This window comes from Vibrio algicola (genome assembly GCF_009601765.2).
GTDB lineage: Bacteria > Pseudomonadota > Gammaproteobacteria > Enterobacterales > Vibrionaceae > Vibrio > Vibrio algicola.
Genome location: NZ_CP045699.1, coordinates 57,672 through 115,342, shown reverse-complemented (window position 1 = coordinate 115,342; position 57,671 = coordinate 57,672). Strand labels below are relative to the sequence as shown.

Genomic DNA, 57,671 nt, shown 5'->3' with positions numbered 1-57,671 from the left:
GGTTTACTAGGTGACCACGTGCTAGGTCACGACCGTAACAGTTGGCACAACAACCGAAGTCAGCTTCACAGGTTACGACTGAACGTACACGCATGCTGTCAACAGAGTTCTCTTCCAGAATTTGACACCACTTCTCATCAATCAAAGTGTTGCGCGGAACAAGAACTTCACTGCTACCAGGCTTGATTACGTCTTCTGCTACCACACGACCAAGCGCAAGCTCTGTCAGTGCAACTTTAACGTCACCACCTTCGATGTGAGGCATCATGTCGATACCCGCGAAAGTGCCACAATCTGGTTCGGTAACCACAACGTCTTGTGCAACATCTACTAAACGACGAGTCAGGTAACCCGAGTTCGCTGTTTTCAGTGCGGTATCGGCCAAACCTTTACGAGCACCGTGAGTTGAGATGAAGTACTGAAGTACGTTTAGACCTTCTTTAAAGTTTGCAGTGATCGGCGTTTCGATGATTGAACCATCTGGACGCGCCATCAGACCACGCATACCGGCTAACTGACGAATCTGCGCTGCAGAACCACGAGCACCGGAGTCAGCCATCATGTAGATGCTGTTAAACGATTCTTGTTGTTCTTCTACGCCATCACGGTTAACTACGGTTTCAAAAGAAAGGTTATCCATCATTGCTTTTGCAACGCGGTCGTTGGTAGACGCCCAGATATCGATAACTTTGTTGTAGCGCTCACCCGCAGTAACAAGACCTGACTGGAATTGTTCTTGGATTTCACGTACTTCTTCTTCAGCAGCTGAAATTTCAGTGTATTTAGCAGCCGGTACAACCATATCGTTGATACCAACAGAAACACCAGAAAGTGCAGCGTATGCAAAACCTGTGTACATGATTTGGTCAGCAAAGATTACGGTATCTTTTAGACCAAGCTTACGGTAACACTCATTCAATAGGACAGAAATTTGCTTCTTACCTAATTTTTGGTTCACGATTTCAAAAGGAAGGCCTTTTGGTACGATCTGCCAAAGCATTGCACGACCAACAGTGGTTTCACGCATTGCTGTATTTGTTGTGCTGTTACCATCTTCATCAACCACGGTTTCAGTGATACGTACTTTAACGCGAGCATGTAGCTCAGCAGTCTTAGTACGGTATGCCTTTTCAGCCTCTGCAGGGCCAGCAAGGTACATACCTTCACCTTTAACATTGATCTTGTCACGAGTCATGTAGTAAAGACCCAATACAACGTCCTGAGAAGGTACGATGATTGGATCACCAGATGCTGGTGAAAGGATGTTGTTGGTTGACATCATTAACGTACGTGCTTCAAGCTGCGCTTCCAATGTTAACGGTACGTGTACCGCCATTTGGTCACCATCGAAGTCGGCGTTATATGCCGCACACACTAGTGGGTGAAGCTGAATCGCTTTACCTTCGATAAGTACAGGTTCGAATGCTTGAATACCAAGACGGTGAAGTGTTGGTGCACGGTTAAGTAGAACTGGGTGTTCGCGGATAACTTCGTCTAGGATATCCCAAACGATCGGCTCTTCGCGCTCAACCATTTTCTTAGCCGCTTTAATCGTTGTAGCCATGCCACGCGATTCTAACTTGCTGTAGATAAATGGTTTAAATAGTTCTAGTGCCATCTTCTTAGGAAGACCACACTGGTGTAAACGAAGGTATGGACCTACTGTGATTACAGAACGGCCAGAGTAATCTACACGTTTACCAAGTAAGTTCTGACGGAAACGACCTTGCTTACCTTTGATCATATCAGCCAAAGATTTAAGAGGACGCTTGTTAGAACCTGTGATCGCACGACCGCGACGACCGTTATCTAGAAGCGCATCAACAGACTCTTGCAACATACGCTTTTCGTTACGTACGATGATGTCTGGAGCGGATAAGTCTAGAAGACGTTTCAAACGGTTATTACGGTTGATCACGCGACGGTATAAGTCGTTCAGATCTGAAGTCGCAAAACGACCGCCATCTAGTGGTACTAGAGGACGTAGATCTGGCGGCAATACTGGAAGTACAGTTAAGATCATCCACTCAGGGTTATTACCTGATTGGATAAATGCTTCAACCAGCTTCAGACGCTTAGTCAGTTTTTTACGCTTAGTTTCAGAGTTAGTGGTTTCTAGCTCTTCACGCATCATTTCAACTTCTGCGTTCATATCCATGGTGTGTAGCAGATCTTTGATCGCTTCAGCGCCCATTTTAGCTGTAAACTCGTCGCCCCACTCTTCTAAGCGGTCTAGATATTCTTCTTCCGTTAGCATTTGACCTTTTTCAAGATCAGTCATGCCAGGTTCAGTCACTACATACATTTCGAAGTAAAGAACACGTTCGATGTCACGTAGCGGAATATCCATTAATAGGCCGATACGAGATGGTAGTGATTTAAGGAACCAGATGTGCGCTACTGGAGAAGCTAATTCGATGTGGCCCATGCGGTCACGACGAACTTTAGTTTGTGTAACTTCTACGCCACACTTCTCACAGATAACACCACGGTGCTTCAATCGTTTGTATTTGCCACAAAGACATTCGTAGTCTTTTACTGGGCCAAAAATACGAGCACAGAATAAACCGTCGCGCTCTGGTTTGAACGTACGATAGTTAATAGTTTCTGGCTTTTTAACTTCACCGAAAGACCATGAACGAATCATGTCTGGAGAAGCTAGACCGATTTTGATTGCATCAAATTCTTCGGTCTTATGCTGTGCTTTTAGAAAGTTCAGTAAATCTTTCACAATCAGCTCCTGTAAGGAGTTAAGAGGCGCTCGGTTGAACGCCTCTTTTCTACCGGGTTAATCCAAGGTGCTATATTACTTGCAGCCTTTTGACTGCAAATAATAATTACTCTTTGTCTTCTAGTTCGATGTTAATACCTAGAGAGCGAATTTCTTTCAACAATACGTTGAATGATTCCGGCATTCCAGGGTCCATGCTGTGATCGCCATCTACGATGTTTTTATACATCTTAGTACGACCATTCACATCATCAGACTTAACCGTTAGCATTTCTTGCAAGGTGTAAGCGGCACCGTATGCTTCTAGTGCCCATACTTCCATCTCACCGAAACGCTGGCCACCGAACTGAGCTTTACCACCAAGTGGTTGCTGAGTTACTAGGCTGTACGAACCAGTAGAACGTGCGTGCATCTTGTCGTCGACCAAGTGGTTCAGTTTCAGCATGTACATGTAACCCACGGTTACAGGACGCTCAAACTGGTCACCAGTACGACCATCAAACAACTCCAATTGACCTGAAGTTGGAAGGTCTGCAAGTGCTAGCAGTTCTTTAATTGATGTTTCATTTGCACCGTCAAAAACTGGAGTAGCGATCGGTAGACCACCACGTAAGTTTTTAACTAGTGTGCGAACTTCATCATCAGACAATTCAGCAATATCGACGTCTTGACGAGTATCACCTAGATCATAAACCTTCTGTAAGAACTCGCGGAACTTATGCAGTTCTTGCTGCTCTTTAACCATTTGGTTGATCTTGTCACCGATGCCTTTCGCAGCCAGACCTAAGTGAACTTCTAGGATCTGACCGATGTTCATACGTGACGGTACACCCAGTGGGTTTAGCACGATATCAACCGGTTGACCTTTATTATCGTAAGGCATGTCTTCAACAGGGTTAATCTTAGAGATAACACCCTTGTTACCATGACGACCCGCCATCTTGTCACCCGGTTGAATGCGACGTTTAACTGCAAGGTAAACCTTAACAATTTTCTGTACACCCGGAGCAAGATCATCACCTTGTGTGATTTTACGACGTTTGGTTTCAAACTTTTTATCAAAATCAGCTTTGATTTCATCCCATTGCTCAGCAAGCTGCTCAAGTTGAGATTGAAGTGCATCATCTTCTAATGTTTGTACTAACCATTGCTTACGATCAATCGCATCTAGACGAGCTTCAGAGAAACCGCCAGATAGAAGAAGTGAACGAACACGTGCCAATAGGCCGCCTTCTAAGATTTGGAACTCTTCAGTCAAATCTTTCTTCGCTTCTTTCAGCTGCATTTGTTCAATTTCAAGTGCACGCTTGTCTTTTTCTACGCCATCGCGAGTAAAGACTTGAACATCGATGATCGTACCTGATACAGAGTTAGGTACGCGTAGAGACGTATCTTTAACATCTGATGCTTTTTCACCAAAGATAGCTCGTAAAAGCTTCTCTTCAGGCGTCAGTTGAGTTTCACCTTTAGGGGTTACTTTACCCACTAAGATGTCGCCACCCTTCACTTCAGCACCAATGTAAACGATACCTGACTCGTCTAGTTTAGACAGAGCAGACTCACCTACGTTTGGAATATCAGCGGTAATTTCTTCGCTGCCAAGTTTGGTATCACGCGCCACACAAGAAAGCTCTTGGATGTGGATCGTGGTGAAACGGTCTTCTTGAACAACTCGCTCAGAGACTAAGATTGAATCTTCGAAGTTGTAACCATTCCAAGGCATAAATGCGATACGCATGTTTTGGCCAAGCGCAAGTTCACCAAGGTCGGTTGAAGGACCATCGGCAATAACATCACCACGTGATACTGGTTCACCAGGTAGCACGGTCGGGCGTTGGTTAATACATGTGTTTTGGTTCGAACGGGTGTACTTAGTTAAGTTGTAGATGTCGATACCAGCTTCGCCAGGTACTAACTCTTCTTCGTTAACTTTAAGTACGATACGAGATGCATCAACGGACTGGATTGTACCACCACGTTTAGCAACTGCTGTCACACCTGAATCGACCGCTACATTACGCTCAATACCAGTACCAACTAACGGCTTATCAGCGCGTAGAGTTGGAACCGCTTGACGTTGCATGTTGGCACCCATCAATGCACGGTTCGCATCATCGTGTTCTAGGAACGGGATAAGCGAAGCGGCGATAGATACAACTTGGTTTGTTGCCACGTCCATGTAATTAACATGATCACGTGGGTGTAGACCAGATTCACCTTTTTGACGAGCTGTGATCAACTCTTCAGCAAAGTGACTGTCTTCAGTCAAGTGTGCATTCGCCTGAGCGATAACAAACTGACCTTCTTCAATCGCTGATAGGTAATCCACATCTTCAGTCACAACACCATCAACAACGCGACGGTAAGGCGTTTCTAGGAAACCATATTCATTACAACGAGCAAACGCTGACAATGAGTTGATTAGACCGATGTTTGGACCTTCTGGTGTTTCGATTGGACATAAACGACCGTAGTGAGTTACGTGAACATCACGTACTTCAAAACCAGCGCGCTCACGCGTCAAACCACCAGGACCTAATGCAGAAATACGACGTTTGTGCGTCACTTCTGACAACGGGTTGTTCTGATCCATAAATTGAGAAAGCTGTGATGAGCCGAAGAACTCTTTCACTGCCGCCGATATCGGCTTAGCATTGATAAGATCTTGTGGCATGATCGCATCTAAATCACCAAGACTTAGACGTTCTTTCACTGCACGTTCAACACGGACTAGACCAACACGGAATTGGTTTTCTGCCATTTCACCAACAGAACGGATACGACGGTTTCCAAGGTGATCGATATCATCGACTTCACCTTGACCGTTACGAATACCGATCAGTTTCTTCATTACTGCAATGATGTCAGTTTCATCAAGAATACTTTGTTCTTGAGCATCTGGACGATCAATTGAGCTGTTAAACTTCATACGACCAACCGTCGATAAGTCATAACGCTCTACAGCAAAGAACAAGCTATTGAATAATGATTCAGCAGCTTCTTTGGTTGGTGGCTCGCCAGGGCGCATCATGCGATAGATTTCTACTAGTGCAGAAATGCGATCGGTGGTGCTGTCGACACGTAAGGTGTCAGACATGAATGGGCCATGGTCTAGATCATTGGTAAACAATACTTCAAGTTGCTTGTAGCCAGCTTGAGACAGAGTTGCCAATGCTTCTAAAGAAATTTCTTGGTTTGCTGCAACGATAATTTCGCCAGTCGCTTCATCGATATAATCTTTAGAAGCCACTTTACCTACGATGTATTCAACTGGAACTTCAATGAATTCCACGCCATCTTTTTCTAGGTTACGAATATGACGAGCAGTAACACGACGACCTGCTTCTACGTAAACTGTACCGTTTGCTTCGATATCGAAAGAAGCGGTCTCACCACGTAGGCGATCAGGAACTAACTCCATTAATAGAGCTTGTTCTTTTACTTCAAAACGCACTTTTTCGAAGAAGATATCTAAGATCTCTTCAGTGGTTTTGTGTAACGCACGTAAAATGATAGACGCCGGTAATTTACGACGACGGTCAATACGAACGTATAAGTTATCTTTTGGATCAAACTCAAAATCTAACCATGAACCACGGTAAGGAATAACACGTGCGTTATAAAGCACTTTTCCTGATGAGTGAGTTTTACCTTTATCGCTGTCGAAGAACACGCCTGGGCTTCGGTGCAACTGGGATACGATAACCCTCTCAGTACCATTGATTACGAAGGTACCATTGTCTGTCATAAGCGGAATTTCGCCCATGTAGACTTCTTGTTCTTTGATGTCTTTTACGGTACCTGCTGGTGCTTCCTTATCAAAAACAACTAAACGTAATTTTACGCGTAGTGGCTTCGAATAAGTGATGCCTCGAACTTGACATTCTTTAACGTCAAATACTGGCTCACCAAGACGGTAGCTAACGTATTGCAGTTCAGAATTGCCGTTGTAGCTCTGAATTGGAAAAACAGAACGGAAGGCAGCTTCCAGACCATATTGACCTTCAGGATCTTGCTCAATGAACTTGTCAAATGAATCAAGCTGCATTGATAGCAAGTATGGTACGTCCAAAACTTGTGGACGTTGTCCAAAGTCCTTACGGATGCGCTTTTTCTCGGTGTAAGAGTAAACCATGGGGTTCCTCAGCTAGCTGATAAGTGACCCGAACTGCCCATAACACGTTGCAACCAATTACATTGGTAACACGGGGACAGTGACTAACAACACTGTTTTTTGTAGTGACACCCTAACCTCACCTGAAAAATCATTTCAGCCGAACCTTAGAAGTGTTTTTTGCTTAGACTTAGGCGATTAAACAGCGGGAAAATTAACCTAAACCCTACAGCGCAAAAAGGCCGGTGGTTAATAAACCACCAGCCATTAGCCTTGCGGCTAAGAAATTAAATAAAAATTATTTAACTTCAACAGAAGCACCAGCTTCTTCTAGAGTTGCTTTAAGAGCTTCAGCTTCTTCTTTAGAAACAGCTTCTTTTAGTGGAGCAGGAGCTGCGTCAACTAGACCTTTAGCTTCTTTCAGGCCAAGACCTGTAGCGCCACGTACTGCTTTGATTACAGAAACCTTGTTTCCGCCAACAGCAGTTAGGATCACGTCAAATTCAGTTTGCTCTTCTGCAGAATCACCTGCAGCAGCGCCACCAGCAACAACAGCTGCAGCAGCTGAAACGCCGAATTTTTCTTCCATAGCTTCGATAAGCTCAACAACTTGCATTACAGACATTTCTGCAACTGCGTCTAGGATTTGCTCGTTAGTAATAGACATAACAATTCTCTTTTAAAGTTAACAATAAGTTTATATGGTAATCAAAATAAAACTAGGCTTATGCCGCAGCTTCTTCTTTTTGATCACGAACAGCAGCGATAGTACGTACCAACTTGCCAGCAGAAGCTTCTTTCATGCACATCATTAGGCGTGCGATAGCTTCGTCGTAAGTAGGTAGTGTCGCTAGTAGATCAGCATCAGTAATAGTGCCTTCGAATGCAGCAGCTTTGATCTCAAATTGCTTATTCTCTTTTGCGAAGTCTTTAAAAAGACGCGCAGCAGCACCTGGGTGCTCGTTAGAGAAGCCGATCAAAGTAGGACCAACGAATACGTCTTGAAGACATTCGTAGTCTGTACCAACTACAGCACGACGAGCTAGTGTGTTACGAACAACTTTCATGTAAACACCCGCTTCGCGAGCTTGTTTACGTAGAGAAGTCATTGCGCCAACAGCAACGCCACGAGAGTCAGCAACAACTGCAGAAAGTGCACCACTGGCTGCTTCGTTAACTTCAGCAACAATTGCTTGTTTGTCTTGAAGATTTAAAGCCATTTGGATTTACTCCTGGTTGTAGTTACACCACTCAAAAAAACATTTCTGAGTGTTCTTTTGGTGCATTCCCAAATGAATACTTCAATAAAGAAGTACGACCATCAGTTCGGGCACCATCTACGTAGGTATTAATTAAGTTTCATTCATATAAAATGACTGAATCACCTACGGTCTTGGATGGAAGCATCATTTGCTCTGTCTTATTCTAAAAAGAAGTCGACAAAATAAGCAACACTCCAACCATTTCAATTAGGCGCAAAATTATACACAATTTTAGCGCCTAAGCAAATTAATTAGCTAGCTTTAGTATCTAAGCTTGCTTGATCAACCGTTACACCAGCACCCATAGTAGTAGAGATGCTCACTTTCTTCAGGAAAGTACCTTTCGCTGAAGAAGGTTTGGCTTTCTTAAGAGCGACTAGAAGAGACTCAAGGTTCTCTTGTAGTTGTTTCGCGTCAAAAGTTGCTTTACCAATAGTAGTGTGAATGATGCCATTTTTGTCGTTACGGTAACGAACCTGACCCGCTTTAGCATTTTTAACTGCTTCAGCAACGTTAGGAGTTACAGTACCAACTTTAGGGTTTGGCATTAGACCGCGTGGACCTAAGATAGTACCAAGTTGACCAACAACGCGCATTGCATCTGGAGAAGCAACAACAACGTCAAAGTTCATTTCGCCTTTCTTAACTAGCTCAGCTAGATCTTCCATACCAACGATATCTGCGCCAGCTGCTTTAGCGGCTTCAGCGTTTGCACCTTGGGTGAAAACGGCTACGCGGATGTCACGGCCTGTACCATGTGGAAGTACAGTTGCGCCACGAACGTTTTGGTCAGATTTACGAGCATCGATGCCAAGGTTAACAGCAACGTCAACACTTTCTACGAATTTAGCAGTCGCTAATTCTTTTAGAAGAGCAACAGCTTCGTTGATTTCGTATTCTTTAGTCACTTCGATTTTTTCACGAATAGTGCGCATACGCTTAGTAAGTTTTGCCATGATCTTATCCCTCTACCACTAGGCCCATTGAACGAGCAGTACCCGCGATAGAACGCTTCATCGCTTCGATGTCAGCGCCAGTCATATCTGCAGCTTTAGTTTCAGCAATCTCTTGCAGCTGAGCCTCAGTAACAGTACCAACTTTCTCAGTGTTTGGACGACCAGAACCAGACTTAACGCCAGCAGCTTTCTTAAGAAGAACAGCAGCAGGTGGAGTCTTAGTTACAAATGTGAAAGAACGGTCGTTGTATACAGAGATAACAACTGGGATTGGAAGACCTTTCTCAACAGATTCTGTTTTTGCGTTAAACGCTTTACAGAATTCCATGATGTTTACACCATGTTGACCTAGTGCAGGACCAACCGGTGGACTTGGGTTAGCCATACCAGCTGCAACTTGCAGTTTGATATAAGCTTCTACTTTCTTAGCCATGATAATTCCTAAATTTTGGGTACAATCGCTAACTTAATGGTTAGCTCCCCGATTTATATGAAAACTTTTTATGGGCACAAACCCACAAAAAGGCGCGAAATTATAGTTAAATTTCGAACCTTATACAAGCGCTTTGTTTGTTATTTAAACAAAACCCTCTCCCTCATAATATGAGAGTTATTTAGTCAGCTTTTTCAACCTGACTGAATTCTAGTTCAACCGGTGTGGCGCGGCCGAAGATCGAAACAGACACTTTAATGCGGCTCTTTTCGTAATCGACTTGCTCAACAGTACCGTTGAAGTCAGCAAATGGGCCTTCAGTAACTCGAACCACTTCACCCGCTTCAAACAAGGTCTTCGGTCTTGGAGCTTCACTCGCCTTCTCTAGACGGTTTAAGATGGCATCTGCCTCTTTATCCGTAATAGGAGCAGGACGATCTGAGGTGCCACCAATAAAGCCCATAACACGTGGAATGCTACGCACTAAGTGCCATGACTCGTCATTCATCAGCATTTGTACTAAGACATAGCCTGGGAAGAATTTACGTTCACTTTTACGACGTTGACCGGCGCGCATTTCAACCACTTCTTCGGTTGGCACTAAGACGTCGCCAAAGAACTCTTCCATCGCATGCATTTTGATATGCTCACGAAGCGATTGTGCTACACGACCTTCAAATCCTGAAAAGGCTTGAACGACATACCAGCGTTTTTTTGGTGCTTCACTCATTTAAAACCCCTTACACTCCAGTTGCGAGAGCTATCAGACGCACCATGATGCCGTCGATACCCCAAAGCAATAGAGCCATTACAATACTTACAGCTAATACGATAAATGTAGTTTGCATTGTTTCTTGGCGAGAAGGCCAAACAACTTTGCGAACTTCAAGTTTTGCTTCGCGAGCAAATACAACCGTAGCTTTACCTTTTGTTGTTAATGCAGCAACACCTAAAGCGGCGGCCAGCAAAAGAACAACAACTGCTGCGCGGATAGCAACAGACATATCACCATATAGGTGATTACCCACTACCGCAGTAGCTAACAGTGCAAAAGTGATTAACCACTTAAAAGCATCTGCCGCTTTTGAGCTCTCGTGAGTTTCAACTTTGGCTTTCATAATCAAACCTGTGACAAGTTTTACTTAAACGACAATAACCCCGCAATGGCAGGGCTAACTCATTAGCCTCATGATAAACGCCATGAGCTAAACAAATTAGATATTAAATCTAATACATATTCGTTACTGAATGGCACAAAAAATAGTGAAAATTCACTTAGCTTTTGTTCAGTGCAGAAAAAGGGCATCAAATGATGCCCTTTTTGATAGCCGTTAGTCAAATACAATTCGTATTTAACGTAAACTTTAATGCATTAAGCGATAACTTTCGCTACAACACCAGCACCAACTGTACGGCCACCTTCACGGATTGCGAAACGTAGACCTTCGTCCATCGCGATTGGTGCGATTAGAGTTACGATCATTTGTACATTATCGCCAGGCATTACCATTTCAACGCCTTCTGGCAATTGAATGTCGCCAGTTACGTCCGTTGTACGGAAGTAGAACTGTGGACGGTAACCTTTGAAGAAAGGAGTATGACGACCACCTTCATCTTTTGAAAGTACGTATACTTCTGATTCAAAAGTTGTGTGTGGGTTGATTGAACCTTTAGCTGCCAATACTTGACCACGTTCAACGTCATCACGCTTAGTACCACGTAGAAGTGCACCAACGTTCTCACCTGCACGACCTTCGTCAAGCAGTTTACGGAACATTTCAACACCAGTACAAGTAGAAAGAGTAGTTTCTTTGATACCAACGATTTCAACTTCGTCACCTACGCGTAGGATACCGCGCTCGATACGACCTGTTACAACAGTACCACGACCTTGAATTGAGAAAACATCTTCAATTGGAAGTAGGAACGGTTGGTCAACAGCACGCTCTGGTTCTGGGATGTAGTTATCTAGTGCTTCTGCAAGCTCAACGATTTTGTCTTCCCACTCTTTTTCGCCGTTTAGAGCGCCAAGAGCTGAACCTTGGATTACTGGTAAATCATCACCTGGGTAATCGTATTCACAAAGAAGTTCACGAACTTCCATTTCTACTAGTTCTAGTAGTTCTTCGTCATCTACCATGTCACATTTGTTCATGAATACGATGATGAAAGGAATACCAACTTGACGACCAAGTAGGATGTGCTCACGAGTTTGTGGCATAGGGCCATCAGTCGCAGCAACAACTAGGATACCGCCGTCCATTTGAGCAGCACCAGTGATCATGTTTTTAACATAATCGGCGTGTCCTGGGCAATCTACGTGTGCGTAGTGACGAGCAGGAGTATCGTACTCAACGTGAGAAGTAGCGATTGTGATACCACGTTCGCGCTCTTCTGGAGCGTTATCGATAGATGCGAAATCTTTAGCAACACCACCGTACACTTTTGCAAGTGTAGTACAGATAGCAGCAGTAAGAGTTGTTTTACCGTGGTCAACGTGGCCGATAGTACCAACGTTTACGTGCGGTTTCGTACGTTCAAATTTCTCTTTAGACATGGATAGTCCCTCTAGGTACGGATTTGGTGGCCATGAAGACCACGTAACCAAAATGATTGTTAATTATATAAGTATTGCTTGATTAAAACTGGTGCTGATACCCAGACTCGAACTGGGGACCTCACCCTTACCAAGGGTGCGCTCTACCGGGCTGAGCTATATCAGCGAAAACTTTTTAACTGGAGCGTGCGGCGGGAATCGAACCCGCATCATCAGCTTGGAAGGCTGAGGTAATAGCCATTATACGACGCACGCATTGTCATTTAGTACAGTTTTAACTGCAATTTATTACGCATATAGACGAATCTACATGAACAATATGGTGGAGGGGGACGGATTCGAACCATCGAAGGCGGAGCCGGCAGATTTACAGTCTGCTCCCTTTGGCCACTCGGGAACCCCTCCAAATTTTATTTTGCTTGCCACTTTCGATATTAAAAAAGGAAGTGGTGCCGACTACCGGAGTCGAACTGGTGACCTACTGATTACAAGTCAGTTGCTCTACCTACTGAGCTAAGTCGGCGCAAGTGGTGCGAATTCTATTGAATGTTCGAAAATCTTGCAAGAGTAAAATGCAAAAAAATACGATTTTCCGCCTTCTATTACGCATTTGTCTAGAAAATCGGCAACATTCTGAATGTTTGCAGTAAAAGCACGATGGCAATAGTTTGAATTCAAGCAAGCATAGTGTATCTTCGCTCATCCTTGTTAATTGTTTTGAGCCTGATTATGAATCCATATTTGTCATATAACCGAGAGCAGTGGTCCGAGTTGCGGAATTCTGTTCCTATGACACTCACATCAGAAGACTTAAAAGAACTGCAAGGGATCAACGAACATCTTTTGATGGATGAAGTTACTGAAATTTATCTACCATTGTCACGCTTATTAAATCTTTATGTTGCCGCTCGTCAAAGTCGCAACCAAGTACTGCACCAGTTCTTTAGCCCTCACCATTCAGAAAAAGATGAGAAATCGCCACCGTTTATTATTGGTATTGCCGGCAGTGTTGCGGTAGGTAAAAGCACTACAGCTCGCCTGCTTAAAGCGTTGTTATCTCGCTGGGAAAACCATCCAAAAGTAGAGTTAATTACTACCGATGGATTTTTACGTCCCAATCAAACATTACTTGATCATGATTTAATGACTAAAAAGGGCTTCCCTGAGTCTTATGACACCAAGCGTTTGGTGACTTTTCTCAACGATGTGAAGGCAGGTAAACGCAATGTCGAAGCGCCGGTTTATTCTCATATCACTTATAATATTACCGATGAAGTCAAAGTGGTGGATCAGCCAGATGTACTGATCATTGAAGGCTTGAATGTCTTACAAAGTAGTCATGACTATCCAGACGCTCATTTAAAGATGTTTATTTCGGATTTTCTCGATTTTTCTATCTATGTCGATGCCGAGAGCAAAACAATTGAAGACTGGTATATTTCCCGTTTTATGAAGTTACGACAAGGGGCATTCACTAAACCTGGTTCTTATTTTAGCCATTATACCGAGCTCACTGAAGCTCAATCTATTACGAAAGCGCAGAGTATTTGGCAAACCATTAATGGCGTAAATTTGGAACAAAACATACTGCCAACTAAAGGTCGCGCTCAATTAATTTTACGTAAAGGCGTCGGCCATCAAGTTGAAGAGATATTATTACGCAAATAATTCAATACCGATGTAAATTAGTTATCGGCTTTGCGCAGAGAAATCTCGCCGCCGACATACGCTTCTTCCCCTTGCTCGGTGTGTAATAAAATCGCTCCCTGCGAATTGATTCCTTTACATTGTCCATAAACTTCTTTGTTGCCCATAATCAGTTTGATCGACTGATTATGAAAATTATCCAGTTGATTCCAGCGCTCAACCAGCTCACTCATGCCTTTGTGTTCATATTCAGTTAATACACGCTTCCAAGCAGCCAGTAATGCAATCACCACGTTATTGCGGCTCGGAGTATTACCATCAAATACCTGCTCTAGATTAGTCCACGATTGATCAATGTTATCCGTCGTTTTTGACATGTGGATATTTAATCCCATCCCTATCACTAAATGCGCAGCTTCACCGGTTTGCCCTGACATTTCAACTAATACTCCGGCCAGCTTTTTATCATGGTGATAGATGTCATTTGGCCACTTTAATTTAATGTCTTTTGCACCAAGTGACTCTAACCCATCAACAATTGCCACCCCGATAGCCAGACTAAGCCCCATAGCAGCGGCCACACCAGCATCTAGCTTCCAATACATAGAGAAATAAAGATTTGCGCCAAATGGTGACACCCATTCTCTACCTCTGCGCCCTCTTCCTTTGGCTTGGTATTCCGCCACGCAGACACAACCGCTTTCTTTATCTTTACTCTTATCAAGTAAATACTGATTGGTCGAATCGATAATAGGAATAAGCTCTACTGGTTGTTGCGAACTGCGTTGGATTAAGCTTTGATCGAGTAGCTCAATCGCATTCGACAATTGATACCCTTTCCCTTGAACTCGATAGATGTCTAGACCCCAAGTTTGAATAGCTTTAACATGCTTACTAATCGCCGCTCTAGACATACCGAGCATTTCACCAAGCGCTTCACCGGAATGAAATTGCCCATCGGAAAGTACTTTGATAATTTGATATTTAACTACATGCTCTTTGCGTATCATTTCAGTCATTATGATTGCCTTATTCGGATGCACGACGACACCATATTATCGCTCTGATTCTTGAAGTATTACATCGAGTTTCGATTCTTCTGTCGCAGTGAAAAATCGAACTTCATGCTCAAGTTCAACACCATATTTAGTCTTCACGCTTTGCTTTATAAACCAAGCAAGATCCAATACATCTTTTGCGCTTGCGGTTCCAGTATTGACTAAAACTAAAGCCTGCTGCGGGTGTACTTGAGCGCCACCCACTTGATGACCTTTCAAGCCACAGCGATCAATGAGCCAACCGGCGGCAATTTTGACACCAACTTCGGTTTCATAACCACTCATTTCGGGGTGGGCTATTTTTAATTGTTGGTAATGCTCGTGGCTAATAATTGGATTTTTAAAGAAACTACCTGCATTTCCCATCACGGCAGGATCAGGCAGTTTACTGCGTCGAATCTCACACACTAAATCAGAAACCGATTTGGGAGTGTTCAGCAAGTCTTTGTGCGCCGCTAATGGCCCGTATGATAAATTAGGGCACCATTCTTTACTGAGAACCAAGCCCACAGCAGTAATAACCACTTTATTGTACAATGCTTGTTTGAAAATCGAGTCACGGTAAGAGAAGCAGCACTCAGCAGCGGATAATCGCTTTACTTTAAAGTCAGCAAGATCCAAATAATCGACATATTCACAGACATCTTTGAACTCAACCCCATAAGCACCGATATTTTGGATTGGAGCACTACCTGCACACCCAGGGATTAAAGCTAAATTCTCTAGGCCGCCGATACCTTGCTCTAAGGTCCAGTCAACCAAACTAGGCCAATCCTCACCACCACTAATATTCAGGTGATAATGACCTTCTTTTTCTGTTAGCGTCTTACCTTGTAAGTGATTGACGATCACTACACCTTGGTAAGGTTCGGTAAAAAGGACATTACTCCCTTTACCTAATAACAATTTAGGCTTCCTTATCCATTCCATTGATTGAAAGGCTTGTGCTATATCCTCTATTGTCGTTGCTTCAATTAGAGTGTCACATGGCATATCAATACCAAAAGTATGGAATGGTTTTAAGTTTACATTATCGTTTACATTCATTTGATTGATTACCTGTTCTTGTATCGTGCTATTCTACCCTATCCGAAACGCAATCATAGCCCTTCATAATGTCAGTCATTTTCCAGATTCTTCCTCTAATCAAATACCCTTTACTTAAGCCTATTTATAAGGCGTATTACCCTTTGGCTAAGGTAAAGAAAAATGAAAGAGTGGTGGTCGGTTATCAACAGCAGACTATCATTGCCATTGTGCGTTTTCGTCCTATTGAGCAATATACATTATTGACAGGTATGCTCGTAGTGCCAGATCATCGACAACAAGGGATTGGTCAGCAGTTACTTAGTTACTGCGCAACTGAAGAGTTAAACTCAAATTGCTATTGTTTTGCTTATCAGCATTTAGAAACGTTTTATCAACAAGGCGGCTTTCACGCCATTGAAAGTGAGCAGTTGCCATCATCGTTAAGACAATTATTCCTTCGTTACATTACAAATGGAAAAAAACTGTTACCAATGCAGTACAAATCCGTTGATATGGCATAAGATACCAAGCAAATATAGTCAGGTGGCTACCTTTTTTGGTAAAGTTACCTTCATAAGACTCTAAAGTTTCTAAGGTTAAGAATATATATGATAGCTAGTAAGGATTTACTCGAACAGCTACCAACCATAGCTCAAGATCCGAATAAGTTTGAAGTTCTATTTCAGGCCAAGCAATTCAGAGAGCGCCTGCTATCCGAGATTAAAAGTGCCCGTAATCGAATTTATCTCGTCGCACTTTATTTAGAGAATGATGAAGCGGGTCGAGAAGTTTTAACCGAGCTTTATGAAGCGAAACAACGCAATCCTCAATTAGAGGTGACCGTTTGTGTCGATTGGCACCGAGCCCAACGCGGATTAATTGGCGCGGGAAAAACTGATGGTAACGCCGCTTTTTATTGCGAACTAGAAAAAAAATATCAACATGGTATTTCTATACTCGGTATTCCTGTTCGTATCAAAGAGGTATTCGGCGTATTGCACCTTAAAGGCTTTATTATCGATGATACCGTTATCTATAGCGGAGCAAGCCTCAATAATATTTATCTTCATCAAAGCAATAAGTACCGTTTTGACCGCTACCATGTTATTGAAAATCAGACCTTAGCCCAAACTATGGTTAATTATATCGATCAATATATGGTGGCTAACCCTGCGGTTAACAGTCTTAATCAAGAAAACCGTCCGACCACCAAATCACTTAAGCTGGCGATTAAACAGTTTAGGGCTTTATTAGCCCAATCAAGCTATCAGTTTAATGGTGATCAATTACAAGATGGTGAGGTGGGTATTATTCCGCTGGTTGGTGTTGGCAAGCGTCGTAATAAACTAAACCTACACATTAACCATCTAATTGCTTGTGCAGAAAAAGACATTGCTATTTTTACGCCGTATTTCAATTTTCCTAAAAGTGTAGCAAAAGAGATTAAAAAAGCGATTAAACGTGGTGTCAAAATCACGATTGTTGTCGGTGATAAAACCGCCAATGACTTTTATATTCCGCCCGAGGAAGACTTTAAAACCATCGCTGGCTTACCCTATTTATACGAAGTTAACTTGCGCCAATTTGCCAAAGTAAATGAGGCTCATATCGCCAGTCGACAACTTTCTATCCATTTATGGAAACACAACAACAATAGCTTTCACCTAAAAGGTATGTGGGTAGATAAAGAGTATATGCTAATAACCGGTAATAATTTAAACCCTAGAGCGTGGAAATTGGATTTGGAGAACGGTTTATTAGTAAAGGACCCTCAACAATTACTTCGCGATCAATTTGAACAAGAGCTTACTTCAATCTTAGAACATACTCACCTTGTTGGAAGCTACAAGCAATTGGAAGACATAGATTTATATCCTGAAGGGGTTCAGAAATTGATACGTAAAATTAAGCGGATAAAGGCCGATAAGATACTCAAGCAGATATTATAGATTCACAAAAAAGCCGAAGAAGAATACTTCGGCTTAATTATATGGTCCGCCTCACTCTCAAACTCCTATGCTTAGAGTAGGCATTCATAAATGAGGTGAACCATATGTCTTCTATCCAAATTTTAGGTATCGATTTAGGTAAACATAGCTTTCACGTGGTTGGTCATAGCCACTCGGGGAAAGAAGTTTTACGGAAAAAATATAATCGAAACCAATTAATCTCTTTTATTGCGAAGCTAGAACCTACAATTATCGCTTTTGAAGCATGTGGTGGATCCCATTGGCTCGCTCGAAAATGCATAAATTTAGGTCATCAGACCAAACTCATCCCCCCTCAATATGTAAAACCTTACGTCAAGGGTAATAAAAATGACTTCATTGATGCAGCTGCGATAGCAGAAGCAGCGAGCCGACCATCTATGCGTTTTGTTGCAGTAAAAACAGAAGATGCACAAGTTATAGCAACGATTCATCGAATTAGAGATGGTTATATAAAAGAACGAACGGCATGTATGTCTAGAATTGGCGCAATTCTACTCGAATTTGGCCTGAGCCTGCCCAAAGGACATGCAAATATGAAAGCACTTTTCCAGTGGTTAGCAGAACAAAATCAAGAATTACCCCCGAGTTTACTCAATGAACTATGTAGTATCCATGAGCATTATTCTTATTTGAGCCAACAAATAAAAGCGCAAGACATTAAGCTTCATGATATTTCTGAACATAATGAATTAGCTCGGTTATTAAAAACAATTCCCGGCATTGGAGATCTGACATCAACGCTTTGTATTGCTGATGTGAGCTCTGCAAATAACTTTGCAAATGGTCGTAATATGGCAGCATGGCTGGGTCTTGTTCCAAGGCAGTTTTCGACAGGAGGTAAACCCAAGTTATTTGGTGTTAGTAAACGAGGAAATAAACAGCTTCGGACCTTATTTGTTCATGGTGCTAGAGCGATTTTATCTAGGCCAGAAACCACAGGGAAAGTATTTCGTCAATGGCTGGTCAATTTGAGGGCAACCAAGCCGTTTAATGTTGTAGTGGTAGCACTTGCCAACAAGCTAGCAAGAATAGCTTGGGCGGTGTTACAACACCTCCAAGCTTTTAAGGCTGCTTTGCAGCCGTAACCGAGTTTGCAACGTCAATGAAAGTGATGACAAAAACGGTCAATCGGCCAGATTAAAAACCAGATACAAAAAACAGCATAAAAATGCTTTTGGCTTTTTAAGGATAATCTGGCGCGGATATCATCGTGGAGCTGGTAAGCCATGAGCTCACCAAACGTGACTCCGAATACATTAGCGCAAACTAACTCCGTCATTAATTAATTGTAGTTGCAATTAAGAGGCGGACCATACATTTTTGTAGCTGTTTTTCGGGATTGTCCAGACGTAAAAAAACGACTCTTTCGAATCGGGCTTTCAGCTATTATAAAAAAGACAGTGGTGATGTGGACGGGGCTCCCTAATATCAACAATCTTGCGCGCCCCCGACGTGACAGGCCGCCGCTTCTGAATAGAGTTAACCAACTAATGCGACCACAGTATATCACCTCAAAGTCATTGCCTTTACGTTCTATAATTCAACTTTGTTCAGACGTAAAAAAGCCCGACTCTTTCGAATCAGGCTTTCATAAATAGTGGCGGAGTGGACGGGACTCGAACCCGCGACCCCCGGCGTGACAGGCCGGTATTCTAACCAACTGAACTACCACTCCGCAGTGTCTATTCAGTATACTAAATCAAAGCCTGGCGATGTCCTACTCTCACATGGGGAAACCCCACACTACCATCGGCGCTATTGCGTTTCACTTCTGAGTTCGGCATGGAATCAGGTGGGTCCACAATGCTATGGTCGCCAAGCAATATTCTTTGTTAAGACGATTTCGTCTTAACTAATTCGGAAAGCTGCTTTGCTAATTCGTTCTCACACAAATTCAAGTATCTATTCTGTATCTTCTATTAAATCCAACAACAAAACCCTTTAGGTGTTGTATGGTTAAGCCTCACGGGCAATTAGTACAGGTTAGCTCAATGCCTCGCAGCACTTACACACCCTGCCTATCAACGTTCTAGTCTCGAACAACCCTTTAGGACGCTTAAAGCGCCAGGGAAGACTCATCTCAGGGCTCGCTTCGTGCTTAGATGCTTTCAGCACTTATCGATTCCGAACTTAGCTACCGGGCAATGCCATTGGCATGACAACCCGAACACCAGTGGTTCGTCCACTCCGGTCCTCTCGTACTAGGAGCAGCCCCCTTCAATCTTCCAACGCCCACGGCAGATAGGGACCGAACTGTCTCACGACGTTCTAAACCCAGCTCGCGTACCACTTTAAATGGCGAACAGCCATACCCTTGGGACCGACTTCAGCCCCAGGATGTGATGAGCCGACATCGAGGTGCCAAACACCGCCGTCGATATGAACTCTTGGGCGGTATCAGCCTGTTATCCCCGGAGTACCTTTTATCCGTTGAGCGATGGCCCTTCCATTCAGAACCACCGGATCACTATGACCTGCTTTCGCACCTGCTCGAATTGTCATTCTCGCAGTCAAGCGGGCTTATGCCATTGCACTAACCACACGATGTCCAACCGTGTTTAGCCCACCTTCGTGCTCCTCCGTTACTCTTTGGGAGGAGACCGCCCCAGTCAAACTACCCACCAGGCACTGTCCACAATCCCGATTAGGGACCTATGTTAGAACATCAAAACTACAAGGGTGGTATTTCAAGGACGACTCCACATCATCTAGCGACAATGCTTCAAAGTCTCCCACCTATCCTACACATGTAGGTTCAATGTTCAGTGCCAAGCTGTAGTAAAGGTTCACGGGGTCTTTCCGTCTAGCCGCGGGTACACTGCATCTTCACAGCGATTTCAATTTCACTGAGTCTCGGGTGGAGACAGCGTGGCCATCATTACGCCATTCGTGCAGGTCGGAACTTACCCGACAAGGAATTTCGCTACCTTAGGACCGTTATAGTTACGGCCGCCGTTTACCGGGGCTTCGATCAAGAGCTTCGACCGAAGTCTAACCCCATCAATTAACCTTCCGGCACCGGGCAGGCGTCACACCGTATACGTCATCTTACGATTTTGCACAGTGCTGTGTTTTTAATAAACAGTTGCAGCCACCTGGTATCTGCGACTCCCGTCAGCTTAGAGAGCAAGTCTCATCACCAACAGGAGCGTACCTTCTCCCGAAGTTACGGTACCATTTTGCCTAGTTCCTTCACCCGAGTTCTCTCAAGCGCCTTGGTATTCTCTACCCGACCACCTGTGTCGGTTTGGGGTACGATTTCTTATAAACTGAAGCTTAGAGGCTTTTCCTGGAAGTATGGCATCAATGACTTCATCACCGTAGTGACTCGACATCGTGTCTCAGCCTAACAATTTCCCGGATTTACCTAAGAAATTAGCCTACGCACTTGAACCTGGACAACCATCGCCAGGCCCACCTAGCCTTCTCCGTCCCCCCATCGCATTTATAAGAAGTACGGGAATATTAACCCGTTTCCCATCGACTACGCTTTTCAGCCTCGCCTTAGGGGTCGACTTACCCTGCCCCGATTAACGTTGGACAGGAACCCTTGGTCTTCCGGCGAGGGAGTTTTTCACTCCCTTTATCGTTACTCATGTCAGCATTCGCACTTCTGATACCTCCAGCAAACTTCTCAGTTCACCTTCAACGGCTTACAGAACGCTCCCCTACCCAGCATAATAAATTATGCTGCCGCAGCTTCGGTGTATAGCTTAGCCCCGTTACATCTTCCGCGCAGGCCGACTCGACCAGTGAGCTATTACGCTTTCTTTAAATGATGGCTGCTTCTAAGCCAACATCCTGGCTGTCTGAGCCTTCCCACATCGTTTCCCACTTAGCTATACTTTGGGACCTTAGCTGGCGGTCTGGGTTGTTTCCCTCTCCACGACGGACGTTAGCACCCGCCGTGTGTCTCCCGGATATTACTTACTGGTATTCGGAGTTTGCAAAGGGTTGGTAAGTCGGGATGACCCCCTAGCCTTAACAGTGCTCTACCCCCAGTAGTATTCGTCCGAGGCGCTACCTAAATAGCTTTCGGGGAGAACCAGCTATCTCCAGGTTTGATTGGCCTTTCACCCCTAGCCACAAGTCATCCGCTAATTTTTCAACATTAGTCGGTTCGGTCCTCCAATTGATGTTACTCAATCTTCAACCTGCCCATGGCTAGATCACCTGGTTTCGGGTCTAATCCTAGCAACTATTCGCCCAGTTAAGACTCGGTTTCCCTACGGCTCCCCTAAACGGTTAACCTTGCTACTAAAATTAAGTCGCTGACCCATTATACAAAAGGTACGCAGTCACACCACGAAGGTGCTCCTACTGCTTGTACGTACACGGTTTCAGGTTCTATTTCACTCCCCTCACAGGGGTTCTTTTCGCCTTTCCCTCACGGTACTGGTTCACTATCGGTCAGTCAGGAGTATTTAGCCTTGGAGGATGGTCCCCCCATATTCAAACAGGATATCACGTGTCCCGCCTTACTCGTTTTCACTTAGTATGATGTGTCGGTTACGGGGCTATCACCCTGTATCGCGGCACTTTCCAGAGCCTTCACCTGCATCATATAAAGCTTAAGGGCTAATCCAATTTCGCTCGCCGCTACTTTCGGAATCTCGGTTGATTTCTCTTCCTCCGGGTACTTAGATGTTTCAGTTCCCCGGGTTCGCCTTATTAACCTATGTATTCAGTTAATAATACGTGCTTATGCACGTGGGTTTCCCCATTCGGAAATCGTAGACTCAAGTGGCTTTTACTGCCTTATCTACGCTTATCGCAAGTTAATACGTCCTTCATCGCCTCTGACTGCCTAGGCATCCACCGTGTACGCTTATTCACTTAACCATACAACCCAAAAGGGTCTTATGTATGTTCAACTAAATAAGGTTTAGTTTTTTGTTTATTCAAGAGGGTAATCTTGAATAAACGATTTGCCGGACTCAATAGAACAAACCATAAATGGTTTGTAGAATACAAGACACTTGAATGTGTGTTGTTACTCATCACTTGCAAGCAAGCAATAAGATTTGAGAACTTTTATTTTGAACAAATAACCTTGGTTATTTATTCAGTCAGCTTTCCAAATTGTTAAAGAGCAAGTTATATCTTTCGATGTAACCATCTTTAAATACTCTCAAGGAGAATACTTAAAGATGGTGGAGCTATGCGGGATCGAACCGCAGACCTCCTGCGTGCAAGGCAGGCGCTCTCCCAGCTGAGCTATAGCCCCATCGTTTCTTAATGTTGACCAATTCTCTCTGGAGGAAAATTGGTGGGTCTGAGTGGACTTGAACCACCGACCTCCCGCTTATCAGGCGAGCGCTCTAACCAGCTGAGCTACAGACCCAACATTAAAACTCTTAACTTTTCTAAACCTAATCAATCTGTGTGGGTACTCATCAAAAATAATCTTTTCGTAAGGAGGTGATCCAGCCCCAGGTTCCCCTAGGGCTACCTTGTTACGACTTCACCCCAGTCATGAACCACAAAGTGGTAAGCGTCCTCCCCGAAAGGTTAAACTACCTACTTCTTTTGCAGCCCACTCCCATGGTGTGACGGGCGGTGTGTACAAGGCCCGGGAACGTATTCACCGTGGCATTCTGATCCACGATTACTAGCGATTCCGACTTCATGGAGTCGAGTTGCAGACTCCAATCCGGACTACGACGCACTTTTTGGGATTCGCTCACTATCGCTAGCTTGCTGCCCTCTGTATGCGCCATTGTAGCACGTGTGTAGCCCTACTCGTAAGGGCCATGATGACTTGACGTCGTCCCCACCTTCCTCCGGTTTATCACCGGCAGTCTCCCTGGAGTTCCCGACATTACTCGCTGGCAAACAAGGATAAGGGTTGCGCTCGTTGCGGGACTTAACCCAACATTTCACAACACGAGCTGACGACAGCCATGCAGCACCTGTCTTACAGTTCCCGAAGGCACATCAGCGTCTCCGCCGACTTCTGTAGATGTCAAGAGTAGGTAAGGTTCTTCGCGTTGCATCGAATTAAACCACATGCTCCACCGCTTGTGCGGGCCCCCGTCAATTCATTTGAGTTTTAATCTTGCGACCGTACTCCCCAGGCGGTCTACTTAACGCGTTAGCTCCGAAAGCCACGGCTCAAGGCCACAACCTCCAAGTAGACATCGTTTACGGCGTGGACTACCGGGGTATCTAATCCCGTTTGCTCCCCACGCTTTCGCATCTGAGTGTCAGTATCTGTCCAGGGGGCCGCCTTCGCCACTGGTATTCCTTCAGATCTCTACGCATTTCACCGCTACACCTGAAATTCTACCCCCCTCTACAGTACTCTAGTTTGCCAGTTTCAAATGACCTTCCGAGGTTGAGCCCTGGGCTTTCACATCTGACTTAACAAACCACCTGCATGCGCTTTACGCCCAGTAATTCCGATTAACGCTCGCACCCTCCGTATTACCGCGGCTGCTGGCACGGAGTTAGCCGGTGCTTCTTCTGTTGCTAACGTCAAGCTACGCAGCTATTAACTACGCAACCTTCCTCACAACTGAAAGTACTTTACAACCCGAAGGCCTTCTTCATACACGCGGCATGGCTGCATCAGGCTTTCGCCCATTGTGCAATATTCCCCACTGCTGCCTCCCGTAGGAGTCTGGGCCGTGTCTCAGTCCCAGTGTGGCTGATCATCCTCTCAGACCAGCTAGGGATCGTCGCCTTGGTGAGCCATTACCTCACCAACTAGCTAATCCCAATAGGCGTATCCTAACGCGCGAGGCCCGAAGGTCCCCCGCTTTGCTCCGAAAAGATTATGCGGTATTAACAGTCGTTTCCAACTGGTATCCCCCACATCAGGGCAACTTCCTATGCATTACTCACCCGTCCGCCGCTCGTCAGCAGATAGCAAGCTATCTCTGTTACCGCTCGACTTGCATGTGTTAGGCCTGCCGCCAGCGTTCAATCTGAGCCATGATCAAACTCTTCAATTTAAGATTTTGATTCCCTTAATTAAAAGGGAGTGACTCAACGAATACTGACTTCAAAACTAATCTTTATCCGAAGATAAAGTGTAATTTTAAAGCTATTACCATTCCAACAGAATGGTAATGAATTGACTGTGCCGAACAATAAATTGTTCAATTTGGTCACTCAGTTCATTGAAATCATTTTTGCTTCGCCTCTTCGTTAAAAAAGACGAGCTTTATTGATTATCATCAACGAGTGCCCACACAGATTGATAGGTTTAAATTGTTAAAGAGCAACTGTTCGTGCGACTTGCGTCTCGTTGAACAGGGCGGCCATTTTAACGATTTGATTGAGCGTGTCAAACACTTTCTGCAATCTTTTTTCGTTAACCTTTTTGAGAAGGTTATGACCTCTGACTCGTTGCGGCCGTTAGGCTGTGTGCTCCGTGTCAGTGAGGTCGCATTATAGAGATCAACTCTATATTGGCAAGATCTTTTTTACACTTTTTTGTTTTTATTCCCACTTCGACTAAAAAAGGAGCACAACGCTCCTTTTTTGTTTGTTTTATCGGCAGTTTCATCGCGATTGGTTAGATAAAAGCGTAAGCATCGGCAAACATTCGTTCTTTGTTTGCCAATTTATGATCAACAAAACGATCTCTAGCTGCCCCAGCCATTTCAAAACGACCTGCAATATAAATATCAAAGCCGCTGAGTGAATCGAAATCTTGCTCAATTGCCTCTAATACATTGCCTTTCTTACCACCCCAATCTTGTTCATCTGCCTCTACTACCGGAATAAAGTGTACATTACTATGTTCTGTCGCTATTTTTTCAAGCTCGCGCATCGCATATAGCTGCTCACTATCTTTACCTCCCCAATATAAGTAAATCGGTTGTGGCAGTTGTTGACTGACGCAGTGATCTAAAATTGATCGGGTATAACTGAAACCCGTACCACCAGCGATCAATAATAATGAACGGTCGGAAGGCGATTGAAGATAAGCGCTGCCGTGCGGTGCATCTATTTCAATGGTTTGATTATTGGCATAAGCATGATTCATCGCTTCGACCACTTCTATAGCGTAAGCATTATGATCAGCAGCGCCAATATGTAATTCTAACTCACCATTATGGCGACATGGGCTACTTGCAATTGAAAATGGACGTTTATCTTTTTCGCCCATTACCACCATCAAATACTGCCCCGCTTTATAATCGACAGACGTTTGAGGCGCTAAAATAATTCGGTAAGTATTACGCGCTAATGGCTCTATTGTTTTTACGTTGCATTGTATAGTCATGGTTTCCTCATGGTCACTCATCTAAAATTAAGATCAAGTGACTCTTTGCATAAGCTAGGCACGGAAATATCCAACCTTGTTCTTGCTCTTTTTGTGTGAGCATAGGTTCAAGTTGATAATGAACATCTCCTTGTGATTTTTTACATAAGCACGTTGTACAAACACCAACCTTACAACGGCTTGGTATTTGTACGCCACATTGTAGTGCCGCTTCGAGAATAGTTTGACCTTCACTCACTTCAAACTGTTGCTGACTCGGCAGTAACGTGACTTTATAAGACATTTTATTTTTGCTGTGGGAAGATATTGAGTTCCTCCCAAATAGAGTCAATTTTATTCACAATGGAAGGATCTTTTTTAATTGGTGTTCCCCACTCTCTTTGGGTTTCACCCCACAATTTATTAGTGGCATCCATGACCATTTTAGAGTGACTTGAATCCGTCGTCTCTTCCTCTTCGAGTATTAGAGTATCTCGAGTCGGGTCCATGCGAGTGGTTACCGCCCAAATAATATCATTCCAGTCATGAATATTGACATCATCATCACATATAATCATAAACCTAACATCAATCGATGAGGCTAAATATTGCCACAGTTCCATTGCTAAGCGGCGACAGTGTCCCACTTCTTGTTTGCGGATACTCACTATCATCATTTGATGAGAAGTAGGAGCCGTTGGGAAATGCACACCGATAATTTCAGGAAAATGTTGATATAAAGAAGCGAGTTGATCAGTCTCTAGCTTTTTCGAGTCAAACAAGCTATTGATCCCACCTGTCGAAGCTAATTCTGCTGACCATTTGTGAGTGACATCTAAACCCATTTTGGATCCAAGCCCCACGACTGGTGAAGCAAAATCTAATGAATCAATTGGAGTGTTATCAATCAGCACCGTATCACGAACAGGATCCATGTGGGTGATCATAGCTTGAGTAATACTGCTCCAATCTCGAATATCAACATCTTGATCGCACACAATGACAAATTTGGTATACATAAACTGACGTAAAAAAGACCATACCCCCATCATCACGCGCTTGGCATGTCCAGGGTATTGTTTTTTCATGGTTACCACCGCCATACGATAGGAGCATCCTTCTGGTGGTAAATAAAAGTCTTCAATTTCTGGAAATTGTTTTTGCAAAATAGGCACAAATACTTCATTTAATGCCACCCCTAACACTGCAGGCTCATCGGGCGGGCGGCCAGTATAAGTGCTGTGATAAATGGCATTTTTTCGCATAGTTAAATGGGTAATGGTAAATACATGATGTTTTTCGACTTCATTAAAATAACCTGTGTGATCGCCGTAAGGACCTTCATCAGCAAACTCTTCTGGATCGATATAGCCTTCGAGTACGATTTCAGCGCTGGCGGGAACATCCAGATCATTACTAATAGATTTAACCACTTCGGTTTTACTGCCTCGCAATAACCCCGCAAAAGCGTATTCGGATAGCGTATCTGGGATCGGCGTGACTGCGCCTAAAATTGTAGCTGGGTCGGCGCCAAAAGCCACTGATACTGGGAAAGGTTCACCTGGGTGAGTTTCCATCCAATCTTTCATATCCAATGCGCCACCACGATGCGCTAACCAACGCATGATGATTTTATTCTTAGCGATTTTTTGCTGACGATAAATACCAAGATTTTGACGTTTTTTATTCGGACCTTTCGTTACCGTTAACCCCCAAGTTAGCAATGGCGCCACATCACCTGGCCAGCAACTCATGATCGGAAGCTTATCCAGATCAATCTCATCCCCTTGCAAAATAATATCCTGGCAAGCAGCACGACGAAGCCGCTTAGCTGGCATATTCAATACTTGCTTAAACACCGGCAATTTATTGATGGCATCTTTGAACCCTTTTGGAGGCTCAGGCTCTTTAAGGTAGGCCAATAACTTTCCAACTTCGCGCAGTTCTTTGACTTCATTGCGCCCCATCCCCATTGCAACCCGCTCTGCCGTACCAAATAAGTTGGTCAACACTGGCATATCGTAACCGATCGGGTTTTCAAACAATAAAGCCGGCCCACCAGCACGTAAAGTACGATCGCTGATCTCTGTCATTTCATAATCAGGGTCAACAGGGTGTGTAATGCGCTTCAGTAGCCCTTTGCTTTCAAGCTGGACAATAAAATCTCGTAAATCCTTTATACTCATACTACTTCTACTGACTATTTAAATTTGCTGACATTATATACCCAAGTCACCTCAAGATGCAGTTTCTTGCTATATACCCAAGTCACTTCAATTAAAATCATTTCAACCGTTATCCATCACTAGGGGGAGACGGTTTGTGTCATCGGAATTAAGCCGCTATTGATTAACTGCTGCACCCAATCTGCATGACCTGCACTCACCAGTAGTTCCTGCATCCAATCTTGATCTTCGACTTGGTTTAGTTGTGCCACAAAAAACTGCTCTAATGTCATTGGTATAGGTTTAATCTTGACTAAAGCGCGCATTGCGGTCGATTTTAAGGCTGGGTTGTCGGTCGCTAAGATCAGTTGTTGGATCGAGAATGTATCCCCAACCTTGGCTAATCGTTGCACTTCTTTTTCGGCATCAGTATTACTCTTCATCCTCCAGAGCAAATGATACATACGTGGATCTTGCGAAGCTTGCGCCATTTTAGCCATCACCGCGGAAGACGGAAGCCATTGCACCACCTTCACACCTGCAATCTGTTCAACTAAATAAGATAACGCTTGAGGAGATAAGCTATCAATCACCGAAATAAGTAATGCCTCACGTTGGCTAACTTGCGCCGATGAACCTTGCAGCCACTGTTGAAGTTGAAGATTATTGTCTTCTGCTGCCAGAATAAAATTGAAATTGGATTGAGTTTGAGTGCGTTGCTGCATCAGACGAGTCGCAATAATCGAAGCATTAAAAGCAGGAATGGAGGTTTGGTAACCATCGCCTGTTTCTTCGATCATATAAGTCGGTAAGTGGCGAGTTTGCGCTTGAACAAATGTCACCATATTGAGACCAAGTACCACTTGTTTACTGGCTAATTGTTTTAACAATAGAAAACGGGCTATCTCTTGATTGGGCATCGAGAGAGTATTCAGTTGGCTGTTCAGTGATTGAGCATCATCACTCATCGCAAGCGCGTATAAGTTAGTAACGATCTCATCCAACTGAGGTTGCTGTAACCATTGCTGAGACTCTTCTCGTGAGATCGATACAGCGTTCGCAAATGGACTGCCTACTCCGATCAAACAACAAAGAATCAATGCATACCATCCTTGGCGCATAAGCTATCTTCCTTTGATAATTATCTTGACGTTACTTGGATATATACTTCTATACAATAAAAATCACCGCTCAATGTGAGCGGTGATTAAAAGTAGAGTTAACCCTTTGAACAAATACCAATCTAAGCGATTATCTAGCCAGATATACGATTGGTAAAATCATCATTACTGACGGCGCATCGCATCAAAGAACTCATTATTGGTCTTGGTCATGGCAAGCTTATCAATCAGGAATTCCATCGCATCGGTTTCACTCATTGGGTGAACAATCTTACGTAGGATCCACATTTTCTGTAGCTCATCACCTTTGGTCAGCAACTCTTCACGACGAGTACCTGAACGGTTGAAATCAATCGCAGGGAAAACACGTTTTTCCGCAATCTTACGGTTAAGGTGCAATTCCATGTTACCGGTACCTTTAAACTCTTCGTAGATAACTTCATCCATTTTAGAGCCAGTATCAACCAATGCAGTTGCGATGATGGTTAAACTACCACCTTCTTCAACATTACGTGCTGCACCAAAGAAACGCTTTGGACGGTGCAAGGCATTCGCATCAACACCACCGGTTAAAATCTTACCTGATGATGGGATCACGGTGTTATAAGCACGAGCTAAACGAGTGATCGAATCGAGTAAAATGACCACATCTTTTTTATGCTCAACCAAACGCTTGGCTTTTTCAATTACCATTTCAGCCACTTGTACGTGGCGAGACGCTGGCTCATCAAAAGTAGAAGCAATAACTTCACCTTTTACCAAGCGTTGCATTTCGGTTACTTCTTCAGGACGCTCATCAATCAGCAATACCATCAACTCACACTCAGGGTGGTTGTGGGCAATACTTTGGGCAATGTTTTGTAGCAACATGGTTTTACCCGCTTTCGGCGGAGCAACAATCAGACCACGTTGACCTTTCCCAATAGGTGAAGCCAAATCAAGAACACGTGCTGTAATATCTTCGGTTGAACCATTACCACGCTCCATCACCATACGTTCGTTGGCATGCAAAGGGGTTAAGTTTTCGAAAAGAATTTTATTACGAGCATTATCAGGACGGTCAAAGTTAACCTTATTGACTTTAAGCAGAGCAAAATAACGCTCGCCATCTTTTGGTGGACGAATTTTTCCGGCTACCGAGTCACCTGTGCGTAAATTAAAACGACGAATTTGGCTAGGTGATACATAAATATCATCTGGGCCGGCAAGGTAAGAACAATCTGCCGAGCGTAAGAAGCCAAAGCCATCTTGAAGAATTTCTAAAACCCCATCGCCAAATATATCTTCACCACCTTTAGCCTGAGCTTTTAGGATAGAAAAAATAATGTCTTGTTTGCGTAAACGGGCTAAGTTTTCTAGACCTAGACTCTCTCCAAGCGCAACAAGTTCGGAAACAGGGCGATTTTTAAGTTCAGTCAGGTTCATTGTGGTGGATGCTTGTTTTGTCAAAATAGGATTCTGTATTGGTGGTTTATAAGATAGGTATGACCTTAAGGATCGGCCATGAAATGAAAAGCTGTATATTTAACGTCCGATAAATTATCACTAAACTTAAGACTAGTCTAGCTTTTAAAAAATACAAAACCGCAAATAACATCATTATCTGCGGTTAGGTATTAATTAATCATATAAAAATTAATTATAGGTTGGCATCTAAAAACTCTTTTAATTGAGTTTTTGATAACGCGCCAACTTTGGTTGCAGCAACACTGCCGTCTTTAAAGAGCAGCAATGTTGGAATACCACGAATACCAAATTTTGGTGGCGTTCCTGCATTTTGATCGATGTTTAACTTACCAATCGTCAACTTGCCTTCATATTCATCGGCAATTTCATCAAGAATTGGGGCAATCATTTTACAAGGACCACACCATTCTGCCCAGAAATCGACTAGAACTGGACCAGCAGCTTTGATTACATCGTTCTCGAAACCTTCGTCAGAAAGCTGCATAATCTTGTCACTCATCTTGCACTCCAATGTCTACTTTTATGAGCTGGTTGGATGATAACCAGCAATTAGATTCCCTATTGGAATGGATTTACTTTCGTATTGCAAGCTTAAGCTGATATTCTATAGCTATGAAGAAGACACATATCACAGAGCAAAAATTCGCCGACTTGGATTTATTACCCCAAGTCATTGAAGGATTGGATAAAAAAGGGTTTGAGTTTTGTACCCCTATCCAAGCCTTGGCGTTGCCGGTACTGCTCACCGGCCAAGACATTGCAGGCCAAGCCCAAACGGGTACAGGTAAAACGCTCGCGTTTCTTACTGCTACTTTTAATCACCTACTCACAACTGAAGCTCCAGAAGGCCGTGCTAAAACCAGCCCTCGCGCTATCATTATGGCTCCGACTCGCGAACTTGCGATCCAGATCTACAATGATGCTGAAGGTCTGATTGGCACGACAGGTCTAAAAGCGGGTTTAGCTTACGGTGGCGAAAGCTATGATAAGCAATTAACTAAGCTGCAAGACGGTGTGGATATTTTAATCGGGACTTGTGGTCGTATTATTGACTTCTACAAACAGAAAGTCTTCGATTTAAATAGCATTCAAGCTGTGGTATTAGATGAAGCCGATCGCATGTTCGATCTTGGCTTTATTAAAGATATCCGTTTCTTGTTCCGCCGCATGCCTGAGCCGAAAGATCGTCTTAACATGCTGTTTTCTGCCACGCTGTCTTACCGCGTACAAGAATTAGCCTTTGAGCACATGCACAATCCTGAGCATGTTGTGGTTGAAGATGAAACAAAAACTGGGGTTAACATTAAGGAAGAGTTGTTCTACCCATCCAATGAACACAAAATGGCGTTACTTCAAACATTAATTGAAGAAGAATGGCCAGAGCGTGCGATCATTTTTGCTAACACTAAATACAAATGTGAATCAGTTTGGGGTCACCTCGCAGCTGATGGACATCGTGTTGGATTGTTAACTGGTGATGTACCACAGAAAAAACGTGAGCGTATCTTAGATGAATTTACGCGTGGTGATGTGGATTTCTTAGTTGCCACCGATGTGGCGGCGCGTGGATTACACATTCCTGCAGTAACTCATGTCTTTAACTTTGATCTGCCTGATGATGCTGAAGATTACGTACACCGAATTGGTCGTACTGGTCGCGCTGGTGCAAGTGGTTCATCCATTAGTTTTGCCTGTGAAGATTACGCCATTAATCTGCCTGCGATTGAAGAGTACATTGAGCACTCGATCCCAATGTCAGAATATGATGCCGATGCTTTATTGACAGAATTACCAACCGCATTACGCTTGCAACGTCGTCCACAAACAAATCGTCGTACCAATACCGGCGGCGCTCGTGGTTCGAATCGTAATAATGGTGCACGTAACAATAATCGTCGTCCACCACGCCAACCACGTAGTTAATCAGTTAGGTAGTAATAGATAAGCTACCACAAAAAGGTGTGATTGATTTATGAGTACAGCAGTTTCATCACCACTTTACGCCGCTATCGATCTTGGTTCGAATAGTTTTCACATGTTAGTGGTCCGTCATATCGACGGTAGCGTGCAAACGATGGCAAAAATTAAGCGTAAAGTGCGTCTGGCTAATGGGTTAGATAAAAATAATCAACTAAGCCAAGAAGCGATGCAACGCGGATGGGACTGCTTGAACTTATTTTCTGAGCGCCTACAAGATATACCAGCCGAAAACATTCGCATTGTTGGCACGGCAGCATTACGCTCTGCTACCAACGTGGATGTTTTTCTGCGTCAGGCCAATCAAATACTTGGTCATAACATTGAGATTATTTCAGGCCAAGAAGAAGCTGCGACCATTTATAAAGGTGTCGCCCATACTTCTGGCGGTCTAGGTCGTCGCTTGGTGGTTGATATTGGCGGAGCCAGTACCGAACTAATCATAGGCAAAGAATTTAAAACCCAAGCATTAATCAGCCTATCGATGGGCTGTGTCACTTGGCTCGATCATTATTTCCATGATCGCCAATTAACCCAACATAATTTCGATAATGCGATTAACGCTGCAAAAGCCACTCTACAACCTATTTTAGCCAAATACACTCAACTCGGTTGGGATGTATGCGTCGGTGCCAGTGGTACCGTACAAGCTCTACAAGAGATCATGCTCGCACAGGGCATGGATGAAGTGATCACCCTTCCTAAGCTTAAGCGCTTACAAAAACAGGCGATGGCTGCGTCGCATTTAGAAGAATTAGATATTGAAGGTTTAACCTTAGAGCGAGCCTTAGTGTTCCCAAGTGGGCTTTCTATTCTGATCGCTATTTTTGAAAGTTTAAAGATCGAATCAATGACCTTAGCCGGTGGCGCACTGCGTGAAGGTTTAGTGTATGAAATGATCAGTGAAATGCGACACTCCGATATTCGTCAACGTACCATTGATAGCGTTCAAAAACGTTATCAAGTCGATATCCATTATGCGAATCAAGTGGCAAAAACTGCTTTACAATTACTCGCGCAGTGCCAGCCTAATCAAGCTCACGCAGCCCAAAGGCAAGATCCTCTGCTCTGGATTAGTGAAGCTCAAGCGCCATTTTTACTGCAATCAGCGGCAGAGTTACATGAAATTGGTTTAAGTATCGATTTTAAAAAAGGCGGCGAGCATGGTGCCTATCTTATTCAACATTTAGATCTACCCGGCTTTACTCGCGCGCAAAAGCATTTACTGGCAGAGTGGATCCGTCGTTACCGCGAACAGCTCACCTCATTGCCGGAGCAACACGCCCTTTCGAACCAAAGCAGTAAGCGACTATTAAGGATATTACGCCTTGCGGTATTGCTCACTCATCGGCGTGATGTTGATTTACAACCTTTAGTAACACTCAGCGCCAATGGTGACGCGATGACCCTCTCTATCTCACAGGCTTGGCTTGAGGTTAATCCACTCACTTATGCCGAGCTTGAGTTAGAAGCCAATCGTCAAACCGATATTGGTTGGCCGTTAATTATCGATTTGATTTAATCTAGGTTATTTTCAATAAAAAATGGAGCCTAACTGGCTCCATTTTTATATCAATTCCATAAATTTAATGATCAAGCGAAATTAAATACGCAGAACATTTCTATTCATGAACCGGCGCATCCGCACTAATATTATCTTGCGCTAACCACTCAGCCACATCTTTGGCAAAATACGTCAAAATACCATCAGCACCGGCGCGCTTAAAGCAAAGCAAGGATTCTAATACCGTTTCTTTCTCTTTCAACCATCCGTTTTGAATCGCAGCTTTATGCATCGCATATTCACCCGATACTTGGTATGCAAAAGTCGGTACTTGTAGTTCAGTTTTAACTCGGCGCACAATATCCAAATACGGCATACCGGGTTTCACCATCACCATATCCGCACCTTCATTGATATCCATCGCCACTTCATGGATCGCTTCATCGCTATTGGCCGGATCCATTTGGTAGTTTTTCTTATTACCACCTTTTAAATTACTGCTCGAACCGACCGCATCACGGAAAGGACCATAATAATTAGACGCATACTTGGCCGAGTAAGCCATGATTTGAGTATGAATATGCCCTGCTTTTTCTAACGCTTCACGGATTTTCCCTATTCGGCCATCCATCATATCTGACGGGGCCACCACATCAGCACCAGCCGCCGCATGTGATAAAGCCTGCTTGACTAAGACTTCGGTCGTTTCATCATTTTGCACATAACCATCAGCATCGATAATACCGTCTTGACCATGGGTGGTATAAGGGTCTAGCGCCACATCGGTGATCACGCCTAGTTCTGGCACATGCTCTTTTAATGCTTTTACTGCACGTTGTACTAAGCCTTCAGGATTGTAGGCTTCAGCGGCACATAAAGACTTTACATCTTGGCTCACCACAGGGAAAAGCGCAATCGCAGGTACACCAAGCTTGGCTAAATAGTCGGCTTCTTCTAATAACAGATCAATTGAGAGACGATCGACACCTGGCATCGAATCGACGGCTTCACGACGGTTTTTCCCCATTAAGACAAACATCGGGTAAATCAAGTCGTCCACACTGACTTTATTTTCCGCCACCAAACGGCGACTAAAATCATGCTTACGAATACGGCGTAGACGACGACCTGGAAATTGACCTTGAATAGATACAGACACCCTAACTCTCCTTAATGATCCTAAGCGAGAAACTAACTCATGCTCGCTTTTAATGTATGGCGTTATCATATCACTCTCGACTAAGCTTGAAACCTGCTATTGAAGTGACGACCTCTCAAGTTACCAACTAAATGAAGTCTAATCGATGTGACGATTATCTCACGGTCGTTTATACTGCACAGACCACATCTTTACTGAGTTGATTATGATTGATAGCCACGCCCATATTTACGCGACTGAATTTGATGATGACCGCGACCAAGTGGTACAACGTGCTCTTGCGGTTGGAATTAACAAGATTTTATTGCCAAATATCGATCTCGATTCGATTGCACCTATGCTCGCCACTCAAGCGCGTTATCCCGATATCTGTCACTCAATGATGGGACTGCACCCTTGTTATGTGAACGACAATATCGAGCAAGACTTAGCGGTGATCCGTCAATGGTTTAACCAGCATCAATTTATTGCCGTTGGTGAGATTGGGATTGATCTCTATTGGGATAAAACCTACCAGCAACAACAAGAATTGGCTTTTCGCACTCAATTACAATGGGCCAAAGAGCTTAACTTGCCGGTGGTGATCCACACTCGCGATTCAATTGATCAAACTTTAGAGATACTACAGCAAGAACAGGATGGCTCTCTGCGCGGCGTTTTTCATTGTTTCGGCGGAACCATTGAACAAGCCAATGCAATTAACCAACTGGGCTTTCATTTAGGCTTAGGCGGTGTATCGACCTTTAAGAACGGCGGCATGGATAAGGTTATTCCTCATCTGGATTTAGATTTTGTTATTTTAGAAACCGACTGCCCTTACCTCGCCCCAACGCCACATCGCGGCAAACGTAATGAGCCTTCGTTTATGGCATTAGTTGCTCAGCGTATTGCCGATTTACGTGAGATCTCCGTCGAGCAAGTTTCGGCCATCACCCGCCTTAACACTCAGCAGTTATTTAATCTCAAATAAAGCCAACTCGACTATTTTGATTCTCGGCTAAAGCTAAATTGTCGGCAATAAAAAACGCGATACTTTTGAAGTATCGCGTTTTTTATTAATACTATATCGGAAACAACGACTCGATTTAGTCCGCTTTCGCTGATGTCTCTTGGTCTTCGTCATCTTCGGTCTCATCGTCATCCTCACTCGGGCGAGTATAGAAACGAGAGAAGAACAAACCGATCTCAAACAGAATACACATAGGCACTGCCAGTAAGGTTTGCGAGACCATATCAGGAGGAGTGAGCAACATTCCAACCACAAAAGCGATAACCACCACATAAGGGCGCTTTTCAGATAAGGTTTTAGCATCGGTCGCGCCGGTCCAGCATAATAGAATAATGGCCACCGGTACTTCAAACGCGATCCCGAACGCCATAAACAGTGATAATACAAAGTCTAGATAACTGGATATGTCAGTAGCAAATTCAACCCCTCCAAGCGTTATCGCAGTGAAGAAAGAGAAAATCAGCGGGAATACCACATAATAAGCAAATGCCACACCACAATAAAATAGCAATGAACTTGAAAATAACAATGGTGCAATTAAGCGACGTTCATGCTTATACAAACCAGGCGCAACAAAAGCCCAGATTTGATACAACACAAAAGGTACGGCAATAAAGACCGCTACCGTCAGTGTCAATTTTAATGGCGTAAAGAAAGGCGAAGCCACATCCGTTGCAATCATGCTGCCACCTGCTGGTAGGCGACTGATCAAAGGTGCGGAAACAAATTCATAGATTTGACTAGAAAACCAAACGATCGCAATAAAGATAATTAGGATAGAAGCGAGCGCTTTTAAAATTCTATTTCGAAGCTCAAGAAGATGCGTGATCAGCGGTTGAGCTTGTTGTTCTGTGGACATGTAAAACCTCAATAATGGGACGCCTAGCTCATACGGAGTCTAGGCGACATTGAAAGACTATTTCTATGGCGTTTTATTCACATCAGCTTTACTCGCCTCTGCTTTCTCTACGTCGATAGTTTTGCTTTCCGTTGCTGTCTCATTTATGGCCTTATTCACATCCTGTGATGCGACATCATCTGCCTTGGTCATTGGTTGAGTTTCTTCATTCTTATCTTTCGCATAAGGCCGTTGCACGTCTTGTGCGGCCTGTTTTAATGCCTCAATTGAGGATTGCAGCTCTGGTGATAAATCTTTCATCCCCATATTTTCTGCTTTGCGAAGATTGTCTTGTAACTCTTGAATTTTAAGTTCTTGTGATAGCTCATCTTTAACGCTGTTCGCCATGTTTTTCGCAGTGCTAATAAACTTAGTCACACTGCGAATCGCATGCGGCAAACGCTCAGGTCCGAGCACCACTAAGGCGACAACCGATATTAATACCAGCTCCCAAAAACCGATATCAAACACCAGTTAGCCCTGCTCTTTTTCTTTTTTTGCATCCGTTTGTACCGATGCATCAGTTTTTTCTTGGTTAATTGATTTAGGATCAAAATCGGCATCATTGTCATTCGACTTTGCTGCTGGTTGATTTTCTTCTTCACTCATGGCCTTTTTGAAGCCCTTAACCGCTGAACCTAAATCACCACCAATGCCTCGTAGTTTCTTAGTACCAAATAAAAGTACTACGATCACTGCAATGATTAAAAGTTGCCAAATACTGATTCCGCCCATCTTATTTACCTCGGGTCTGATATTAAAAAAGAAGCACATGATACTGCGCTTGGTTTACATTTTAGTGACGATACGCTTTCCAGCTCGCAAGCCAAAAAAGAACGCCGATAACACCACCAGCCATCGACAAATCAGAATGCCAGTGGTTGGTGCTCAATTGTAATATGGCAGAGCATACGACTAATGTGGCTCCAATGCCAAATAAAAACTTACCTTTGGCTTGTTTGCGTTTATTTAACGCGTAGCTGTCATAGAGATGCGCGACCTTTTGATCCATATCACGACTGCGCTTTAATGTTTCGTATAGGAGTTCTGGCAATTCTGGCAATTTTTCAGCCCATAATGGCGCCTTCTCTTTAACCGCATTGAGCAGTGCTTTAGGCCCAACTTGTTCAAGCATCCATTTTTCAAGAAACGGCTTTGCGGTTTCCCATAAATCCAACTGCGGATAAAGTTGTCGTCCTAGCCCTTCTACGTATAACAAGGTTTTTTGCAATAAAACTAATTGTGGCTGAACTTCCATATTAAACCGGCGTGCGGTATTAAAGAGGTTTAGCAACACATGACCAAATGATATTTCACATAATGGCTTGGCAAAAATAGGCTCACAAACCGTCCTAATCGCGGATTCAAAATCCACGACATTGGTATCGATTGGAACCCATCCCGAATCAACATGTAATTCGGCCACTCGGCGATAATCACGATTAAAGAAAGCTAAAAAGTTTTCCGCTAAATAGCGCTTATCTTCATTATTTAAAGTACCGACAATTCCGCAATCAAGTCCAATCCATAATGGATTTTCCGGTGTTTCATGTGAAACAAAAACATTACCCGGGTGCATATCGGCATGGAAAAAGCTGTCACGAAATACTTGAGTAAAAAAGACAGTGACGCCCTTTTCCGCCAATAGTTTCATATTGGTGCCATTGGTTTGCAAGGTTGCAATATCGGAGACCTGCACGCCATAAATACGCTCAGACACCATTAGGTGCTCACTGCTGAAGTCCATAAGAACATCAGGAACGTATAAATCTTCACTATTTAAGAAGTTACGTCTTAATTGTAGTGCATTAGCCGCTTCGCAACGCAGATCAAGCTCATGAACCAAAGTACTTTCATATTCTTTTATCACTTCAACGGGCTTCAAACGGCGTGCATCTGGCATAAGTTTGGCAACAATATGTGCCATGCGATACATCAATTTTAGGTCCGCTTCGATCACAGGACGAATATCAGGACGGATCACCTTAAGTACAATTTCTTGTCCTGTGGCTTTGACTGTCGCGGTATGAACCTGAGCAATGGAAGCAGAAGCAAGCGGATTGATATCAAAATCATCAAACCATTGTTCGACTGGGCCACCCAGTGACTGTTCAATTTGTTGTTTAGCTAACCGTCCATCAAACGGGCTAACCTGATCTTGCAATAACGCTAAAGGGTCGGCGATATGGTCGGGGAACAAATCGCGACGTGTTGACATCATTTGACCAAACTTAATCCACACTGGCCCTAATTCTTGCAATGCCAAACGCAGACGATCACCTAATAGCTTATCTTGATGCTTCGGACGTAACCAAAATAACATCTTTCTAAACAAACGTGGGTATTTAGTCAGGTGGTGATCTGGCAATAACTCGTCAAGGCCATATTCGAGTTGAATCTTAGTAATTCGATACAGACGACGAATTTCATTTAAGGTCATGTTTTCTCTATCCACTGATTCATTTTTTGTTCAAGACGAGCCACACAACTGGTCACGTCATCAACTTGGTCACAAAAGCAAGCCACTTCTAAACCATTTGGGGCAAGTTTCCACTCTTCGGTTATTACTGTAGCCAAGCGTTGTTGTTGCAGTTGCGCTTCATTACGTAACCATTGCGCGGGTTGTTTAATACCTTGAATCACAGTATGCGCGATAACATCACCGGTTATTCGTGACATCCATTCTTCAATATCCGGTTTAATATCAGTGATAAGTTGCGAAAATTTCTGAGCCAGTTGAATATCACCTTCAAGCACTAATTGATCTTGTTTAATTAATTGAGTAATTCGAGATTGATCTTTCAGCTTTGGTAAAGTGCTTAGTTTTAGGCTCAAATAGCAATCGGGTTGCCCTTCATACTGGCTTAAAATATCAACTTGATGACTAAAGACAAAAATCAAGTTTCGGTCTAAATCTTGTAAATGTATATGAATAACTTTGCCTTTCAGCCTAGCCACTTGTTGCACAAATTGGACATCATCTTGAATCAGTCGATTAAGAGCCGTTTCAATAACACCTGTCACTAAAGGTTCAAATGGCATAATTACCCCTTAAAATTTATAACCACGGTGCAGCGCAACAATACCACCAGTTAGATTGAAATAGCTGGTTTGCTCAAAACCGGCCTCATCCATCATACCTTTCAATGTGTCTTGATCTGGGTGCATGCGGATAGACTCAGCTAAGTAACGATAGCTATCGGCATCATTGGCAATCACTTGACCTATCTTCGGTAACAGATGGAAAGAATAAGCATCATACACTTTCGACAATGCCTGCATTTGGGGCTTTGAAAACTCCAACACCAACAAACGACCACCAGGTTTTAATACTCGGAACATTGAGCGCAGAGCTTTATCTTTATCGGTTACATTACGTAAGCCGAAAGCGATAGTAATACAATCAAAATGATCATCTGGAAATGGCAGTTCTTCAGCATTAGCTTGTACATAATGCACGTTACCCACTACTCCAAGGTCGCGTAATTTATCACGCCCCACATTGAGCATAGAGTTATTGATATCAGCTAAAATAACATGCCCGGTATCGCCGACAATACGAGAGAACTTAGCCGTCAAATCACCCGTTCCACCGGCCAAATCGAGAACTTTATGCCCAGGGCGAACACCACTGCAATCAATAGTAAAGCGCTTCCATAAACGGTGAATACCAACCGACATTAAATCATTCATAATGTCGTACTTTGCCGCTACAGAGTGAAACACTTCCGCGACTTTCTCTACTTTTTTGTCTTTTGCCACAGTCGTGAAGCCAAAGTGAGTCGTATCATCTTGAGTCGTTAAATTATCTGATTGCACTTGCTTATCCATCGTGATTATGTCGATTAGTTAATTTCAGCTCGAATCTGGGCCAATAAAGAAGCGGTTAGTTTACTTTATCCTCTAGCACTTGTCTGTCATTGTGAAAGTCATTTTGCGCAATTTCTGCTAAATTAGGCGCAATCTCTTTTTTCACTTCTACCCCTAAACTTCTAAAACCTTCAGCTTGGCGAATAAGATTGCCCTTTCCTAACGATAATTTGTTCATTGCGCCTTGATAACTCGATTCTGCACGACTCAACGCACTACCAACCGCTTGCATGTCGTCAACAAATAAGCGCATTTTGTCGTAGAGTTTACTGGCGCGTTCTGCAATTAATTTTGCATTCTGATTTTGTCGTTCATTACGCCACAAATTACTGATGGTACGTAACGCGACTAACAATGTGGTTGGACTCACTAAAATAATATTCTGCTCCATCGCATCACGAACCAAACTTGGATCCGCTTCCATTGCTAACTGAAACGCCGGCTCAATCGGGATAAACATCAACACATAATCGAGCGATGTGATCCCTTGCAGTTGATGGTAATCTTTTTGACTGAGTAATTTAATATGACTGCGCATGGCAAGAAGATGGGCATTAATGGCTTTGGATTTCTCGGTATCGGTTTCGCCATTAAAATAACGCTCAAAAGCGACTAAAGTCATTTTGGAATCAATCACTACTTGCTTGTTTTCCGGTAAGTTAACAATGACATCTGGCTGATAACGCTTACCGCTTTCATGATTCAAACTGACTTGAGTAAGGTATTCATGCCCTTCTCGCAAACCGGAGTCTTTTAGTACTTTAGCGAGAACCACTTCGCCCCAATTACCTTGCTGTTTATTATCGCCTTTTAGCGCTTGGGTTAAGTTAACCGCATCTTGCGCCATTTGTTGATTCAGTTTTTGTAAGTGACGAATTTCATGCACTAAGGTGTGACGTTCTTTAGCTTCTTGATTAAAGCTAGTATCTACTTGTTGCTTGAATCCAGTTAACTGCTCTTTTAGTGGCGACAGTAAGCCCTCTAAGCTTAATTTGTTTTGTTCATCGACACTTTTTACTTTGCTTTCAAACAATTGATTAGCTAGGCTTTCAAATTCAACTTTAAGCCTTTGTTCGGCTTTTTCTAATATCTGAAGTTTCTCTTGCGCTGCTTTTTGCGATTCATAGTGACGCACTTCGAGCTCTCGGTTGGCCGCTTTATAGTCACTAAGTTGAGATTGCAATTGCTCAATATATTGCTTGCTCTGCTGCATCTCTTGTTGTAAAACCTGATAATGATCAAGTCGTTCATTGGCCGCCATTAATTGACCATGCGCCTGACGCGCCTCAAACTCAGACTTATCGCGCGCGACATCTAATTGCTCCAACTCTTTTTGATGCTCACCATTAAGATGTTGAAGCTGTTGAATGCTTTGTTGCAGTAAATTGATTTCGCCATTGTGATTTTGCTGTGCTTGAGTGAGTTTATTTTTGTGATCGTATCGGAGCCATGCGATTAGCAAAATAGACAGAATCGTGATACCTATTAAGCAAAGGTAAAGCAAATCGCTTTCATTAGTGAACGGGGGCATATAAATCCTTATGACATGTAATGTAGCAATCGTGGTGACTCTCTCGTCAACAACGTTATCAATAAATAGATAACATTGTTGATGGCTATGACTAAGTATAAATCATATTATATACTGTATAAATGTCCAGTCTATTCTTGGGCGCAATGAAGTTGCTGTACAGACAACAAAGCAACGGATCAAGTAAGACGGATAGGTAGGGATTTAGCAGTTAAAATGGAAATAATTATGCCTTCTACAAACAATGAACGCACTGCCGTGGTGCTTGGGTTAAGCGCGGTATTACTATGGTCAACCGTTGCCACCGCTTTCAAACTAACTTTGGCACAATTTAGTCCAATTCAAATGCTATTGGTTGCCAGTATCGTTTCCGCCTTCACCTTATTACTGATTTGTGGCTATCAAGGCAAGTTAAACCAAATCGTTCCAATTTTTAAAGCCAATCCTAAATTCTTCCTTCTATTAGGATTAATTAATCCCTTTGGCTATTATTTGATTTTATTTAAAGCCTATGAACTACTACCCGCCTCACAGGCTCAGCCTTTAAACTACAGTTGGGCGATCACTTTAACCTTAATGGCGGCGATATTTTTAGGTCAAAAAATTCGCCGTCAAGATTGGGTCGCTTGTGGTTTAGGTTACTTTGGGGTGTTAATCATTGCCACCAAAGGTGACTTATTAGGCTTGCACTTTGAGAGTCCACTAGGGGTAATACTGGCGTTATTATCGACTTTGTTATGGGCATCTTATTGGATCTTAAATACTAAAAATAAATCCGACCCTATCATCGTGGTGCTACTTGGCTTTTTGATCTCCCTGCCTTTTTCATTATTTGCCGCTTGGCATGAGGGGCATGCATGGTCTCACATCAATTGGCAAGGATGGTTGGCGGTTTCTTATGTTGGATTATTTGAAATGGGGATCACGTTTGTGCTGTGGTTGAGCGCATTAAAGCTCACTCAGAATACCGCTCGGATCAGTAATTTTATATTTCTATCACCATTTATTTCATTAATATTACTATCTCAAATTATAGGCGAGACAATTTACCCATCGACGATAATTGGCTTGGTGTTTATTTTGATTGGGTTAATGATCCAGCAAATAAAATTCAAGCGACATCGTTCAACATCGACGACTCGCTCAGGGTAAAATAAGTTTATTTCTTAGCGAGAAATTTTTCTAACTCTTCAATCGAAAAGCCTTTGTCTTTCATATCTTGGGCGATCAATTGAATATTTTCATCTTTACGCGATTCAAGGACTGTTTGAAATTGATAGATGATGTCTCGTAATGTTTCTAATGGCAGCTGCTTAGCGGCGCTGCGAATGCGCTCTTCACTTTGATTGCCGAGTTCAGCTAGTAACTTTCCATACATGACTTTTTCTGGGCTTTCTTCTAATTGCTCTAAGATTCGAGCCATTTCATAAGTGGTAATAGACATAAGCGATTCAAGTTTCCGTATCGGTGGTTTTTATTTTTTGAGTTGTCAAATATACGCTTCATATTGTTTTTGGCAAATTAAATTATCAATTATATTGGTGATGAATGATTAAGATTCCCTACGTAGAAATATACCTTCTTATTATGTCCAGTACTCGATCTGCTACAAGCTTAGCTTTAACAATAAGGAGATAATGTTAAGATTAATCAGGTTATATTTGAAACATAAAAATAAATAGATGAATTAGAAGTTGCACATTATATTAAGGATAAAACATGTCACTTAACATTTCAGATCGCATTGAAGCTTTACGCCAATGGTTAACCAACAACAACCTCGATGCAGTTATCATTCCTCACGAAGATGAATACTTGGGCGAATATATTCCACTGCATAATGAAAGGCTTGCTTATATCTCGGGCTTTGTCGGATCAGCCGGTGCCGCAATCATCACTCAAGATCAGGCGGCTATTTTTGTCGATGGTCGATATACCATTCAAGTCACTAAACAAGCACCAAGTGATATTTTCTCTTATCATCATCTAATTCAACAACCACCTCTGCAATGGGCAAGTCAAAATCTTAAACAAGGTGCACGCCTTGCTATCGATCCAAAAATGCACTCTGCGGTTTGGTTTGAGAAAGCCGAAGTTCAGTTATCACAACAACTGCAGCTGATCAGCTTAGATCACAATCCGATTGATGTTATCTGGCAAGATCGTCCCGATCCTATTGAATCATCAATGCGTTTAATGGATCTTGAACTGGTAGGACAATCAAGTGCAGACAAGCGTCAACAAATTGCTGATATTCTAGTGAATGATAACCTTGATGCAGCTTTATTGACGCAATTAGACTCGGTGTGCTGGTTACTTAATATTCGTGGCTTAGACGTTTCTCGCCTGCCGGTACTATTAAGCCAAGCGATCATTCATCAAAATGGTAGCGTTGATTTCTTTATTGATCCCTCTCGTGTACCAGACAATTTCGCCCAACATGTTGGAGCCAATGTACGTGTTCACTCTCCTCTGCAACTTGAAACAGTATTAGCCTCATTGGCGACTAAAAAAGTATTAGTCGATCCAAGTACTTCTAATGCGTGGTACTCACTGATATTGAATAAGCACAAGGCCATCATTCATCCTGCCGCGGATCCATGTCTATTACCTAAAGCTTGTAAAAATAACGTTGAAGCACAAGGGATGATCAATTGTCATGTCCGAGATGGCGTGGCGATGTCTTCTTTTTTATGTTGGTTAGATAAAGAAGTTGCGAGTGGTCGACTGCATGATGAAGATCAGTTAGCGACCAAACTACAACAATGTCGCGAACAAGATCCGACTCTGGCCGATTTAAGTTTCGATACTATTTCAGCGGCAGGCAGCAATGCAGCAATGTGTCATTACAATCACGCCGATCAATCTGAGTTTGGGAAGCTAAGTTTAAACAGTTTGTACTTAGTTGATTCTGGTGGCCAATATCAAGATGGCACCACAGATATTACTCGCACTATTGCGATTGGAACACCTTCAGAATTTATGAAGCAACAATATACTTTAGTGCTGAAAGGTCACATTGCTTTAGCCAGTGCTCGCTTTCCCAAAGGCACAACAGGTAGTCAACTGGATGTTTTGGCCCGCCAATTTTTATGGGCAAAAGGCTATAACTATGATCACGGTACCGGTCATGGTGTCGGTCACTTCTTAAGTGTGCATGAAGGCCCTCAGCGTATTTCACCTGCGTATAATGGTGTGGCGCTGCAAGCGGGCATGGTAGTTTCAAATGAACCCGGTTATTACCGTACCGATGAATTTGGTATTCGGATCGAGAACCTAGAGTTAATTAATCCAGTTGAAACCAATGGTGATCTGGAACTGCTTGGATTGCACTCTCTAACCCGTTGTCCTATTGATGTGCGAGCGATCAATGTTGATATGCTCAATCGTCCAGAACTCACTTGGCTCAATGATTATCATCAGAAAGTGTGGGATGATTTAAGCCCACTCGTGAATAGTGAGGTTAAAATCTGGCTGCAACACGCAACCCAACCATTACGTTACGCCGATTAATATCATCGAAAATAGTAACTATTAAAACAATAATGAAAAAGGCCTAACATTATCGCTAATGTTAGGCCTTATTGTTTCACGTGAAACATTCAAACTAACCAGAGTAAGCCGAATGCCAGTCAGTCCATACAGCTTCAAATCCTCGCGACTTTACCGCCGCTTCTACTTGTTGCGCTGAACGCTCATCACTGATGGCGAATTGCTCCAACTCAACATCGGCATTAGCGTAACCCCCAGGTTGTGTTTTGGAGGCTGCAGAAATACTGGTAACCCCTAACGCTAAAACATTATCTCTAAACTGTGGCGATTCACGTGTCGATAATGACAATTCAACTTGAGGGTTAAACAAGCGGTAAGCACAAATCAGCTGTACCAGTTGTTTATCTGTCATGACTGATTTAGGTTGAACACCACCTTCGCACGGTCTTAATCTTGGAAAAGAAATGGAGTAACGTGATTGCCAGTACTGTTTTTCAAGATACTGCAAATGGGTCGCAGTGAAAAAACAATCTGTTCTCCATTCTTCTAAGCCAATCAAAGCCCCAATGCCTATTTTATCGATGCCTGCTTTTGCCAGCCGATCAGGGGTGTCTAATCGATAATAAAAATCTTGTTTATTGCCGCGTAAATGATGCTGAGCATAAGTAGAAGGATGATAGGTTTCTTGGTATACCATCACCGCATCTAAACCTAAGGTTTTCAATTCGGCGTATTGATGCTGTTCAAGCGGCTGGACTTCCATGGCTAGATAGTTGAATGACTGCTTGATTAAGGGTAGCGTTTGGCGAAAGTATTTCATTCCAACCTTAGTTTCATGCTCTCCGGTTACCAATAAAACACTATCGAACTTCATCGCTTTGATCGCACGGATTTCACTGCTGATCTCACTCAAATTTAATGTTTTGCGTTTGATGCGATTATCCATAGAAAAACCACAGTAACTACACGAATTGGCGCATAAGTTCGATAGATAAAGTGGGATGTAAAAACCCATGGTATGACCAAATCGCTGCCGAGTGAGAGCATAAGATTGCTGCGCCATTTGTTCGATATAGCTTTCGGCCGCCGGCGAGATTAACGCTTTAAAATCTTCCAGATCAAGCTTATTTTTGCCTAGCGCTCGCTCTACATCTTCCGCAGTCTTGCTGTATATCGACAGCTTAATATTATCCCAATCTAATTTTTTAAAATGTTCAATAAAGCTCATCACCCACTCCTAAGATAAAAAAGAGGTTAATGGACTTGATGCAACCGCCTGATGACTACTCGCAGCTAATCCCGCAAGATAAGCGATTCTGCCCGCTTGTACTGAAAGTTTAAATGCTTCTGCCATCAAGTTCGGATCGTTGGCAGAGGCAATCGCAGTGTTAACCAGTACCGCATCTGCACCCAATTCCATTGCTTGAGCTGCGTGAGATGGCGCGCCAATTCCCGCATCGACAATCACCGGAATGTTTGCTTGATCGATAATAATTTCGAGAAAATCTTTCGATGCTAGTCCTTTATTGGACCCTATCGGCGAACCTAATGGCATGATTGCGGCACATCCAACTTGCTCTAAATGACGACACAGAACTGGATCGGCATGACAGTAAGGTAGGACGACAAAACCGCGCTTTACTAATTCTTCTGCGGCTTTTAGGGTTTCTATTGGATCAGGCATTAAGTATTTAGGATCGGGATGTATCTCTAATTTAAGCCAGTTAGTCGCCAAAGCTTCTCGCGCTAATTCAGCCGCTAAAATCGCCTCTTTCGCCCCTTTGGCGCCCGAGGTATTGGGTAATAAATTAATTTTTGCATTGATTAATGGCTTTAAAATATCATCATCTTGGTTATGTATATTGACCCGTTTTAATGCCATTGTACAAAGTTGCGTTCCTGAAACTTCCAATGCATTGGCCATTATTGATTGATTGGCGAACTTTCCCGTTCCGGTAAAAAGGCGAGAAGAAAAAATCTTATCGGCGATAACTAGACTATCTGATGAAGTATTAGGTTTCACAATTGTGGAAGATATCATTCACTCAGCCCCCTGCTATTGCTTGGAAAAGAGAAATTTGATCACCACTATTAATCTCAAATTCGTCCCAGCAAGAATGTGGGACGATGGTGTGATTTACCGTAATCGCTATATTGTTTATTTCAATTTCTAATTGTGTGAGTAAGCCACTCACAGAAGTCACACCATCCAGTAGCACCACTTCTTCATTGACCATTATATTCATCTTCTATCCTAGAAATTTGAACGTGTCCCTCCTCTTCCATATCTGCCGTTTATCTAGTCTTAAACTCTGTTAGAGGGCTTTCATCTTTATAAATGACAGCAAACTGGACATGAAGGATCCACGCTAATATTAAATTTTTGCCAAGCTAGCGTTTGACCATCAAATAAATTTAAAACGTTAGGCTTTAGCTTGGTATTGTTGCTTATCAGTTTGATTGCTTCTAATGCCTGAAGGTTACCTAAAGTGCCGACAACCGGTCCGATCACACCATTTTCAGAACATTTTAACCCTGCGCTATTATCTTGGTAAGGAACCGCACAGTGATAACAAGGCTGTTTACTTTGCCTAAAATCAAACGTCATCAATTGGCCAACCCACCCAATTGCCGAGCCGGAAATTAAAGGTGTGCCCGATTCAACACAGGCTTTATTTACCGCTTGCCGAGTTGGGAAGTTATCACTGCAATCCAACACCACATCCGCCATCATCACTTCAAGTTTTAGTCTTTCATCTTGTAAGAATGATTCAACTGCACGGATTTTTGATTGTGAATCAAGTTGTTTAATTTGATGAACGGTCGATTTGGCCTTATTAACACCAATATCGGATTCTCTATAAATCACTTGGCGTTGTAAGTTAGAAGACTCAACGCTATCACCATCCGCCACCACCAACTGACCCACACCAGCCGAAGCAAGATATAAAGCTACCGATGAACCCAAACCGCCACAACCAACAATCAAAACTTTACTTGCCAATAAAAGTTCCTGACCCGACTCCCCAACTTCTGGAACCATAATTTGACGTTGATAGCGATGAAACTGTAAATCATTCATAGATAGCCTTAGATTGAAGCTTAATTATTAACTATGCAGGTTCGGCAACATCAGCCAGATCCTCCTGCATAATTTGTGCAAATTGATTGATGGCTAATTGTATATCAGGAGCTTCGGTAATGGCACGTACAACTGCCAAACTCGACACACCACATTGCCAAACTTGTTTTGCGTTAGATAGGTCAATACCACCAATCGCCACCGTCGGTTCATGAGGCATTAAGCTGCTGATCATCTGTTGATATAATTTAAGCTTAATGACCCCTTGCGGCTTCGATGGCATTTGTTTCGTCGGTGTCGGAAATATATGCCCCAGTGCAATATAACTCGGGTTAAATTGTGCCGCTTTTAATACCTCATAATATCCATGAGTAGAGAGTCCTAAACGTAAGCCCATTTGCTGTATTAATTTCAAATCGGCCACTTGCAGATCTTCTTGGCCTAGATGTACACCATAAGCTTGATGTTTTATGGCCAATTGCCAATAATCATTGATAAACACCTGTGCATCATGTTCTTCGCCCAATGCGACCGCATGTTTAATTTGCTCTTCTAGGTCTTTCTGAAGCGGGTTTTTTATTCGCAATTGAACTGTTTTAACTCCTAGCATCAACAATTTTTCGATTTGACGGTAATGAGTCACCACTGGGTACAAGTTAAATTTATCACGCTCTATTGGTTGATAATCAAACCATTGCTTCTCAATACAGTTCCAATTAAATTTAGCACTTCGCTCATTAACCATTATTAATGGTGTCGGGAATAAAAAGCGTTCTGTTGGCCATGTTTCACGTGAAACACTCGAATCTGGTTCGCGTAATTTATTCATACTGCTGTGAGGTAACGGTACAGTCATTGCAGCACGGGCTAGCATCAATGCATCTTGAAGCGAGAACTCGAGACTTAAGCACGTAAAAAACCACGCAAGATGACGCTCACTATGTAGAGGAGCTATAACATGTGAGGAGCGTAATACACGATACTCTTGTTCTGCATTCAACCATACATCATGTAACTCACCCTCAAAGTAAGCATCAATATATAGCGTTTTATCATTCAATATTTCTGGTAGAGGTTGCCCATTCAAATACAATAGATAACGGTCTGCATTATTAATACTCGAAGGATCTTGCACCGCATCATGCAAAACCGAATAACATGTCGCCTGATCCTGATCAATAACAGCAATGTATTCGCAATGACCAGGACTTATCGCTATATCTTCAATCGCAAAACCTACCTGCTTTGCAGCAGATAAACAATTGGTGATCATTGAAGTCAGAGCTTGTTGTTGTGAGGGTAGCTTTATATGTACCATTAAACCTCCAGCTCAGATTCTTCATCGAGATCCGATTTAGCAGGATGATATAACTCTGAACCTGTCGCTAAAAACTCGGCCGATTTTTGTTTCATTCCTTCCAATGGATCATTGAGCATTTTAATATCAATCGCTTGATCGGCGGCTACTTGTTTGGTGTCTTTGGCATACTCACGCACTTCTTGCGATATTTTCATTGAACAAAATTTAGGGCCACACATCGAGCAAAAATGAGCGACTTTACCTGATTCTTGCGGTAGCGTTTCATCATGAAAAGCCAGTGCAGTTTCAGGATCAAGAGAAAGATTGAATTGGTCATGCCAACGAAATTCAAAGCGTGCTTTCGATAAGGCATTATCTCGAATTTGTGCGCCAGGGTGACCTTTGGCCAAATCGCCAGCATGAGCAGCAAGTTTATAAGTAATAAGCCCTGTTTTTACATCTTCTTTATTTGGTAAACCCAAGTGCTCTTTTGGGGTGACATAACACAACATCGCACAACCAAACCAACCGATCATCGCCGCACCAATACCAGAGGTGATATGATCATAACCTGGTGCAATATCGGTGGTTAATGGCCCTAGAGTATAAAATGGAGCTTCATGACAATGCTTTAACTGCTCATCCATATTCTCTTTGATCATGTGCATAGGAACATGCCCAGGACCTTCAATCATCACTTGGACATCATATTGCCATGCGATTTTAGTCAACTCGCCTAATGTACGCAGTTCAGAAAATTGCGCTTCATCATTGGCATCAGCGATTGAACCTGGACGTAGGCCATCTCCCAGTGAAAGTGCTACATCATATTTGGCACAAATTTCACAGATCTCACGAAAATGAGTATAAAGAAAGCTTTCTTGGTGATGAGCTAAGCACCACTTTGCAATGATCGAGCCACCACGAGAAACAATCCCAGTCACCCGCTTAGCCGTCATCGGCACATAACGAAGTAACAGGCCAGCATGAATAGTAAAGTAATCCACCCCCTGCTCAGCTTGCTCAATTAAGGTGTCTCGCATCACTTCCCAATTAAGGTCCTCAGCGACACCGTTCACTTTTTCTAATGCTTGGTACATCGGAACCGTTCCAATTGGTACTGGGCTGTTACGTAAAATCCACTCTCGCGTTTCATGGATATTACGTCCCGTCGAAAGGTCCATTACAGTATCGCCGCCCCAACGTGTTGACCACACCAACTTCTCTACTTCTTCTTCGATTGATGAAGAAACTGAAGAATTACCTATATTGGCATTCACCTTAATTAAGAAATTACGCCCAATGATCATAGGTTCTGATTCAGGGTGATTAATATTAGATGGAATAATCGCACGCCCTTCCGCCACCTCTCGACGTACGAACTCAGGGGTGATCTCCTTTGGTAAATTAGCGCCAAAGTTATTGCCAGGATGCTGCTGATTTAACTGTTCATCCCCAAATTTCTGACGACCCATATTTTCACGAATGGCAATAAACTCCATTTCAGGGGTAATAATGCCTTTCCTCGCGTAATGCAATTGAGTGACGCATTGGTTTGGTTTGGCTTTTCGAATTCTAGGTAAGTTGCCATAACGAAGATTATCTAAGGTGTCATCGGCTAATCTTTGCTTGGCAAACGTGGAGCTGACATCTGATAACGTTTCAGTATCGTCGCGCTCAGTAATCCATTGTTCTCTTAGCTTTGGCAAGCCAGTATGGAGATCTATCTGGTAAGTTGGATCGGTATAAAGACCGGAAGTATCGTAGACCTGAATGGGCTCATTAGGAGACAATAATGGTTTTTCTTTACTCCCTCCAACCAAACTATCTGCTAGTGATATTTGACGCATAGGGACGCGAATGTCAGTGCGGCTACCTTGGATATAGGTTTTTTCTGAGTTTGGGTATGGTTGTACAGAAAGTGACTCAATGAAATTTTTAGCTTCCATACGAGCTTGTTTACGACTTGACGACATAGCATTTTCCTTTAACTTTTAGAGTTATAGTTCCCGAAGGAGTAAATGCTTGACGGATTTGATGCACAAGAATGCAGATCTGTGGATTCACAGTTACATTTATAGATGGGTAATATAAGAAAATTACTCTTCTCTCGTTCCCTTCGCAGGTATTAGCCTGATCAGGTTCAACGGATCCCGCAACGCGGTCTCAGCCTTATGGCACTCCGACAAGTCAGAAGAGTATATTTAGTGCTTAAATATTCAGCAAGCTATTTTAGATTTAATAACTAACAAAACCAAAAAGTGTGATGTTAAGCACTATTTTTTAAGTTTGTTAATTAATAATCCAAATAAACTCGAGTGAGTCTCTCTTAATTGACCAATTTTCCCATCAAAAGGAGCCTCACCTTCTAGATCAAACAATTTGGGCACCGCGACTCGTTGAGATAAGTAGATACCAGTATGCCCACTGAAGTAATAAGCGGTATAACACGCAATAGCAAAATAGAGTATGTATTCAGAACCAAATAGCTCAACCCCCATGATAGTACATGCCAGCGGAGTATTGGTTGCCGCTGCAAACACAGCGATGAAACCCAGTGCGGCAAATAATTCAGGTGGCGCCCCTAAAACCCAAGCTAAAGAATTACCTAATGTCGCACCAATAAAGAATAAAGGGGTCACTTCACCACCTTTAAACCCAACCGATAGCGTTAATGCGGTCAATACTAATTTAAGTATCCAGCTATACCACTCTGCACCACCTTGGTGGAAGGCTGAAACAATACTGACCCCGCCTTCACGGCTGCTATAAACCCCTAAACCAGTGTAATCGTAATTACCAATCAACTTAGTGATTAAAATAACTAAAACACCACCAATAAAGACAATCAGGTATGGATTTTTAAGCGTTAATTTAAAAAAGTCTTTTAATGAATGGGTCAACTCACCAAATAAGTATCCGGCGAGGCCAAAACCAACCCCAGCCACAATGATTTTTAAAAGCAAAAGTGGATCAACCTTTACAACATGATCGAGCATTTTAAAAGACTCTAAAAAATCAATCCGGTAATGAGTATGGTGCGTACCCAGTGCAGTACAAACAGTATCGGCAATAATAGCAGCAAATAATGCCGGAATAATTGCATCATACTTCAAGCGGCCAATTGCTAGCACTTCTAAGGCAAAAATAGCCCCCGTCAATGGCGTGCCAAATATCGCGCCAAAACCAGCCGCAATACCTGAAATTAGCAGTAGACGAGTGTCTGATGGTGATAACTTAAACCATTTTGCAAAACATTGAGAAGCAGCGCCACCAATCTGAACCGCAGTACCTTCACGTCCTGCTGAGCCACCAAATAGATGGGTAATAACCGTTGTGATAAGTACTAAAGGACCCATTCTAGTTGGGATCCCTGCACCTGGTTGGTGTATTTCATCCATGATGAGGTTATTACCACCATCTGAATTTTTACCAAGCTCTCGGTATAGATAAACAATCAGTAAGCCAGCAAAAGGCAAAAGATATAACAGCCAAGTATTGGCTTCACGGGTTGCTGTTGCTTCAGACAGTAGCCACAAAAAGAAAGCATTTAATGCGCCTATTACACTAGCAACAGGAACAATAATAATTATCCAACGTAAGATTTGGATAAATAACTTGGGATTTGGTTTAAGGGGATGAGACATATATCTACCTAAAATAAATGATTAATAGTATAGGATAGATATTGAAAAGCGTTGGAAACCTGCCGATAGATCTATCCCACCTAGCAGGAGTCATCATCTCAGAAAAAGACATTGAGCGGTTAAGGTGGAACTCCATCACCCGTGACGTGAGTCACAAAAACATTTTATACGTCAATCACCAATAATTCAACTCTAGACACTTGATGTGGGTCATACAGGTGAAAAAAGACCTATTTTAATACGGTACGGCCACTGTATGTCACCTCAAAGTCATTGCCTTTACATGCTCTATATTTTAACTTTGTTCAGACGTAAAAAAGCCCGACTCTTTCGAATCGGGCTTTCATAAATAGTAGCGGAGTGGACGGGACTCCCTAATATCACCAATCTTGCGCGCCCTCCGACGTGACAGGCCGCAGTTTTTAATGATCGCTAACCAACTGAACTACCGTTTCGCAGTGCCATTACCCTTAAGTTCTATTTTATTCAGACGCAAAAAAGCCCGACTCTTTCGAATCGGGCTTTCATAAATAGTGGCGGAGTGGACGGGACTCGAACCCGCGACCCCCGGCGTGACAGGCCGGTATTCTAACCAACTGAACTACCACTCCGCAGTGTCTATTCAGTATACTAAATCAAAGCCTGGCGATGTCCTACTCTCACATGGGGAAACCCCACACTACCATCGGCGCTATTGCGTTTCACTTCTGAGTTCGGCATGGAATCAGGTGGGTCCACAATGCTATGGTCGCCAAGCAATATTCTTTGTTAAGACGATTTCGTCTTAACTAATTCGGAAAGCTGCTTTGCTAATTCGTTCTCACACAAATTCAAGTATCTATTCGTATCTTCTATTAAATCCAACAACAAAACCCTTTAGGTGTTGTATGGTTAAGCCTCACGGGCAATTAGTACAGGTTAGCTCAATGCCTCGCAGCACTTACACACCCTGCCTATCAACGTTCTAGTCTCGAACAACCCTTTAGGACGCTTAAAGCGCCAGGGAAGACTCATCTCAGGGCTCGCTTCGTGCTTAGATGCTTTCAGCACTTATCGATTCCGAACTTAGCTACCGGGCAATGCCATTGGCATGACAACCCGAACACCAGTGGTTCGTCCACTCCGGTCCTCTCGTACTAGGAGCAGCCCCCTTCAATCTTCCAACGCCCACGGCAGATAGGGACCGAACTGTCTCACGACGTTCTAAACCCAGCTCGCGTACCACTTTAAATGGCGAACAGCCATACCCTTGGGACCGACTTCAGCCCCAGGATGTGATGAGCCGACATCGAGGTGCCAAACACCGCCGTCGATATGAACTCTTGGGCGGTATCAGCCTGTTATCCCCGGAGTACCTTTTATCCGTTGAGCGATGGCCCTTCCATTCAGAACCACCGGATCACTATGACCTGCTTTCGCACCTGCTCGAATTGTCATTCTCGCAGTCAAGCGGGCTTATGCCATTGCACTAACCACACGATGTCCAACCGTGTTTAGCCCACCTTCGTGCTCCTCCGTTACTCTTTGGGAGGAGACCGCCCCAGTCAAACTACCCACCAGGCACTGTCCACAATCCCGATTAGGGACCTATGTTAGAACATCAAAACTACAAGGGTGGTATTTCAAGGACGACTCCACATCATCTAGCGACAATGCTTCAAAGTCTCCCACCTATCCTACACATGTAGGTTCAATGTTCAGTGCCAAGCTGTAGTAAAGGTTCACGGGGTCTTTCCGTCTAGCCGCGGGTACACTGCATCTTCACAGCGATTTCAATTTCACTGAGTCTCGGGTGGAGACAGCGTGGCCATCATTACGCCATTCGTGCAGGTCGGAACTTACCCGACAAGGAATTTCGCTACCTTAGGACCGTTATAGTTACGGCCGCCGTTTACCGGGGCTTCGATCAAGAGCTTCGACCGAAGTCTAACCCCATCAATTAACCTTCCGGCACCGGGCAGGCGTCACACCGTATACGTCATCTTACGATTTTGCACAGTGCTGTGTTTTTAATAAACAGTTGCAGCCACCTGGTATCTGCGACTCCCGTCAGCTTAGAGAGCAAGTCTCATCACCAACAGGAGCGTACCTTCTCCCGAAGTTACGGTACCATTTTGCCTAGTTCCTTCACCCGAGTTCTCTCAAGCGCCTTGGTATTCTCTACCCGACCACCTGTGTCGGTTTGGGGTACGATTTCTTATAAACTGAAGCTTAGAGGCTTTTCCTGGAAGTATGGCATCAATGACTTCATCACCGTAGTGACTCGACATCGTGTCTCAGCCTAACAATTTCCCGGATTTACCTAAGAAATTAGCCTACGCACTTGAACCTGGACAACCATCGCCAGGCCCACCTAGCCTTCTCCGTCCCCCCATCGCATTTATAAGAAGTACGGGAATATTAACCCGTTTCCCATCGACTACGCTTTTCAGCCTCGCCTTAGGGGTCGACTTACCCTGCCCCGATTAACGTTGGACAGGAACCCTTGGTCTTCCGGCGAGGGAGTTTTTCACTCCCTTTATCGTTACTCATGTCAGCATTCGCACTTCTGATACCTCCAGCAAACTTCTCAGTTCACCTTCAACGGCTTACAGAACGCTCCCCTACCCAGCATAATAAATTATGCTGCCGCAGCTTCGGTGTATAGCTTAGCCCCGTTACATCTTCCGCGCAGGCCGACTCGACCAGTGAGCTATTACGCTTTCTTTAAATGATGGCTGCTTCTAAGCCAACATCCTGGCTGTCTGAGCCTTCCCACATCGTTTCCCACTTAGCTATACTTTGGGACCTTAGCTGGCGGTCTGGGTTGTTTCCCTCTCCACGACGGACGTTAGCACCCGCCGTGTGTCTCCCGGATATTACTTACTGGTATTCGGAGTTTGCAAAGGGTTGGTAAGTCGGGATGACCCCCTAGCCTTAACAGTGCTCTACCCCCAGTAGTATTCGTCCGAGGCGCTACCTAAATAGCTTTCGGGGAGAACCAGCTATCTCCAGGTTTGATTGGCCTTTCACCCCTAGCCACAAGTCATCCGCTAATTTTTCAACATTAGTCGGTTCGGTCCTCCAATTGATGTTACTCAATCTTCAACCTGCCCATGGCTAGATCACCTGGTTTCGGGTCTAATCCTAGCAACTATTCGCCCAGTTAAGACTCGGTTTCCCTACGGCTCCCCTAAACGGTTAACCTTGCTACTAAAATTAAGTCGCTGACCCATTATACAAAAGGTACGCAGTCACACCACGAAGGTGCTCCTACTGCTTGTACGTACACGGTTTCAGGTTCTATTTCACTCCCCTCACAGGGGTTCTTTTCGCCTTTCCCTCACGGTACTGGTTCACTATCGGTCAGTCAGGAGTATTTAGCCTTGGAGGATGGTCCCCCCATATTCAAACAGGATATCACGTGTCCCGCCTTACTCGTTTTCACTTAGTATGATGTGTCGGTTACGGGGCTAT

General features: G+C 43.4%; 40 protein-coding genes, 8 tRNA genes, 5 rRNA genes, 3 pseudogenes and 2 riboswitches (2 of these 58 cut by a window edge). Of the genes and pseudogenes, 9 read left to right on the top strand and 47 right to left on the bottom strand.

From position 1 onward, the window contains the following. From rpoC to GFB47_RS00475, 13 genes are all read right to left on the bottom strand, one after another. Window positions 1-2,731, bottom strand: the 5' portion of a protein-coding gene (gene rpoC / locus GFB47_RS00535) for a DNA-directed RNA polymerase subunit beta' (RefSeq protein WP_153445660.1). 1,469 nt of this gene lie to the left of the window's left edge; only the first 2,731 of its 4,200 coding nucleotides appear in the window; the start codon lies at window positions 2,729-2,731; its stop codon lies off the left edge, out of view. Window positions 2,732-2,837: 106 nt separating this feature from the next. Continuing rightward, window positions 2,838-6,866 carry a DNA-directed RNA polymerase subunit beta gene (rpoB, locus tag GFB47_RS00530; protein ID WP_153445658.1) on the bottom strand — a complete coding sequence of 1,343 codons (4,029 nt, stop codon included), beginning with the start codon at window positions 6,864-6,866 and terminating at the stop codon, window positions 2,838-2,840. A 277-nt stretch (window positions 6,867-7,143) separates the two neighbouring features. Beyond that, window positions 7,144-7,512 carry a 50S ribosomal protein L7/L12 gene (gene rplL, locus GFB47_RS00525; protein ID WP_153445656.1) on the bottom strand — a complete coding sequence of 123 codons (369 nt, stop codon included), beginning with the start codon at window positions 7,510-7,512 and terminating at the stop codon, window positions 7,144-7,146. Window positions 7,513-7,570: 58 nt separating this feature from the next. Continuing rightward, entirely contained in the window at window positions 7,571-8,065 is a 495-nt protein-coding gene (gene rplJ, locus GFB47_RS00520; RefSeq protein ID WP_153445655.1) for a 50S ribosomal protein L10, read from the bottom strand. 293 nt (window positions 8,066-8,358) lie between these two features. Then, entirely contained in the window at window positions 8,359-9,063 is a 705-nt protein-coding gene (gene rplA, locus GFB47_RS00515; protein ID WP_153445653.1) for a 50S ribosomal protein L1, read from the bottom strand. Window positions 9,064-9,067: 4 nt separating this feature from the next. Then, window positions 9,068-9,496: a 50S ribosomal protein L11 gene (rplK, locus tag GFB47_RS00510; RefSeq protein WP_153445651.1), complete on the bottom strand. Its 429-nt coding sequence runs from the start codon at window positions 9,494-9,496 to the stop codon at window positions 9,068-9,070. Between the two features lie 181 nt (window positions 9,497-9,677). After that, window positions 9,678-10,226 (bottom strand): transcription termination/antitermination protein NusG, encoded by a 549-nt coding sequence (nusG, locus tag GFB47_RS00505; protein WP_153445649.1) that lies wholly within the window; start codon window positions 10,224-10,226, stop codon window positions 9,678-9,680. Window positions 10,227-10,236: 10 nt separating this feature from the next. Continuing rightward, the gene (gene secE / locus GFB47_RS00500) at window positions 10,237-10,614 is read right to left on the bottom strand and encodes a preprotein translocase subunit SecE (RefSeq protein WP_153445647.1); all 378 of its coding nucleotides are present in this window, start codon (window positions 10,612-10,614) and stop codon (window positions 10,237-10,239) included. Between the two features lie 254 nt (window positions 10,615-10,868). Then, entirely contained in the window at window positions 10,869-12,053 is a 1,185-nt protein-coding gene (gene tuf, locus GFB47_RS00495) for an elongation factor Tu (protein WP_153445645.1), read from the bottom strand. An 89-nt stretch (window positions 12,054-12,142) separates the two neighbouring features. After that, window positions 12,143-12,219: transfer RNA gene (locus GFB47_RS00490), tRNA-Thr, on the bottom strand. Between the two features lie 14 nt (window positions 12,220-12,233). Next, window positions 12,234-12,308 (bottom strand) — tRNA-Gly (locus GFB47_RS00485). A gap of 65 nt (window positions 12,309-12,373) precedes the next feature. After that, window positions 12,374-12,458: transfer RNA gene (locus GFB47_RS00480), tRNA-Tyr, on the bottom strand. 42 nt (window positions 12,459-12,500) lie between these two features. After that, window positions 12,501-12,576, bottom strand: a tRNA-Thr gene (locus tag GFB47_RS00475). Between the two features lie 206 nt (window positions 12,577-12,782). On the opposite strand from GFB47_RS00475, the gene coaA reads away from it, so the two are divergent. Beyond that, window positions 12,783-13,721 carry a type I pantothenate kinase gene (gene coaA, locus GFB47_RS00470; RefSeq protein WP_153445643.1) on the top strand — a complete coding sequence of 313 codons (939 nt, stop codon included), beginning with the start codon at window positions 12,783-12,785 and terminating at the stop codon, window positions 13,719-13,721. 17 nt (window positions 13,722-13,738) lie between these two features. On the opposite strand, the gene birA is transcribed toward coaA, so the two are convergent. Together birA and murB are read right to left on the bottom strand one after the other, a co-directional pair. Beyond that, on the bottom strand, window positions 13,739-14,719 hold the full coding sequence (gene birA / locus GFB47_RS00465) for a bifunctional biotin--[acetyl-CoA-carboxylase] ligase/biotin operon repressor BirA (RefSeq protein WP_153445641.1): 981 nt from the start codon (window positions 14,717-14,719) through the stop codon (window positions 13,739-13,741). Window positions 14,720-14,755: 36 nt separating this feature from the next. After that, complete coding sequence (murB, locus tag GFB47_RS00460) at window positions 14,756-15,805, bottom strand: UDP-N-acetylmuramate dehydrogenase (protein WP_153445639.1); 1,050 nt, start codon at window positions 15,803-15,805, stop codon at window positions 14,756-14,758. Window positions 15,806-15,948: 143 nt separating this feature from the next. Between murB and GFB47_RS00455 the strand changes: the two genes are divergently transcribed. From GFB47_RS00455 to GFB47_RS00445, 3 genes are all read left to right on the top strand, one after another. Next, entirely contained in the window at window positions 15,949-16,308 is a 360-nt protein-coding gene (locus tag GFB47_RS00455) for a GNAT family N-acetyltransferase (protein WP_238925528.1), read from the top strand. A gap of 87 nt (window positions 16,309-16,395) precedes the next feature. Next, the gene (gene pssA / locus GFB47_RS00450; protein ID WP_153445635.1) at window positions 16,396-17,736 is read left to right on the top strand and encodes a CDP-diacylglycerol--serine O-phosphatidyltransferase; all 1,341 of its coding nucleotides are present in this window, start codon (window positions 16,396-16,398) and stop codon (window positions 17,734-17,736) included. A 104-nt stretch (window positions 17,737-17,840) separates the two neighbouring features. Further along, window positions 17,841-18,863, top strand: a complete 1,023-nt coding sequence (locus GFB47_RS00445; RefSeq protein WP_153445633.1) for an IS110 family RNA-guided transposase — start codon at window positions 17,841-17,843, stop codon at window positions 18,861-18,863. 513 nt (window positions 18,864-19,376) lie between these two features. On the opposite strand, the gene GFB47_RS00440 is transcribed toward GFB47_RS00445, so the two are convergent. The 13 genes and pseudogenes from GFB47_RS00440 to trxA form a co-directional block, all read right to left on the bottom strand. Next, a tRNA-Asp gene (locus tag GFB47_RS00440) sits at window positions 19,377-19,453 on the bottom strand. Between the two features lie 29 nt (window positions 19,454-19,482). Further along, a 5S ribosomal RNA gene (gene rrf / locus GFB47_RS00435) occupies window positions 19,483-19,598 on the bottom strand. Window positions 19,599-19,730: 132 nt separating this feature from the next. Continuing rightward, window positions 19,731-22,620: ribosomal RNA gene (locus GFB47_RS00430) — 23S ribosomal RNA — on the bottom strand. 309 nt (window positions 22,621-22,929) lie between these two features. Beyond that, window positions 22,930-23,005 (bottom strand) — tRNA-Ala (locus GFB47_RS00425). A gap of 40 nt (window positions 23,006-23,045) precedes the next feature. Continuing rightward, window positions 23,046-23,122, bottom strand: a tRNA-Ile gene (locus GFB47_RS00420). Between the two features lie 70 nt (window positions 23,123-23,192). Then, window positions 23,193-24,734 (bottom strand): 16S ribosomal RNA (locus GFB47_RS00415). The 16S, 23S and 5S rRNA genes sit together here with 3 tRNA genes alongside, the layout of an rRNA operon. A 566-nt stretch (window positions 24,735-25,300) precedes the next feature. Further along, window positions 25,301-26,014 carry an NAD(P)H-flavin reductase gene (fre, locus tag GFB47_RS00410; RefSeq protein WP_153445631.1) on the bottom strand — a complete coding sequence of 238 codons (714 nt, stop codon included), beginning with the start codon at window positions 26,012-26,014 and terminating at the stop codon, window positions 25,301-25,303. Between the two features lie 13 nt (window positions 26,015-26,027). After that, on the bottom strand, window positions 26,028-26,297 hold the full coding sequence (locus GFB47_RS00405; RefSeq protein WP_153445629.1) for a 2Fe-2S iron-sulfur cluster-binding protein: 270 nt from the start codon (window positions 26,295-26,297) through the stop codon (window positions 26,028-26,030). 1 nt (window position 26,298) lies between these two features. Further along, window positions 26,299-26,727 (bottom strand): annotated as a pseudogene (locus GFB47_RS16745) (4-hydroxy-3-polyprenylbenzoate decarboxylase); the annotation flags it as partial. Window positions 26,728-26,792: 65 nt separating this feature from the next. Then, a pseudogene (gene ubiD, locus GFB47_RS00400) lies at window positions 26,793-28,179 on the bottom strand (4-hydroxy-3-polyprenylbenzoate decarboxylase); the annotation flags it as partial. 119 nt (window positions 28,180-28,298) lie between these two features. After that, window positions 28,299-29,279, bottom strand: coding sequence for a hypothetical protein (locus GFB47_RS00395; RefSeq protein ID WP_153445626.1), 981 nt, complete (start codon window positions 29,277-29,279; stop codon window positions 28,299-28,301). Window positions 29,280-29,444: 165 nt separating this feature from the next. Beyond that, complete coding sequence (rho, locus tag GFB47_RS00390) at window positions 29,445-30,704, bottom strand: transcription termination factor Rho (protein WP_153448091.1); 1,260 nt, start codon at window positions 30,702-30,704, stop codon at window positions 29,445-29,447. A gap of 214 nt (window positions 30,705-30,918) precedes the next feature. Further along, window positions 30,919-31,245 carry a thioredoxin TrxA gene (trxA, locus tag GFB47_RS00385; protein WP_153445625.1) on the bottom strand — a complete coding sequence of 109 codons (327 nt, stop codon included), beginning with the start codon at window positions 31,243-31,245 and terminating at the stop codon, window positions 30,919-30,921. Window positions 31,246-31,358: 113 nt separating this feature from the next. Here trxA and rhlB point away from each other — a divergent pair, with 113 nt between their 5' ends. Both rhlB and gppA read left to right on the top strand, forming a co-directional pair. Beyond that, the gene (gene rhlB / locus GFB47_RS00380; RefSeq protein WP_153445623.1) at window positions 31,359-32,669 is read left to right on the top strand and encodes an ATP-dependent RNA helicase RhlB; all 1,311 of its coding nucleotides are present in this window, start codon (window positions 31,359-31,361) and stop codon (window positions 32,667-32,669) included. Between the two features lie 49 nt (window positions 32,670-32,718). Beyond that, window positions 32,719-34,245, top strand: coding sequence for a guanosine-5'-triphosphate,3'-diphosphate diphosphatase (gene gppA / locus GFB47_RS00375; protein WP_153445621.1), 1,527 nt, complete (start codon window positions 32,719-32,721; stop codon window positions 34,243-34,245). 100 nt (window positions 34,246-34,345) lie between these two features. Here gppA and hemB read toward each other — a convergent pair whose 3' ends face one another. Then, window positions 34,346-35,386 (bottom strand): porphobilinogen synthase, encoded by a 1,041-nt coding sequence (hemB, locus tag GFB47_RS00370; RefSeq protein ID WP_153445619.1) that lies wholly within the window; start codon window positions 35,384-35,386, stop codon window positions 34,346-34,348. Between the two features lie 205 nt (window positions 35,387-35,591). On the opposite strand from hemB, the gene GFB47_RS00365 reads away from it, so the two are divergent. After that, window positions 35,592-36,356 carry a TatD family hydrolase gene (locus GFB47_RS00365; protein WP_153445617.1) on the top strand — a complete coding sequence of 255 codons (765 nt, stop codon included), beginning with the start codon at window positions 35,592-35,594 and terminating at the stop codon, window positions 36,354-36,356. Window positions 36,357-36,471: 115 nt separating this feature from the next. On the opposite strand, the gene tatC is transcribed toward GFB47_RS00365, so the two are convergent. The 7 genes and pseudogenes from tatC to rmuC form a co-directional block, all read right to left on the bottom strand. Continuing rightward, complete coding sequence (gene tatC, locus GFB47_RS00360) at window positions 36,472-37,254, bottom strand: twin-arginine translocase subunit TatC (RefSeq protein WP_153445616.1); 783 nt, start codon at window positions 37,252-37,254, stop codon at window positions 36,472-36,474. Between the two features lie 206 nt (window positions 37,255-37,460). Beyond that, window positions 37,461-37,764 (bottom strand): annotated as a pseudogene (gene tatB, locus GFB47_RS00355) (Sec-independent protein translocase protein TatB); the annotation flags it as partial. Between the two features lie 3 nt (window positions 37,765-37,767). Next, complete coding sequence (gene tatA, locus GFB47_RS00350) at window positions 37,768-38,028, bottom strand: Sec-independent protein translocase subunit TatA (RefSeq protein WP_153445612.1); 261 nt, start codon at window positions 38,026-38,028, stop codon at window positions 37,768-37,770. A 61-nt stretch (window positions 38,029-38,089) separates the two neighbouring features. Continuing rightward, a complete protein-coding gene (gene ubiB / locus GFB47_RS00345) occupies window positions 38,090-39,733 on the bottom strand; it encodes a ubiquinone biosynthesis regulatory protein kinase UbiB (RefSeq protein WP_153445610.1) in 1,644 nt (547 codons plus the stop codon). Then, window positions 39,730-40,335, bottom strand: coding sequence for a ubiquinone biosynthesis accessory factor UbiJ (locus GFB47_RS00340; protein ID WP_153445608.1), 606 nt, complete (start codon window positions 40,333-40,335; stop codon window positions 39,730-39,732). The genes ubiB and GFB47_RS00340 overlap by 4 nt, the downstream gene beginning before the upstream one ends. Window positions 40,336-40,344: 9 nt before the next feature. Beyond that, window positions 40,345-41,124: a bifunctional demethylmenaquinone methyltransferase/2-methoxy-6-polyprenyl-1,4-benzoquinol methylase UbiE gene (gene ubiE, locus GFB47_RS00335; RefSeq protein ID WP_153445606.1), complete on the bottom strand. Its 780-nt coding sequence runs from the start codon at window positions 41,122-41,124 to the stop codon at window positions 40,345-40,347. A 55-nt stretch (window positions 41,125-41,179) separates the two neighbouring features. Beyond that, complete coding sequence (gene rmuC, locus GFB47_RS00330) at window positions 41,180-42,694, bottom strand: DNA recombination protein RmuC (protein ID WP_153445604.1); 1,515 nt, start codon at window positions 42,692-42,694, stop codon at window positions 41,180-41,182. A 228-nt stretch (window positions 42,695-42,922) separates the two neighbouring features. Here rmuC and GFB47_RS00325 point away from each other — a divergent pair, with 228 nt between their 5' ends. Further along, window positions 42,923-43,846, top strand: coding sequence for a DMT family transporter (locus GFB47_RS00325; RefSeq protein ID WP_153445602.1), 924 nt, complete (start codon window positions 42,923-42,925; stop codon window positions 43,844-43,846). Between the two features lie 7 nt (window positions 43,847-43,853). Here GFB47_RS00325 and tsrA read toward each other — a convergent pair whose 3' ends face one another. Then, complete coding sequence (gene tsrA, locus GFB47_RS00320) at window positions 43,854-44,138, bottom strand: H-NS-like global regulator TsrA (protein ID WP_153445600.1); 285 nt, start codon at window positions 44,136-44,138, stop codon at window positions 43,854-43,856. Window positions 44,139-44,413: 275 nt separating this feature from the next. Here tsrA and GFB47_RS00315 point away from each other — a divergent pair, with 275 nt between their 5' ends. Next, a complete protein-coding gene (locus tag GFB47_RS00315; protein ID WP_153445598.1) occupies window positions 44,414-46,207 on the top strand; it encodes an aminopeptidase P family protein in 1,794 nt (597 codons plus the stop codon). A gap of 94 nt (window positions 46,208-46,301) precedes the next feature. On the opposite strand, the gene thiH is transcribed toward GFB47_RS00315, so the two are convergent. The 10 genes from thiH to GFB47_RS00265 form a co-directional block, all read right to left on the bottom strand. Beyond that, a complete protein-coding gene (gene thiH, locus GFB47_RS00310; RefSeq protein ID WP_153445597.1) occupies window positions 46,302-47,414 on the bottom strand; it encodes a 2-iminoacetate synthase ThiH in 1,113 nt (370 codons plus the stop codon). Between the two features lie 9 nt (window positions 47,415-47,423). Then, window positions 47,424-48,227 (bottom strand): thiazole synthase, encoded by an 804-nt coding sequence (locus GFB47_RS00305; RefSeq protein WP_153445595.1) that lies wholly within the window; start codon window positions 48,225-48,227, stop codon window positions 47,424-47,426. Window positions 48,228-48,231: 4 nt separating this feature from the next. Next, window positions 48,232-48,432: a sulfur carrier protein ThiS gene (thiS, locus tag GFB47_RS00300; protein ID WP_153445593.1), complete on the bottom strand. Its 201-nt coding sequence runs from the start codon at window positions 48,430-48,432 to the stop codon at window positions 48,232-48,234. A gap of 86 nt (window positions 48,433-48,518) precedes the next feature. Next, window positions 48,519-49,268, bottom strand: a complete 750-nt coding sequence (locus tag GFB47_RS00295; RefSeq protein WP_153445592.1) for a HesA/MoeB/ThiF family protein — start codon at window positions 49,266-49,268, stop codon at window positions 48,519-48,521. Window positions 49,269-49,299: 31 nt separating this feature from the next. Then, window positions 49,300-50,586, bottom strand: a complete 1,287-nt coding sequence (thiE, locus tag GFB47_RS00290; protein ID WP_153445590.1) for a thiamine phosphate synthase — start codon at window positions 50,584-50,586, stop codon at window positions 49,300-49,302. Further along, window positions 50,586-52,544, bottom strand: a complete 1,959-nt coding sequence (thiC, locus tag GFB47_RS00285) for a phosphomethylpyrimidine synthase ThiC (protein ID WP_153445588.1) — start codon at window positions 52,542-52,544, stop codon at window positions 50,586-50,588. The genes thiE and thiC overlap by 1 nt, the downstream gene beginning before the upstream one ends. A 121-nt stretch (window positions 52,545-52,665) precedes the next feature. Beyond that, a riboswitch (TPP riboswitch) is annotated at window positions 52,666-52,763 on the bottom strand. Window positions 52,764-52,844: 81 nt separating this feature from the next. After that, window positions 52,845-54,215, bottom strand: a complete 1,371-nt coding sequence (locus tag GFB47_RS00280; RefSeq protein ID WP_153445586.1) for a voltage-gated chloride channel family protein — start codon at window positions 54,213-54,215, stop codon at window positions 52,845-52,847. A gap of 77 nt (window positions 54,216-54,292) precedes the next feature. After that, window positions 54,293-54,364: riboswitch (Fluoride riboswitch) on the bottom strand. A gap of 385 nt (window positions 54,365-54,749) precedes the next feature. Then, window positions 54,750-54,826: transfer RNA gene (locus tag GFB47_RS00275), tRNA-Asp, on the bottom strand. A 29-nt stretch (window positions 54,827-54,855) separates the two neighbouring features. Next, window positions 54,856-54,971, bottom strand: a 5S ribosomal RNA gene (rrf, locus tag GFB47_RS00270). 131 nt (window positions 54,972-55,102) lie between these two features. Next, window positions 55,103-57,671: ribosomal RNA gene (locus GFB47_RS00265) — 23S ribosomal RNA — on the bottom strand; it runs 321 nt beyond the window's last position.

Coding starts and splice junctions, on each gene's coding strand:
- GFB47_RS00395 (WP_153445626.1), bottom strand. CDS start 29,279: ATGCGCCAAGGATGGTATGCATTGATTCTTTGTTGTTTGATCGGAGTA.
- murB (WP_153445639.1), bottom strand. CDS start 15,805: ATGAATGTAAACGATAATGTAAACTTAAAACCATTCCATACTTTTGGT.
- rplL (WP_153445656.1), bottom strand. CDS start 7,512: ATGTCTATTACTAACGAGCAAATCCTAGACGCAGTTGCAGAAATGTCT.
- rho (WP_153448091.1), bottom strand. CDS start 30,704: ATGAACCTGACTGAACTTAAAAATCGCCCTGTTTCCGAACTTGTTGCG.
- tuf (WP_153445645.1), bottom strand. CDS start 12,053: ATGTCTAAAGAGAAATTTGAACGTACGAAACCGCACGTAAACGTTGGT.
- thiH (WP_153445597.1), bottom strand. CDS start 47,414: ATGAGCTTTATTGAACATTTTAAAAAATTAGATTGGGATAATATTAAG.
- secE (WP_153445647.1), bottom strand. CDS start 10,614: ATGAAAGCCAAAGTTGAAACTCACGAGAGCTCAAAAGCGGCAGATGCT.
- tatA (WP_153445612.1), bottom strand. CDS start 38,028: ATGGGCGGAATCAGTATTTGGCAACTTTTAATCATTGCAGTGATCGTA.
- GFB47_RS00280 (WP_153445586.1), bottom strand. CDS start 54,215: ATGTCTCATCCCCTTAAACCAAATCCCAAGTTATTTATCCAAATCTTA.
- thiC (WP_153445588.1), bottom strand. CDS start 52,544: ATGTCGTCAAGTCGTAAACAAGCTCGTATGGAAGCTAAAAATTTCATT.
- GFB47_RS00305 (WP_153445595.1), bottom strand. CDS start 48,227: ATGATATCTTCCACAATTGTGAAACCTAATACTTCATCAGATAGTCTA.
- ubiE (WP_153445606.1), bottom strand. CDS start 41,124: ATGGATAAGCAAGTGCAATCAGATAATTTAACGACTCAAGATGATACG.
- coaA (WP_153445643.1), top strand. CDS start 12,783: ATGAATCCATATTTGTCATATAACCGAGAGCAGTGGTCCGAGTTGCGG.
- ubiB (WP_153445610.1), bottom strand. CDS start 39,733: ATGACCTTAAATGAAATTCGTCGTCTGTATCGAATTACTAAGATTCAA.
- rplA (WP_153445653.1), bottom strand. CDS start 9,063: ATGGCAAAACTTACTAAGCGTATGCGCACTATTCGTGAAAAAATCGAA.
- rplJ (WP_153445655.1), bottom strand. CDS start 8,065: ATGGCTTTAAATCTTCAAGACAAACAAGCAATTGTTGCTGAAGTTAAC.
- GFB47_RS00405 (WP_153445629.1), bottom strand. CDS start 26,297: ATGTCTTATAAAGTCACGTTACTGCCGAGTCAGCAACAGTTTGAAGTG.
- rmuC (WP_153445604.1), bottom strand. CDS start 42,694: ATGCCCCCGTTCACTAATGAAAGCGATTTGCTTTACCTTTGCTTAATA.
- thiE (WP_153445590.1), bottom strand. CDS start 50,586: ATGGTACATATAAAGCTACCCTCACAACAACAAGCTCTGACTTCAATG.
- GFB47_RS00445 (WP_153445633.1), top strand. CDS start 17,841: ATGTCTTCTATCCAAATTTTAGGTATCGATTTAGGTAAACATAGCTTT.
- tatC (WP_153445616.1), bottom strand. CDS start 37,254: ATGTCCACAGAACAACAAGCTCAACCGCTGATCACGCATCTTCTTGAG.
- nusG (WP_153445649.1), bottom strand. CDS start 10,226: ATGAGTGAAGCACCAAAAAAACGCTGGTATGTCGTTCAAGCCTTTTCA.
- GFB47_RS00365 (WP_153445617.1), top strand. CDS start 35,592: ATGATTGATAGCCACGCCCATATTTACGCGACTGAATTTGATGATGAC.
- fre (WP_153445631.1), bottom strand. CDS start 26,014: ATGACTATACAATGCAACGTAAAAACAATAGAGCCATTAGCGCGTAAT.
- GFB47_RS00340 (WP_153445608.1), bottom strand. CDS start 40,335: ATGCCATTTGAACCTTTAGTGACAGGTGTTATTGAAACGGCTCTTAAT.
- GFB47_RS00315 (WP_153445598.1), top strand. CDS start 44,414: ATGTCACTTAACATTTCAGATCGCATTGAAGCTTTACGCCAATGGTTA.
- gppA (WP_153445621.1), top strand. CDS start 32,719: ATGAGTACAGCAGTTTCATCACCACTTTACGCCGCTATCGATCTTGGT.
- rplK (WP_153445651.1), bottom strand. CDS start 9,496: ATGGCTAAGAAAGTAGAAGCTTATATCAAACTGCAAGTTGCAGCTGGT.
- trxA (WP_153445625.1), bottom strand. CDS start 31,245: ATGAGTGACAAGATTATGCAGCTTTCTGACGAAGGTTTCGAGAACGAT.
- GFB47_RS00295 (WP_153445592.1), bottom strand. CDS start 49,268: ATGAATGATTTACAGTTTCATCGCTATCAACGTCAAATTATGGTTCCA.
- GFB47_RS00325 (WP_153445602.1), top strand. CDS start 42,923: ATGCCTTCTACAAACAATGAACGCACTGCCGTGGTGCTTGGGTTAAGC.
- tsrA (WP_153445600.1), bottom strand. CDS start 44,138: ATGTCTATTACCACTTATGAAATGGCTCGAATCTTAGAGCAATTAGAA.
- rhlB (WP_153445623.1), top strand. CDS start 31,359: ATGAAGAAGACACATATCACAGAGCAAAAATTCGCCGACTTGGATTTA.
- thiS (WP_153445593.1), bottom strand. CDS start 48,432: ATGAATATAATGGTCAATGAAGAAGTGGTGCTACTGGATGGTGTGACT.
- rpoB (WP_153445658.1), bottom strand. CDS start 6,866: ATGGTTTACTCTTACACCGAGAAAAAGCGCATCCGTAAGGACTTTGGA.
- birA (WP_153445641.1), bottom strand. CDS start 14,719: ATGACTGAAATGATACGCAAAGAGCATGTAGTTAAATATCAAATTATC.
- pssA (WP_153445635.1), top strand. CDS start 16,396: ATGATAGCTAGTAAGGATTTACTCGAACAGCTACCAACCATAGCTCAA.